Source organism: Leclercia sp. GHBNCSD (genome assembly GCF_055805075.1).
Window position 1 is genome coordinate 225752 of the sequence record NZ_JBQVYO010000002.1, and the last position, 55390, is coordinate 281141.

The following is a 55390-nucleotide window of genomic DNA, read 5'->3' on the forward strand; positions in this document are numbered from 1 at the left end:
CGAAGATGTGGCGGGTGCGCCCCCTGCAACAGGTTTTGCCAGGCCCGGCGCGGCCTTGCTCAACAAGCAAGGAATTTAAAACCGATCGGTTTTTTTTATTTTCCGCAGTCTGGCTTTTTTGACGCGCAGAACGCATATTAAAACGATTGGTTTTTGCTGCAAAAACAACCGCATGGCTGGGACTACATTGAGGCCTTCCTTCTGGCTGCGCCCTTCAACAACCCCCGCCTTTGACGGCTGTTTTCTGGTTAACGCTTGCCGCGAGCCTGTCGAAGCGCTGACCCTTGTGCGCAACTTCCGCAGCGCAGTTGTGGCACAGCCAGGGCTGAACATTCCTGAAGAGGACGCCAGAGAGAATCGCGACGTGATGGCTGACATTATCTGGTCTACCCTGGCTGAAGCCTGCCCGCTAACGATAAGCCCGCTGTCAGCGTGAAACAGAAAGCCTTTCGTACTCTGGAGCCTGCATGATACGTCTTGAAGATGTGACCTTGTTCGTCCGTTCCGCCGCGCTGGGCAGTTTTTCCAGCGCCGCGCGCGAAGCCGATATTCTCCCCGGCCAGGTCAGCGCGGCGGTCAATCGCCTTGAGCGGGATCTGAATAAACGGCTGTTTGCCCGCTCAACCCGCAGCCTGCGTCTCACCGCCGAAGGGGAAGCCTGGCTGCCCTATGCGCAGGAGATGCTGAATATTCTGCAAGCGGGCGCGGAGCGACTTCAGAGCGGAGAAAATGAAATCCAGGGTGAGCTAAAAATTTCCGTCCCCTCAGATCTCGGGCGCAACGTTTTACTGCCCGTAATCACTGCGTTCTGCGAGAAGCATCCCGGAGTATCGCTGCGTATCTTCATATCCGATAACGTCAGCGATGTGTTTCGCGATCCGGTGGACGTGGCTATCCGCTACGGCGTTCTGGAAAACAGCAGCTACGTTGCTTTGCCTCTGGCGGAAGATAACCGGCGTGTACTGGTCGCCTCTCCCGCCTATCTGAATAAGAAGGGCCGCCCACGACAGCTCGACGATCTGGCTCTGCATCACTGTCTGCTTTATACGCTGAACGGTCATGTTTATGACAAATGGACCTTCCCGGAAAAGGGCGGCAGACGCCAGCTGACGGTGAGCAGCCGGATGCTGTGTGACGATGCGGATCTTGCCCGTCGCTGGGCCGTGGCGGGAATGGGTATTGCCTATAAATCATGGATCGATGTTAGCGCAGACGTGCTGGCAGGCCGGCTTGAGGTGTTGCTGCCGGAACAGCCTGGGGAGGGGGTGCCACTTAACCTTATCTGCCCTCACCGTAAACAGTTCTCGCCTGCGATACGCGAGCTACATGCGCAGCTGCGTGAAAAACTCAAAGCTGTCACGGCGCTGATGCACACTCATCCTGCTTTTTTGCCAGGTGCTCAGGATGCGCAACCCGCGGGCAGCGCCTGATAAAAGGCCATTTCAGGGGAATGGCCTTACCGGGCTTATTTTGACAGCGTTGCGGTCATATCAACCTGATTGCCGCTAGCGCTTGCGGTGATTTTATATTCTGCCCCCGCCTGCTGTGCCTGGCGGGCAATGTGTGCTTCCGCATCATCCAGAAACACGCAGTCAACGTCTGTGTTCATCCTGGTTTCGTCCAGACTGACCGCAGATGCGTATTGGTCAAAGAAGTATCAGGAGACAATGATGCACCGGGTAGGCTTACTGATTTCCGATCATTTTCAGGTTCTGGGGTTGTCCACGCTGAGTATCTTTGAGTTTGCGAATCAGGTGGCTGGCGAACCTTTTTATGACTGTAACGTTTATTCAGAGCGCGGCGGTTCTGTGAAAACCTCTTACGGCTTCGGCGTTGACAGCCAGCCTGTTGCTGCAAATATGGAGATCGATACCTGGCTGGTGGCGGGCGTGTTGACGCCCCTGGAGCTGCCCGCATCGCAGGGCATTGTTGATTTTCTGCAGACGCACGCGCCCCGGGCGCGTCGGGTGGCAGGGATCTGTACCGGGGCATTCGTGCTGGGTCAGGCGGGCCTGTTATCTGACCGTCGCGCCACTACCCACTGGATGCATGCGCAGAGTCTCAAGTCCCTGCATCCCACCACCCGGGTAGAAGAAGATCGCATCTTTATTATTGACGACGCAATCTGGACATCCGCGGGGCTTACCGCCGGGCTGGATATGGCGCTGGGCATGGTTGAGAAAGATCTCGGTGCCGAAGTGGCCCGCTCCGTGGCACACCTGCTGGTTATGCACCACCGTCGCTCCGGCGGGCAGACGCAGCACTCTGAGATGCTGATGCTCTCTCCTCGCAGCGACCGCCTGCAGTCAGCCCTGGAGTATGCGCGCAACAACCTCAGCAAACCCCTGACCATCGAGAGCATTGCGGATGCGGTCCACGTCAGCGCGCGGCAGCTCAGCCGCCTGTTCCGCACTGAAACGGGAAAATCGCCAGCCAAAGCGATTGAAGGACTGCGGCTGGAAAATGCCCGGCTGCTGATCGAGCAGAGCAAGCTGTCGATGGAGGTCATTGCCCGTGAATCCGGCTTCCGCGATCGCCGTCATATGCGCGAGGTCTTTATCCGGGGTTACGGCATTCCCCCCCAGTCGCTGCGCACCGGCAAAGCCTGACCCTCCTCTTTTTCTGGCTCCTCACCCTCCTGACTCATGATGACCGGCATCCGGCCATCATGATGTCCGAAATCACGACCTTTCTCGTCAGCCGCGCCGGCACCTGACTGCGTACTATGTATTCACCGACCCGATAACTGACAAGGTGAACAACATGACGCAGCATACCCACCTGGTCCGCGCCACCGCCACGCCGTGCTGTGACAATGACGGTCTGTCGGTTGACCCGCGCGATCCAACTATCGTCATGAGCGCACGGGAGAGGGTTGACGCGGCGCTCATCGGATTTGCTCGCGACCCACGTATTACCATTCCGTCCCTTAACGATTCTGCGAAGGAGTAAGACCATGAAACTGACCAATAACACCATCTTTATCACTGGCGGCACCTCTGGCATCGGCCGCGCAATGGCAGAAAAATTCCATCAGCTGGGTAACCAGGTGATCATTTCCGGGCGCCGGGAGGCGCTGCTGAAGGATGTCACCGCCGCCAGTCCGGGCATGGATTATGTGGTGCTGGATGTGACCCGCGCCAACAGCATTCAGGCCGCCGCAGAGCAGGTGCTGAAGCGCTATCCGGCCCTGAATGTGGTCATCAATAACGCCGGTATCATGCCGTTTGACAACGCGGCAGGCGAGCTGGATGACGCCCAGGCGGTTACGCTGCTGAACACCAATATTCTGGGGCCGGTGCGCGTCAGCGCGGCGTTTATTGAGCACCTCAAACAGCAGCCAGACGCCGTACTGATCAACAACAGCTCGGTGCTGGCCTTCCTGCCGCTGGCCACCAACGCGCTCTATTCGGCGACGAAAGCCGCGATTCACTCCTACACCCTTTCCCAGCGCTTCCTGCTGCGCGACACCAGCGTGCAGGTCATCGAAATTTCCCCGCCGTGGGTGGATACGGATCTGATTTACAAGAGCGGTGACCCGCGCGCCATGCCGCTGGAGGCGTTCATCAGCGAGACGTTTGACAAGCTCGGTACAGACACCATTGAAGCTATCGTCGATCGCGTGCTGCCTGTGCGCGATAACCCGGGGGCAAACGAGCATACCCTGGTAAACCAGTTCAACCAGTCGGTCGCGGATAACCCAATCCCTGTTCAGTAAGCTCTGCAGGGGCCTCGCGCCCCTGTTCTTTCCGGAGATGGATCATGAACGCTGTTATCACCGCTTCCCAGCGCCGTGCCCTGCGCGCGCTGAGCATCGCCTATTTTGTCCAGGCGACCGGTGCGCTCTCTGTCGCGGGTAGCCTGCCCGCTATTTCCGCCGCCTGGCAGTTGACCGATGCACAGAGCGCACGCTTGCTAAGTATTTTCGGCCTGACCTTTGCCCTGGCCGCCCCGCTGGTTCAGGTGATGTTTGGTCACTGGCGCCGTCGCCAGCTGGTGCTCACGGGCATCGGGCTTTTTGGCTCTGGCGCCTTCGCGTTTGCGCTGTCACCCTCCTACGATGCGCTACTCGCCTCCCGCATACTGATGGGCGCAGGGGCAGGATTTATCGGCCCGGTGCTGGTTGCGCTGGGTTCAGAGCTGGTTCATGAAGAGCAACGCGGTCGCGCTATCGGCATGGTACTCCTGGGGGTATCGATGGCGAGCCTCGCCGGTATTCCCCTCGCCGCGTGGATTGCCAGCCTGTGGGGAGCAAAAGCGCTTTTTGCCCTGGTGGGCGGCGTAAGCCTTTTGAGCGGGCTGAACATCCTCCTGACGGTGCCGGATGAGCGCACAGGGTCGCGCATCCGGCTTACTGAAATGGTCAGCGTCCTGTCACAAGGAAAATACCTGACGGCATTCCTGGTAGTGTTTTTCATTACCTCCGGTGTTTACAGCTTTTATTCGTTCATCGCCCCGCTCATACGCGATACCTACACCGGCGGGACGCAGGCTCTCTCCGCGGCGCTTGCGGTACTGGGCATCGCTGGGGTACTGGGCAACCTCTGGGTGACCCGAGCCGCCGCGCGCTTTACGTCTGAAAGGTTGCTGATGGCGGGCATGACGCTGCTGATTGTGGACACCGCGCTGATTGCCCTGCTGCCGAAAATGTTGGTCGTGTTGCTGGTGATGCTCGTTGTCTGGGCCTTTGCCACCGACCTGCTCTGGCCCAGTCAGCAACGCAGGATCGTTGAACTGTCGTCTGTCCGGCACCGTGGTATCGCTCTGGCGCTGACCAGCGCCTTTATGTTCGGCGGCATTGGATTTGGCTCTGCGGTAGCCTCGTGGGTTTATCCCCTGGCGGGATTTTACGGGCTGGCCGGCATATCGGTGACCTTTATTTTGCTGGCGCTGATCAGTCTGCTGCTGTCAGAAAAGCTCAGAAAACCTGTGGTAATCGCTGAGCCCTGTAAAAATGAAGCCTGAGCGCTGTATCAGCGATGCTGAGATCCCTGCCAGATAATGGCGGGGATGATTCATCACCATAGTAAGCGATTACTGTCGTGACGACAGCGACGCACGTGGGGCAACCTCTGGTATTTCCCCACTTAAGAGGCGGCGGCCCCCAAAACCACATAAATATCATGCCATTGTAGAAACAATTTTTAACATTACCTGTTTACATTGAAATGATTATTCATATCATCTTGATAATCACTATCACCTCTGCGGTGATGTTTTTGCGCTACGGGGCGTCCATGCCTCCGGCTCGTTGAAAAATCAGGATGATCACAATAATGAAATCGCACAGTTATCGCGCGCTAAGCTCTTGTTTATTCATGACATTAGCCGCCAATGCCTCTGCCGAAGTACAAAAAGATGAGACGCTGGTGGTCGCTGCCAGCCGTACCAATCACAGCATCACCGACATGGCGCAGACCACCTGGGTTGTGGAACAGGCTGAAATTGAACAGCAGGTTCAGGGGGGTAAGGAGCTGAAAGAGGTGCTGGCGCAGTTAATTCCCGGCATGGACGTCAGCAGCCAGGGGCGCACCAACTACGGGATGAATATGCGTGGTCGATCCATGATGGTGATGGTGGACGGCGTGCGTTTAAACTCCTCGCGCAGCGACAGCCGCCAGCTGGACTCAATCGATCCGTTTAATATTTCCCGCATTGAGGTCATCTCCGGCGCCACCTCCCTCTACGGCGGCGGCAGTACCGGCGGCTTAATCAATATCGTCACCAAAAAGGGCCAGCCGGAAACGGAAGTCGAGTTCCAGACCGGCCTGAAAACCGGCTTCAACAGCCATAACGATAATGACGAGAACGTCGCAGCGGCGGTGAGCGGTGGCAACGATAACGCTTCCGGGCGCCTGTCAGTGGCCTATCAGCGCTTTGGCGGCTGGTACGATGGCAATGGCGATGAGGTGATCATCGATAACACCCAGACCGGTTTGCAATACTCTGACCGTCTGGACGTGATGGGCACCGGCACGCTGAATATCGACGATCATCAGCAGTTGCAGCTCACCACGCAGTATTACAAAAGTGAATCTGACGGTAAGCACGGCCTTTATCTGGGCGAGAACTTCTCGGCAGTAACGGGCGCGGGCAACGCCTATAACAAAAACAATCTCGACTCCGACCGTATCCCCGGCACCGAACGTCACCTGATTAACCTGCAATATTCCAACACCGATTTCTGGGGCCAGGATCTGCTCGCCCAGATTTACTACCGCGATGAGAGCCTGACCTATTACCCCTTCCCTACGCTTTCCGGCGGTCGGGTCACCAGCATTGGCGCATCGCAGCAAAAAACCGATTTCTACGGCGGCAAGCTCACCATCAACAGCAAGCCGGTGGAGGCATTGACGCTGACATGGGGTGTGGATGCCGAGCATGAAACCTTCGACGCCAACCAGCAATTTTTCGACCTCAGCAAGGCGGCGGCCAGCGGGGGGATGAAGCTGGATAATGCCTATAACGTTGGACGCTATCCGGGCTACAGCATTACTAACCTCGCCCCGTTCCTGCAAAGTAGCTACGACTTCTCCGCGATCACCCTGAGCGGCGGCGTGCGCTATCAGTACACGGAAAACAAGGTCGATGATTTTATTGGCTATACGCAGCAGCAGGCCATTGCCACGGGCAGAGCGACCTCCGCAGACGCCGTGCCGGGCGGAAAGACGGATTACAACAACCTGCTGTTTAACGCCGGTATTCTGGGTCATCTGACCGAACGCCAGCAGCTGTGGTTTAACTTCTCCCAGGGCTTTGAGATCCCGGATCTGGCGAAATATTATGGCTCCGGCACCTATCAGCTGGTGAACGGTCATTATCGCCTGGTCAACAGCGTGAACGTGAACGACTCAAAACTCGACGGAATCAAAGTTGATGCCTACGAGCTGGGCTGGCGTTACACCGGGGATAATCTGCGCACGCAGATTGCCGGGTATTACTCTCTGTCTGACAAAACCATCAACATTAATAAAAGCGACATGACCATCAACGTTGAAGATGACGAACGTCGTATCTACGGTGTTGAAGGCCAAATCGACTATTTCTTCACTGACAGCGAGTGGAGCACCGGTACAAACTTCAACGTCATCAAATCGGAAACCCGCGTCGACGGAAAGTGGGAAAAGCTGACGGTAGACAGCGCCAGCCCGTCTAAAATGAGCGCATGGGTTACCTGGGCGCCGGGCGACTGGACGTTGCGTATGCAAAGCACCCAGACGTTCGACCTCTCTGATGAAGCCGGTAAGAAGATCGATGGCTATAACACCGTGGACTTCTTAGGCAGTTATCTTCTGCCGGTCGGTAAGCTGAGCTTCAGCGTCGAAAACCTGCTGGATGAAGACTACACCACCGCATGGGGCCAGCGCGCACCGGGTCTCTACAGCCCAACCTACGGTGCTGAAAACCTCTATACCTACAAAGGCCGCGGTCGTACCTTCGGCCTGAACTACTCGGTCTTATTCTGATCGTCTCCACTGCCGCCTGCAACGCGGGCGGCAGTTTTTAGCGCAACGGCCCATTTACGTTACACTCTGGATCCTGAGCAACCCACCCGCTACTGCTGAGAGGATCGTCTATGCCTGCACGGGATTTATCCAGAATGGGTGCCGCCAATGTGGCGCTAACGGTCAGTCATAGCGGTCAGGCCGTTATTGAAAAGTCTCCTGTTGGCGCGGTGGAGTTTGGTTTTTATCAGAACGCTGCGACGTCGCTTAACGAGGCGGGCATTGCGACTCCGGCGCTCTTTTCCGCCGATGCCACCCTGCGCAAATTATGCATGGAGTATATTCCTTACCCGGTTGAACAGTCTGATGTCGCCAGTGATGAGGTTCTCACGATGCTGGCACGTCTGCACCGTTATCCGGTGAATACCGCATGGCATTACCACCCGCACTCATGGTCAGAGAGGGCCCTCGAAAAAGCGCTCATCCTGCTGGCGTTACCTGAAAAAAGCGCACGGCAGCTTCAGCAATTTCAGCAGCGTAGTGATGTGCTGTTTAGCGGCCACCGTCTCATTTCAGGGGACAGCAATGCGGGTAACTGGGGAAGAAGAGAAAACGGTGAGGTCGTGCTGTTCGACTGGGAACGGTTTGGAAAAGGGAGTCCTGCTATCGACCTTGCCCCACTTATAAAGGGAATGGGGACGATGCGAGCGTATACGGACCTCGCTGAACGCTACTGCACGTTAACTTATCACCATAGTGTCAATGAATTAACGAGAGAAATTGCCATCGCTAAGGCATGGATTGTCACCGAAGTCATTGTGTTACTTTACGAGCGGCAAAAGAGCGCGTTCTCCTTGTATCAAACCTGGTATCAATCACACCTCCCTGACTGGTTAGAGGACACCGCACGACGATTATGAATACAGTCATACGGGCGACCTTGACAGGCATCATTACCCCGGTGAAAATGCTGTACATTAAAACAGTATTTATAAGGGGTATGTAATGTTCGTTGAACTGGTGTACGACAAACGAAATGTTGCCGGGCTTCCGGGCGCCAGAGAGATCATCCTGGCTGAACTGACGAAGCGAGTGCATCGGATCTTTCCGGATGCCGAGGTGAAGGTTAAGCCGATGCAGGCGAACGGCCTGAATAGCGATGCCAGTAAAAGCGATCGGGAAAAGCTGAACCGTATGCTCGAAGAGATGTTTGAAGAAGCCGATATGTGGCTGGTTGCGGATTAAGCTCAGAAAGCCGCGCACAATCATAGTAGGTGCCGCAGACCGCTTCGTGCCAGAAGCCGTTACTGACCCCTTCATTATGACCTGCCAGGATAAACCTTTTAAGAGTGAGAACGTTTAAAGACGTTTTGGCCGTGTGGCGAAGTAGACAACCGCTGCGCCGATAGCGACGATGAGGGTATCTTCAATCATGCCGCTTCTGGTCTGCCCAATTTCTGCTATGGCTTTTTTGCGTGCCGCAAGTGTGGCATAGGCAAGTGGCACAGCGGCAGAGATAGCGATTGCTGCCCCGGTTTTTTCTTCTCCCTTGGGTGCCAATGCGGCGCCCGCAATTCCTGCACTGGCCACACGCGCTGACAAGCCTAAAAACACGGTGCGGTCTGGCGCAGACTTCATCTTGTCGCCAAACAGCTCACCTGCCCCCATCGCTAATGCGCCAAATTTGAATAACGGACGGTCCAGCAGCATGAGACTCCCCGGAGTGTCGCGTCTGGCAAGGCGTGCTGCTGCGAGGGCCGCCATCGGCGTCATAGAACGGCAGCTGGCGACAACACCAATTAAAGCAGAATATACAAATCTGATTATTTTCATAATTAATCTCCCGGAGAAACAGAATTTTATTAATTATTGAGTGTTATTAGGGGGCAAGGCAGTCACTCCCGGCCTGATTCACGCATGTGTATGGCCACGTTTTTTAAGCGCTTTCATCTGAGTAATCAGTTGCATCCTGCACTGCCCTAAGCCTGTCTTACTGTGTCGGCAGAATGAAAACGTTGACCAGGGTGCAGCTTCCTGTGCAATTTCAACTGCAATAGTCATTATAGATGAATAGCCTGATATAGCTGATGACCCGGAGATATCAGATCTGATTGAGGTCTGACTTGTGAAGGCTGCAACAGAAGCCCTGTGCCAGAGCATTATGCTCAGCATTGGCTCCATGCCCGGCATCGGATAACCGTACTGGGCCCACATAGAAAACGGCCAGCCTGTCGGCTGCTCCGCCAGCGCCACCGTGATAGTAATGAGATAAGCGCTGCCCTTGCCCGGCTAACAAAACGTCCGCTCAGATTTTCAGCGTATCGATCACCGCTCTCAGGGCCGGTGAGACGTTGCGATGGGGATAATAGAGGAACAGCCCGTCCATGCGCAGGCTGAAGCGCTGCAACACCCGGATCAGCGTCCCACGCTCCAGATCGTTCGCCACCAGCTCGACCGGCACATAAGCCAGCCCCAGGCCCAGCCGGGCGGCTTCGGCTTCCATATAGCTGTCAGAAAATGCCCACTGCCCCTCGGGGCGATGGGTGACGCTTTTACCGTCCTGAATGAGCTCCCACTGATAAAGGCCCCCATCGGCAAACTGATAGCCAATACAGGGGTGGGCAACTAAATCCGCAGGCGTCTGGGGAAAGCCGTAGCGGCGCAAATGTTCAGGTGTACCGACCACGGCCATCTCCATGTCAGGCGTAATGCGCACCGCGACCATCCCCTGACCCACCTCCGGCCCCAGTCTGACACCTGCGTCGAAGCGTTCGGTAATGATGTTCACAAACCGGCTCTCATTCATCAGCTCCAGCCGGATATCCGGGTAGCGCTGTTTAAATATCGCCAGCTTCGGCAACAGACATTTATCAATGGCATGCTGACTGGCGTTAATGCGCACCGTACCGGAAGGCGTTTCACGGTAGTGCGCCAGCGTGGCAAGCCCGCTATCCAGAGCATCGAAGGCGGATTCTGTCGCCTGATAAAGTTGCTCCCCCGCCTGGGTCAGGGATAGCCTGCGCGTGGTGCGCACCAGCAGCTGCACGCCCAGCCGCTCTTCCAGCTCGCGAACAGAGCGGCTGATCCCCGACTGGGCCAACCCAAGCCGCCGGGCTGCGGCGGTGAAGCTCCCCTCCCGCGCCACCTGCATAAAGAGATAGAGCTCGTTGTAATTTTCCCGCTTCGCCATAACGCCACCAATTCATAACAATATGATATGAATCTTAGCACCCTTTCCCCTCTAATCATCACTATTACTGCTAACTATACTGGCCTCAACATCACAACACAGCCCGGTACCTCTTATGAAAACATTCACCCAAAAACTGACGGCAGCCATGCCTGCAATGCTGCTATGCGCCTCTTTAAGTGGAGTAACAACCATGAGTTATGCAGAGACAACCAATCCGAACGCCCCGGTGTCGATGGTCACCACATGGGACAAGACATTTGCTGAAAGCAAAAAGGTCGATCACCGTAAAGTCACCTTCCAGACCCGCTACGGCATTACACTCGTGGGCGATCTCTATCTGCCGAAAGACCGGGGCGATCGCAAGCTGGCGGCCATCGCGGTCAGCGGACCGTTCGGCGCAGTGAAAGAGCAGTCCAGCGGTCTCTATGCCCAGACCCTGGCGGAGAAGGGCTTTGTCACCCTGGCATTCGATCCCTCTTACACCGGTGAAAGCGGCGGGCAGCCGCGCAATGTCGCTTCTCCCGACATCAACACCGAAGATTTCAGTGCGGCGGTGGACTTTCTTGGACTACAAAAAGAGGTGGATCGCAACCGCATCGGTATCCTTGGCATCTGCGGCTGGGGCGGTATGGCGCTGAATGCGGCCTCGATGGATACCCGCGTGAAAGCGGTCGCCACCAGCGTGATGTACGACATGAGCCGGGCGATGGGCCACGGCGTGGGTGACGGTAAAGACCGCTACTCGGCAGCCGATCGCCATGCTGTGCTCGAGTATCTGAACGAGCAGCGCTGGAAAGATGCAGAGAGCGGCACCTTTGCCCATGCCGGACATGATATTTATGTCGAAAACGGCAAAGCGACCGCCGCTGAACGTATTCTGCCGGAAGCGTTACCTGCCGATCCGCATCCGGTACTGAAAGAGTTCTTTGATTACTACCGGGTGCCGCGTGGTTTCCACGAGCGCGCCGTAAACTCCACCGGCGCATGGACCGCGACCATGCCGCTGTCGTTCATGAACATGCCGCTTTTGAGCTATGCCAAAGAGATCGCCATCCCGACGCTGATCGTCACCGGTGAAAAGGCGCACTCGCGCTACTTTGCTGAAGATGCCTACAAAGCTGTCGGCAGCAAGCAGAAAGAGCTGGTGGTTGTCCCGGGCGCTAACCATGTCGATCTCTACGACAACGTCGCCGGTAAGATCCCGTTTGCGCAGTTCGAGCAGTTCTTCAAAACCAGCCTGAAGTAATCCTCTCCGTCACCTGTCCCTGGCAGGTGGCGTTGTTTTCCCCCTTCGTGAAATCTGATTATGTCCACACTGAGCCAAACCACACAGAGTAACGAACGCGCGTACTGGGGCGCTATTTTTGCCATGACCCTGTGCGTATTTGTCCTGATTGCCTCGGAGTTTATGCCGGTCAGCCTGCTGACGCCCATTGCCCGCGATTTAGGGGTCACCGAGGGTCTGGCCGGCCAGGGGATTGCCATCTCCGGCGCGCTGGCGGTCCTGACCAGCCTGAGCCTGACCCATATTGCCGGGAATATGAACCGTAAAACGCTTCTGCTGGGTATGACGGCGCTGATGGCGGCGTCCGGGCTGCTTATTGCCTTTGCGTCCAGCTACCTGGTCTATATGGTCGGACGCGCCCTGATTGGGATCGCCATCGGTGGCTTCTGGTCCATGTCTGCCGCAACGGCCATCCGCCTGGTGCCGCAACATCAGGTCTCCCGTGCGCTGGCGATTTTCAACGGCGGTAATGCCCTGGCAACGGTGGTAGCCGCCCCGCTCGGCAGCTATCTCGGAGCCACCATCGGCTGGCGCGGAACCTTTCTGTGCCTGGTTCCGGTGGCAATCATCGCGTTCATCTGGCAGTGCTTTAGCCTGCCGAAGATGGAGAATGACCGGGCGGCACAGGGTACGGTATTGCGCCTTTTCCGCCAGCCTGTGGTGCGCGTGGGCCTGTTAGCCTGCGGTCTGTTCTTTATGGGACAGTTCGCGTTATTCACCTACGTGCGCCCATTCCTGGAAACCGTCACCCACGTCAGCGCCTCCGGCTTGTCGCTGATCCTGCTTACCATCGGTATCGCGGGATTTGTTGGCACGCTGATTATCGCCGGCTTTTTAAATACACGCTTTTACCCGACGTTAATGGCGATTCCCCTGCTGATGGCCACCATTGCCGGAATGTTGATCCTGACCGGGCACAGCGTCTGGATCGTCGCCCTGCTGTTGGGACTCTGGGGTCTGCTGGCAACCGCAGCACCAACGGGATGGTGGACGTGGCTCGCCCGTACTCTGCCCGAGGATGCAGAGGCCGGTGGCGGACTGATGGTGGCGGTGATCCAGCTCTCTATCGCCCTGGGCTCCACGGCGGGCGGCATGGTGTTCGATAACGTTGGCTGGCAAAGCACCTTTGGCGTGAGTGCTATTTTGCTGCTGAGCGCGGGGGCGCTGACATTTTTGACGGCATCTAAAAACCAGTAGAATCAAGAAAATACCCCGGAGCACGCGCCGGGGCAGGAGGATCAGAGAGAAAGCTCAGAATCTTTAATATTGGCAATGGGGCCCAGGATTGAGCTGTCAAATTCGCGTAAGGTTCGGCCTGCGGCAACACGCTCAGGCCAGTCGTGATTTGCCAGCGCGCCGCGCCCAAGTGCAATGAAATCGGCTCCCTTCTCCATGACCTGTATTGCCCGCGCCTCATCGTGGAGACTGCCATTAGCCATAATCGTCAGCTGTGGCGCATATTTACGGGCCAGTTCGACAAGTGAGAGCGGGTTATCAGCAAATGCTGGCTGCCAGGCTTCATACTCCGTCAGGTGCAGATAATCGATACCGGATTGCGCAAGCAGCGAAAATACCACCCGGGCATCGTCTTCCCCATTAGCCCATTTATGGAAGAAGTCGTTCACTTTCCCCTGCGAGATACGGATCCCTACCGGAATATCATGACCTACTCGCTGTCTGACAGACTGAATGACGTCAAGGCTGAGTTGAAGGCGGCCAGCGATGTCCCCGCCCCAGCGGTCAGATCGCGGGTTGGTGTAATCCGTGAAGAACTGATCGAGAAGATAGCCATTGGCACCATGGATCTCCACACCATCAAAGCCAGCGTCGAAAACGGCAGCCGCAGCCGCATCGGCAAAGCTTGTGATAATCTTCTGGATCTCCTCTTCACTGAGTTCACGTGGTACAGGATACTCACCTTTTCCACGATAAAATGACATCTGTTGGCCCACTGGACGAACGGCGCCTGGTGCCACTGTTCCCGTCCTGAAATAGTTCCCCTGCGACAATGCGCCAGCGTGCTGGATTTGGGCAAAAATGTGGCCGTTATGCTTGTGGACTGCGTCGGTGACGTTGCGCCATCCCGCAATCTGTTCCGGGCTGGTTAAGCCAGCCTGAAAAGCATAGGTCTGTGACCATTCCTTATCAATGTAAATACCTTCTGATATCACCAGGCCGAATCCACCCCGGGCGAAGTCTTCGTAGTAAATCGTCATACGATCGCTGGCGATGCCCTCCACTGAGGCGGTGACACGGGTCATGGGCGCCACCACCAGACGGTTTTTTAAGACAACCTTTCCAATATGCCCCGGGGTAAAAAGGGATGATTTGTTCATACGTTACTCCTGATTAATTAAATCGTAAACGCACTATAATCATTGTTTAATCAGGCTTAAACGGGGCAAAATGATAAGGCTGTATAACGTTTATCGTTATAATCACGATGGCCGTTAGATAACTTTTGCGCTGATTCTGATACCGGAGCCGCTATGAATTTGCAGGATGTTTCACTCTTTCTCGTTATCACCGAAACGCGCAGTCTGACGCAGGCAGCGAAACGACAGGGTCTTTCCGCCATGGCCGTTTCAAGACGCCTCGCCTCCCTTGAACACGAGCTGGGAACGCGCCTTTTACAGAGAACGACGCGCTCTGTCTCTTTAACTCAGGAAGGAATGGAATTTCTGCCTTACGCACGGGCGCTTATTGATGCAGAGGCAGGTGCCCGCGCGCTATTCTCTCCCTCAACCCAGGGCGCGTCCGGATTACTGAGGATCACTGCCCCATCAGGCTTTGGAAGACGAAATATTTTGCCTCTGGTTTCTGAACTGTTAGCGGACAATTCAAAGCTGAATATTGACCTTCAACTCAGCGAGAATGTAGTTGATATTGTTGGGAAAGGATTCGATGTCGCCATCCGCATCGCGCCATTAAAAGACTCCACGCTCATTGCCCGCAAAATTACTGATAATCCGCGGATCGTCTGCGCTTCACCCGATTACCTGAAGGCGAATGGCGTACCTCATTTTGTTGAAGATTTACTGCAGCACAGTTGCCTCAGACTCAGCAGCGTGCCTCAATGGCTGTTTGAACGTGATGGTGACGTTATCAGGATCGGTGTTGATGGGCGTTTCAGCTCCGATAACGTCGAAGGAATAAGAGAACTCTGTTCTCACGGACTGGGCATTGCGCAGCTTACCCGCTGGGATGTCATGAAAGAGCTCCACGAAGGCACGCTTGTTGAGATTAATTTTTCTGATGTCAGGCCGCAGGCGTTATCGGTCTGGGCCGTACTGCCAACAACACGTTATCTTCCTCTGCGGGTCAGTATGTTTATCGATAAATTGAAGTCATCGCTGATCTCAACCGCTACGGGCTGAAATATGTCACGACAGATCTCTCTTTTTCAGTCCGGAGATGGCCCCCGCTCAATGCCATATTGCCTTGATTGACGTCCTGACGGGTATGTAAGGCGTTGTTCCGACCGCCGGGCTGATGGCGAAACAAGCCCGTCTCCAGGGGCTGGTGGTCGGCAGCAATCGTATGCGGCAGGACGTTGTCAGAGCGCAGAATCAGACCGGGATCCGCCCCGCCATTTCCGACAGGTTTGAAGGGCTGGCCTCTGTCAGCGAAGCATTCAGCCTCCTTGCGGGCGGAAAGCACTTCGGGAAAATCACAGTTGAATGGTAAGCCATGGATTGCGGCACCTGCATTAATATCGGCTGTACCATGAGCGAATCGCTGAACGATCTGTTTGCTCTGGTGAAATAGGCGCTATATCTCAGACAGGCTGACCTGACGTGGTTGCGTCAGCCTGCTTTATACGCCACCCACTCTTGCCAGACATTTTCTGGGTCAATATCGCGGTAGCCGCGCTCTCTGATCATATCGTTGGCCGCCTCGTCCGGCAGCCGGATGGCCGTAGCACCATCGCGGATTGCCTCTACCTCTTCCTGTGTTAACGCCCGCCTCAGCTCCTGCTCTTTATCAATCAGGACGACGATTAAGGCGGGCACAAAAATAATCTGCATATTTATAATCCCTTAATATGTTTGCCTGCCACTTTATCACTGGCTGTTAAGGTATAGCGCCTGAATCGTGAATTTCATCAGGACGGCAGCTTATGACGCTATAAATCCGGCAAGCCGCTCTGGCAGATGTGGTGCTACTCAGTGCGCTGGGATGCAGTACCTATCGTGCTCACTTTACTCATGTGGGTGTCAGAGGAATAATTGAATGCCTTTTTAAATGAAACAGGCATGCCCGGCATGCCATCTCTCTCTATCTACCTGAAGTGGACATTATTCATTTACGCTGACGTTCAGCCTTTTAGCTTCCATCGTTATTAACTTTTGGGCAACCGTCATATCGCCGCCGTGAACACGATCTATCAGGTTCTGGATGAGCGTAACCATCAAAAAACTTTTGTTAGCAGGAGAGAAATCAGTCATATCGATCCCGCTCTCCTGGAGTTCATGGTGTGCTGCCCTCTCTGTTTCTTCAACAATTTCAGCCGCTTTCTCGTTCATCCGATCAATGTGTGCAAAGACAATACGATTGATCATTTCTATCTGTTCTGGCGTGAAATTTTTTTCCATTATTGTCCCTCGAGAAGGTTAGAAACTCTAAAAATCGGTCATATTGCAACAAATATAATAAATGAATACAGCACCACTTAAATAGTAAGACATTCTTAAGTTTAAAACGGTCAGAGCCTGCTTACGCATCTGTTGCAGTTCATACTTCATGCAACCCCAGACGCCGCGCAGGTTTACCGCCGTGACGCGGTCGAAATCCTCTGCTGTTGCGTCCGCGATCTCTGCCAGCACATTCTGGATCCCGGCGTTGTGGAAGGCGATAACGAGGCGGCCAAAGGTGAGTCGGAGACCCTTTTAATCCTCGCTTCACTGGCGCTGGATATTCAACCTGAACGGGCCGAAGTAGAATTATATCTGTTACGGTACATGGCAGAGCAACGGAGAGATCTTCACACGCAAAAAACAGCAGCATTGGTCTGGCTCAATCTATCTATGCGCCAACCGTTAACTTCCGCAAAAAGGCGCATGACGTCTTCAGCTAAACGTCATGCGCCGCCTGTGAAGGCATCATCCATATTTTAAGGTGAAGGTCATCCCTGATATTTAACTGCTGCCCTCATTCAATTATTGCGTTGCAGCGGCTCACCCTTGCCAGCGTGACTGCCGGATAATATTGCAGAAGTTAAAAGGAGTGAAACCGGGTTCCTTATCCTTAATAACGTCAGCCTTTACGTTACCGAATGTCGTCTGCGGCTTGTGTTTTATACCGTCATAAAATGCCTGAATAATATCCTCTTTAAATGTTGGCGTACGGGGATACTGCTGCGTAACCGCTTTAATATCTGCTTCTGAAAATTTTTCATAATCGATTCCCAGCACATCCATTTCCACGCCTGCGGTAACCAGGGCTATTTCTGGTGCCATGAACTCAGGTATGCCTGGTGTGGTATGAGTGCAATGGCTGTCCATACCTTATCAATGTCGGCAGGAGCGATACCATATCCCTCCAGAAAGGTACGTGCCGCATTGGCGCCGTCTACTTCAAAACGTTTGTCACAGCTGCAATGCTCATGGGTGAGTCCAATGTCATGAAACATACAGCCAATGTACAGCAGCTCACTGTCTACTTTCAGGCCTCTTTCCTGCCCAGCCAGGGCCGCCCAGTAATAAACCCGGCTTGAATGATTAAACAGCAGCTCTGTTTCGGTGTCCCTGATAAATTCCGTGGCTTCTCTGGCCATACGGCTGTCCGGGACGCTGATACCTTTAATTGCAGCACTCATGAATAACTCCTTAGATGGCTATGGTGTACCTCTAAATTAGGGTTTATCATTCATGTCTGCCACCGTACTTTTACGACGAATAAGGACATCTGGATCTATTCAGACGCCGGGAGGAGAAAATGAGTCATACCATAGCCATACTGGCGGTGCCGGGCGTGCAGTTGCTTGATGTAGGTGGGCCTATAGATGTTTTTGCTGAGGCTAACAGAATCCTGGGACGTCAATTTTATCGTCTGTATGTCGTTTCCGTCAGTGGCTCTGCTGTGCAGGCCTCGTCCGGCGTCAGGCTGGCGGCAGATTTTTCACTCGCGGATATTTCAGAACTCGTTCCTGATACGTTTCTCATTGCGGGCGCACCAGGTATGTCTGGTTATACGCCAGAGAGCAATATCCTGGCGGGTATTACCGCTTTATGCGAAAAAAGTGAGCGGTTTGGATCCGTATGTACTGGCGCGCTGCTGCTGGCGCTTACCGGAAAACTCAGCGGTAAGCAGGTCACCACCCACTGGAATTGTGCGGAACTGCTTTCTATCAGACATCCTGAAATAGTCGTGGAAAGCGATGCGCTGTTTATCGCCGATGGTAGGGTGCGTACTGCCGCCGGTGTGACATCCGGCCTCGATCTGGCATTGAGGTTGGTGGAGGAAGATCTGGGGCGGGAAATTGCGGCCGAGGTTGCGGATCAGTTAGTGATGTTCTTTCGTCGGCCTGTTAATCAGTCGCACTTTGTCAGACGAAGCCAACTTTCCCTGAACGGACGCTCAGCACTCCAGGATCTTCAGCGTTGGGCAATTCAGAATATTAAAGAGATTGGCTCGGTTGCCATGTTGGCGCAACACATCAACCTTAGTGAGAGGCACCTTACGCGTATTTTTCGCCAGGAGATCGGTTTGACCCCGGCTCAATGGCTGGAGCGTGAGCGCGTGTCAAAAGCGCGCTTGCTGATTGAAAAAGAGAAGCTGCCCGCGAAAAAAATAGCCGCAGAATGCGGTTTCTCAGGTCCGGATGTCATGCGGCGTGTGTTCAGTCGACTCACAGGCATGACGCCTGCCGCCTATCGGAAGATGGTAGGCCAACAGGAAGACTTCCCCACCCAAGTTTGCCCTAAACTCACTGAATAACGGCTCTGTTGTTGTTAACTCACCCGACAAAGGACACCTGCACCATGCTAAAAATCCTCGGCAAAACCACCTCCATTAACGTGCGCAAAGTGCTCTGGACCTGTGAAGAAGTGGGTCTGGACTATCTGCAGGAAGATTACGGCAGCGGCTTTGCCTCTACAGAAACCGATGCCTTTCGCGCGCTGAACCCGAATGCGATGGTGCCGGTGCTGATCGACAATGATTTCGTGATCTGGGAATCCAACGCCATTTGCCGCTATCTGGTTCGCAAAACCGGGCGGGACGACCTTCTCCCGACAGATCCACAAGCCTGCGCCAACGTCGAACGCTGGATGGACTGGCAGGCGACGGAATTTAATAACGCCTGGCGCTATGTCTTTCCGGCCCTGGGGCGTAAAAACCCGGACTTTAACGATCCGGCGCGAATTGCAGCCGGGATTAAGGAGTGGAACCACCATATCGCGATCCTTGAGCAGCAGCTGCAACGCACCGGGGCATGGGTGGCGGGCGACACTTTTACCCTGGCCGATGTGGTGCTGGGGCTGTCGGTGAACCGCTGGAAGATGACCCCTTTTGAGCATCCACCGGTGCCCGCTATCGAGGCCTGGTTTGAACGCTTAAATCTGCGCCCGGCGTTTATGCGCCACGGAAATAATGGCATGCTTTGAGCATAATGCGCCGGGTAAATAAGCACTTTGTTATCAAGGTTATTTTATTTAATTACTTAATTCTCGCCCACCTCCGGTGCCTTAATAATTAAGTACTATCCTGGACAATCCATGACCAGGCTTTGCTAGCCTGATTATTCAGGCAAAGCTCAAACCGGAGGTATTCTTTGCTGATTAAACTTAAGAAAGAACGAACCCATCAGGAGGATCGTCGTCTTGCCCTCTGGCTGGCGACCTCCGCAGGATTGCTGAATGCCATTGCGCTGGGTGCTTTTGGCTTCTTTCCTTCCCATATGACAGGCAATACCTCACAATTTTCCAGCGAAGTCTCCTCAACGGATCTGAACGATATTATTTTCTTCGCCACCATTATTCTGTCGTTTGTGACCGGGGCAATTATTGCGCGGATAATTGTTTTATGGGGCATCATGCACAATGTGCGGCTCATTTTTTGTCAGGTTTTGTTTATTGAAGGGTTATTACTGGCCGGCGTCTCCCTGCATGAAATCTATTTTCATACCTTCACGACTAACAGGGAAATTATTGTTTTTCTCTGCGGGCTGATGGGGATCCATAATTCCACCTCCACCCAACTTTCCGGTGGACGGGTACGCTCCACCCATATTACTGGCACGTTAACCGACGCAGGCATTTCGCTGGCCTCTGTGGTGGTGGCGATGCTACGCCGGGATTACTCCAAAGATACCGCCGCACAAACCAGCCAGCTTACAACCCACCTCACCACCCTTTTCTCGTTTATTACGGGAGGGATTGCCGGGCTGGTCCTGTTCAGGTGGTTTGGGTTTAATGCGATGCTGGCCCTGGGCTTAATGCTGGTTTTCGTCGCCACCTTCTCCATCATCAGCACCTCGCTGCGGGTGCGAAAGGTTCGCGCTGCACTCAGCAAATAACAGACTCTACTTATTCATTAAGTGACGGTGTCACTTAATGAAATTATCTTTAAGACTATTCTGCCTGCCGGTATCCAGCCCTTACCCCGTAAGGCTTAACCTCATATTTCCGCAGTATTCATAAGGTTAGGAATAATACCGCTTCGCTGGAACCCTTCCCAAACCCTTGCTATAGCTCAAATACCCCTGCCAAAACATGGCATAACAACAGGCAATCGATGGTTGCTATAACGAACGCATGCGCACAGGGAGACACACCGCAATGCATACTTTATTAAAACGCTCGCTGCTTTTTGTCGGCGCCATTATTGTGGTCGTCGCCCTCCTCGTCTGGGGAATTGGGCTGGAGACGATCAAAGCGCGCCAGGTTGACCTGGTTTATCTCGGGCGACAGCATCTGATTTTAGTCTTCTCATCCATGTTCTTCGCCCTGCTGGTCGGTATCCCCAGCGGTATCTTGCTGAGCCGTCCGGCCGCGCGCGGTATCGCCGAATACGTTATGCAGATTTTTAACGTCGGCAACACCCTGCCACCGCTCGCAGTTCTGGCCCTGGCGATGGTGGTGATTGGCATCGGCGATACGCCCGCCATTATCGCCCTGTTCCTCGCCTCGCTGCTGCCGATAGTGCGTAACACCTACGCTGGTCTGTGCTCGGTTCCGGCATCATTACTGGAAGCGGCAAACGGCATCGGGATGACCAAATGGCAGCGTCTGCGCCAGGTGGAGCTGCCTAACGCCTGGCCGGTAATGCTCTCCGGTATTCGTATTGCCACCGCCATTAACGTCGGTACCGCACCGCTGGCCTTCCTGATTGGCGCCAGCAGCTACGGCGAGCTGATTTTCCCCGGCATCTACCTGAATGATTTCCCGACGCTGATCCTGGGCGCGGCGGCCACCGCCCTGTTCGCCCTGATTCTGGATACGTTGCTGGCGGCGCTGGGCCGTCTGATGAGCCCGCATCTCGCGCGATAACAATAATAAGGAGCTTCTATGAGACTATTTACCGGCCTGGCGGCGCTCTGTACCGCCGCGCTCTTTACCAGCCAGGCGCTCGCGGCGCCGTTGATCCTGGCGACCAAGAGTTTTACCGAACAGCATATTCTCTCGGCGATGACCGTGCAGTATCTGCAAAAGAAAGGGTTTGAAGTTAAGCCTCAGACCAACATTGCCACCGTCATTTCCCGTAATGCGATGATCAATAAGCAGATCGATATGACCTGGGAGTATACCGGCACCTCGCTGATCATCTTTAACCACATCAACAAACGCATGTCGCCAGAGGAGTCTTACGAGACGGTGAAACGCCTGGATGCGAAGCACGGCCTGGTGTGGCTCAAACCTGCTGACATGAACAACACCTACGCCTTTGCCATGCAGCGTAAGCGCGCCGAGGCAGAAAATATCAACACCATGTCTGAGCTGGTGGCGAAGATTGAGCAGGTGCGCAAAACCGATCCGGATAACAACTGGATGCTGGGTCTGGATCTGGAGTTTTCCGGGCGCAGCGATGGCATGAAGCCGCTGCAGGCGGCCTACAACATGGAGCTCGATCGCCCGCAAATTCGCCAGATGGACCCAGGTCTGGTCTATAACGCGGTGCGCGACGGCTTTGTCGATGCCGGGCTGGTTTACACCACCGACGGACGCGTTAAAGGCTTCGATCTGAAGGTGCTGGAAGATGACAAAGGTTTCTTCCCGAGCTACGCGGTGACCCCGGTAGTGCGCAAGGATACGCTGGAAGCCAACCCGGGGCTGGAAGAGGCGCTGAATACCCTCTCTGCCCAGCTCAATAACGACGTCATCACCGAGCTGAACAAGAAGGTGGATATCGATCATCAGTCACCGCAGCAGGTCGCCCGTGATTTCCTGCGTAGTAAGCAGCTGCTGTAAGGAGGCGCTATGGATACTATTCACTACATTCTTGATAACTGGGGTTACATCATGACCCTGACCTTCCAGCATCTGTGGCTGGTGGCGCTGGCGGTGGGCTTGGCCATTATTATCGGCGTGCCGCTGGGCATTCTGATCGTGCGTCACAAATGGCTGGCGACGCCGGTGCTGGGGATTGCCACCATCGTGCTGACCATCCCGTCCATTGCTCTGTTCGGCCTGATGATCCCCCTCTTTTCCATGATCGGTCAGGGTATTGGCGCCCTGCCCGCCATTACCGCGGTGTTTCTCTACTCGCTGCTGCCGATTGTGCGTAACACCCATACGGCGCTGGACAGCCTGCCGCCCGGCCTGCGCGAAGCGGGTCGCGGCATCGGCATGACCTTCTGGCAACGCCTGCGCTGGGTAGAAATTCCGATGGCGCTGCCGGTGATTTTCGGCGGCATCCGTACCGCGGTCGTAATGAATATCGGCGTGATGGCCATTGCCGCCGTCATCGGCGCGGGCGGGCTTGGCCTGTTGCTGCTAAACGGCATTGGCGGGAGTGATATTCGTATGCTGATTGCCGGCGCGCTGATGATTTGTCTTTTAGCGATTGTGCTCGACTGGTTACTGCACCGTCTGCAGATCGTTCTGACTCCAAAGGGGATTCGATAATGATAAAACTGGAAAACCTCACCAAACAATTTTCACAGAAGCACGGCCAGACATTTAAGGCCGTAGATAACGTCAACCTGAACGTGCCCGAAGGGGAGATGTGCGTCCTGCTCGGCCCATCCGGCTGCGGCAAAACCACCACCCTGAAGATGATTAACCGGCTGATTACTCCGAGCAGCGGCACCATCCAGATCAATGGCCAGGACACCAGCGAGATGGATACCGTGACCCTGCGCCGCAACATCGGCTACGTGATCCAGCAGATTGGTCTCTTCCCGAACATGACCATCGAAGAGAACATCACCGTCGTACCGCGCATGCTGGGCTGGGATAAAGCCCGCTGTAAAACCCGCGCCGAAGAGCTGATGGATATGGTGGCGATGGATCCGCATAAGTTCCTCAACCGCTATCCGCGGGAGATGTCCGGTGGTCAGCAGCAGCGTATCGGCGTGATTCGCGCCCTGGCGGCGGATCCTCCGGTACTGCTGATGGATGAGCCTTTCGGTGCGGTGGACCCGATTAACCGCGAGGTGATCCAGAACCAGTTCCTCGAGATGCAGCGCAAGCTGAAAAAAACGGTGATGCTGGTGAGCCACGACATCGACGAGGCGCTGAAGCTGGGGGATCGTATCGCCGTCTTCCGCCAGGGGCGCATTGTCCAGTGCGCCAGCCCGGACGAACTGCTGGCGAAACCGGCCAATGAATTTGTCGGCTCGTTCGTTGGCCAGGACCGCACCCTGAAGCGTCTGCTGCTGGTCTCCGCGGGCGATGTCACGGATCAACAGCCAACCCTGACCGTGCGCCCGGCCACGCCGCTGCCGGAAGCCTTCGCCATCATGGACGACAACGACATTCGCGCCGTCACCGTGGTGGATGAAAACGGCAAACCGCTGGGCTTTGTGAAGCGCCGGGAAGCGCGCAATGCCACCGGCACCTGCGCCGATCTGCTCCACCCGTTCCGCATGACCGGCAAAGCGGAGGACAACCTGCGCGTGGTGCTGTCACGGCTGTATGAGAGCAACACCAGCTGGATGCCGATTGTTGATGAAGAGGGGCGCTATAACGGCGAAATTTCTCAGGACTATATTGCGGAATACTTAAGCTCCGGCCGCACGCGCCGGGCGCTGGATATTCACAGCGACAGTTGATATTGTCAGCCGGGCCTTGCCCGGCTCTTCGCATTGCTAACCCCGCGTTTTCCCGTCAAAATATTGTATCTTCCTCATTTACGCGTAACCCATGCATCGACTCCATGCTTACCCTGACATCCGCGCGATGTTTCGCCGGTTGCTGATCGCCAGCGTCATTGGCGTGCTGGCGGCCCTGGCCGTGGCCCTGTTCCGCCATGCTCTCTATTTACTGGAGTGGCTGTTTCTGAGTAACGAAAGCGGCAGTCTGGTGAATGCCGCCAGCGCCCTGTCGCCCTGGCGACGCTCACTGACCCCTGCCCTCGGCGGGCTGGCTGCCGGGCTGCTGCTGTGGGGATGGCAAAAAAAGACCGCGCAGCGGCCCCATGCGCCCACCGACTATATGGAGGCGCTGGAAACGGGTGACGGACAGTTTGACTACGCAGCCAGCCTGGTCAAATCCCTGGCGTCGCTGCTGGTCGTCGCCAGCGGCAGCGCCATTGGCCGGGAAGGGGCAATGATCCTGCTGGCCGCCCTCGCCGCCTCCTTTTTTGCCCAGCGCTTTACCCCCAAAACGGAATGGAAACTGTGGATTGCCTGCGGTGCCGCCGCCGGGATGGCCAGCGCCTACCATGCCCCGTTAGCCGGAAGCCTGTTTATTGCTGAGATCCTGTTTGGCACCCTGATGCTGGCCTCGCTCGGCCCGGTGGTGATTGCCGCCGTGGTCGCCCTGCTCACTACACGCCTGCTCAGCCCCGGCGCGAATACGCTCTATGAGGTACACCTCAGCGAAACGCTGACCGGGGTGGATTATTCATTGATCGTGGGAATGGGCCTACTGGCCGGCATCTGCGGCCCGGCGCTAATGTGGCTCATGGCCTTCAGCCATTCCCTGTTTCTCCGCCTTAAGCTCTCTCCGCCCTGGCAGCTTGCGCTGGGTGGTCTCATCGTCGGCCTGCTGTCGCTGCTGACCCCTAAGGTCTGGGGAAATGGCTACAGCGTGGTACAGGGATTCCTGCTGGCGCCGCCGCTGCTGTCGGTCATTGTGGGGATATTTATCTGCAAGTTGCTGGCAGTGCTTGCCAGCAGCGGCTCTGGCGCACCAGGTGGGGTTTTCACCCCAACGCTGTTTGTCGGCATGGCGACCGGTATGCTGTTTGCCCAGTTGTTTATGCTGTGGTTGCCCGGCGATGAAACCGAGATTTTACTGGGGCTGGCAGGAATGGCGACGCTGCTTGCCGCCACGACGCACGCGCCAATCATGTCGGCGCTGATGGTTTGTGAAATGACCGGGCAGTATGTTCTGCTGCCCGGTTTGCTGATCGCCTGTGTGGTGGCGTCGGTTTTATCGCGAACGTTACGCCACGACTCGATCTACGGCCATCACCCCGCCGAAGGCAGAGAGGTCGATATAGTGCGCTAAGTCGCGCTGCTCGGCGCGCGGCAGGTACGGCAGTTCACCCACCAGTGGCGCCGGCAGCTTTTTGCTTAACACATCGATAATTTCGGCGTAGTGCGCCAGGCCCGGATTGATGCGGTTCGCCACCCACCCCACCAGCGGCAGGCCATCATTGGCGATGGCCTGGGCGGTCAGCAGGGCGTGGTTGATACAGCCCTCCTGAATGCCGACCACCAACAGCACCGGTAATTGCTCTTGTACCACCCATTCGGACAGCGGACGCAGATCGTTCATCAGGCTGCGCCATCCGCCGGTCCCTTCAACGACCACGTGATCCACTTGCTCGCTCAGGCTGGCAAGCCCGTTCGATAACAGGGTGTAATTCACCAGCCCACTGTGCGCCACGCTGCTCTCATCTTCGCTAAGCGCAATGGGGTTAATGGCATGATAAGGCAGTTCTAAAGAGGAGACACTTTGTAGCACCAGCGCATCTTTATTGCGCAATCCCTCTGGCGTCTCTTTACTCCCTTTGGCTACCGGCTTGTACCCTGCAACACGCTTTCCGCTGGCCATCATGGCTTGCAGCAAGGCGCGGGACACCACCGTCTTGCCGACAGAGGTATCAGTACCCGTTACAAAGAAACGCTTAAGCATCACTGACTCCACCGTTATGCTCTGAAAATATAAATGAAGGAAATAATTCAGTGGAGGAAGTCTAAGGTATGCGCTATCCGCCCGGTTTGAGATAGCGCAATTTTTGGTAAGACTGTAAAAAACAGTTAACCCTGCAACAGACGAATCAATAGTGAACCGTTATACATCGCATCCTTCACCAGCGCCGCACCGGCCATCGTCCCCTGATTGGTGAACTGAGTACTTTCCACCACGATGTGTTGGCTATAGGCCGGCAAGGACTGCTGGCGAATGGAGTCGGCGATTGCCGGGAAGAGCACATCCGACGCCTGGCTCAGGGGCGAGCCAATCAGGATTTTCTGCGGGTTAAAGAGGTTAACCATAATGGCAATAATCCGCCCGACGTTAGTGCCGACGCCAGTGATGATATCTTTTGCCAGCAGATCGCCCTGCTGCGCGGCGGCGCAGAGCGACTCCACCGTCAGAGGCTGGCCGTGGAGCGCCGAGCTCATCGACTGGCCGAGCCGGAGCTGGGCCAGCTCCAGCACGCTGTCAACGCTGGCGATAGTCTCCAGACAGCCGTGGTTACCGCAATAACAGCGCTTGCCATAAGGATCGACCTGGGTGTGACCAATCTCCACCAGGCTGCTGCTGCCCGCATGCAGCAGGCGCCCATCGGTGATCACCCCGGCTCCCACGTTGTGGTCGATCACCACCTGAATCACGTCGCGCGCGCCGCGAGAGGCACCGAACAGTGCCTCGGCCATCGTCCAGGCGCTGATATCATGCTGAATATAGACCGGCACGCCGGTGTGATTTTTCAGCACCTCGCCCAGCGGCATCTCTTTGACGTCGTCGTAAAATGGCATCCGGTGGACAATCCCATTTTCCGTATCAATGATACCGGGCATGGTGATGGCAATGGCGGTGAGGCGCTCCAGCTTCTGCTGATGATGAATGAAGAACTGATCGATCAGGGCGGTGATCCGCACCTCCAGCGGCTCGGCAGCGTGCAGTTCAAGCGGCAGCCGGTCTTCCACCACCAGCTTGCTGCTGAGATCGCGCAGCGCAAGGTAAATTTCACCGCGGCTGATGCGCAATGAGAGGTAGTGCCAGGCTTCGGTTTCCACCACCAGCCCAACGGCCGGACGGCCACGACTGCCCGGCTCCTGAATTTCTGTTTCCTGTACCAGGTGAGCTTCGAGCATCTCACGCACAATCTTGGTGATACTGGCGGGTGCCAGTTGCGCAAGACGAGAAAGATCGATGCGCGAGACCGGCCCAAGCTGATCAATCAGGCGATATACTGCACCTGCATTGGTCTGCTTAATCTGATCAATATGCCCTGGCTGACTATCAGCAACCACCACGTACTCCCTTATTTTCGCGCTTCGAAATAAACTGTGGGCTATGGTGAAGCACTTCTACAGTAATCGTCAAATTTTTACTTAGCCTTGTGATTTACAGCACATTTTTACCCGCATTTTTTGCCGGTCAGCGCCCTGACGAGGCAGCGATCAGCAGATCTTTGAACCGCTGTGCCGCCGCGCTGAGTTCATGGTGTTTTGACCATACCAGCCACATCTCTGAAACCGCGTCCGGTTCGGCGAGCGCCACCCAGCGCATCTCATGAAGCTGAAGCCGCCTGAACGAGGCCGGCAGGATCGAGACCCCCAACCCCGCCGCCACCAGTCCGATAATGGTCATCGCCTCGCCCACCTCCTGGGTAATCATCGGGTTTACCCCATAGCGCCGCAGTAATCCCAGAATGTCGTCGTACAGACCGGTGCCAACGTGCGGGTCAAAAAAGACAAACGGCTCCTGCGCCAGCTCCGTCACCGAGATTTCAGCTCTTGCCGCCAGAGGGTGACCGCGGTGGACCATCGCCAGCAGCGGCTCCCGCAGCACCCGCTGCCAGGCCAGCGTCTCCGGCAGACGGGTATTGCGCATCAGGCCAAGATCGAGCGAGCCTTCGCTGAGGGGAACAATCTGCTCCCGGGTGTTGATCTCCCGGGTCTGGATATGCACATCCGGCGACAGGCGGCGAAACGACGAAAGGGTATGTGAGATGGCGCTAATAAAGGGCGCGGAGGAGGTAAACCCGATGCGTAGCTCGCCAGTTTCGCCATGGTGAAGGCGTTCTGCCCGGGCGGCCGCTTCCTCCACCATGCTCAGGATCTGGCGGCTGTCCGCCAGAAATTGTCGCCCTGCGGGGGTCAGCCCGACGCTGCGGTTGGTGCGCGCCAGCAGGCGAGCGCCTACCTGCTGCTCAAGAACCTGGATTTGCTGGCTGAGGGGCGGTTGGGAGATATTGAGCCGCGCCGCCGCGCGCCCAAAATGGAGCTCCTCCGCGACGGCGACAAAATAGCGCAGATGACGCAGTTCGATATTCATATTTTAAATGTATCATTTGAGATTATTAATATATTAGACAGAATATTTACAATTTCCTACCCTGATCCTTGTGGTCATACCCGTCACCAGAAATCACGGGGATGTTGAAGCAAGGAACTTACGTGAGTCGGACTACAACGGCTGATATCGCCCCGAACAATGATATCGATCTCCTCCCCAACAACGCGCAACCGGTTCGGTTTATCAAACGCGGCACCCCGCAGTTTATGCGCGTCACGCTGGCGCTTTTCTCCGCGGGGCTAGCCACCTTTGCCCTGCTCTACTGCGTGCAGCCGATCCTGCCGGTGCTATCCCAGGAGTTTGGCGTCTCCCCGGCCAGCAGCAGTATTTCCCTCTCAATCTCGACCGGAATGCTGGCGGTCGGCCTGCTCTTTACCGGCCCGCTTTCGGACGCTATCGGACGTAAGCCGGTGATGGTCACCGCACTGCTGCTGGCGTCGGTCTGTACCTTGTTGTCGACGATGATGACCAGCTGGCACGGGATATTAATCATGCGCGCGCTGATCGGGCTTTCGCTCAGCGGCGTGGCCGCGGTGGGTATGACCTACCTCAGCGAGGAGATCCACCCCAGCTTTGTCGCCTTCTCGATGGGGCTCTACATCAGCGGTAACTCCATCGGCGGCATGAGCGGGCGGTTGCTGAGCGGGGTCTTTACCGATTTCTTCAGCTGGCGGGTAGCGCTGGCGGCGATCGGCTGCTTTGCCCTGGCCTCCGCGCTGATGTTCTGGAAAATTCTGCCGGAGTCGCGCCATTTTCGCCCCACCGCGCTGCGGCCCAAAACGTTGCTGATTAACTTCCGCCTGCACTGGCGCGATCGGGGTCTGCCCCTGCTGTTTCTCACCGGTTTTCTGCTGATGGGCTCGTTTGTCACCCTCTTTAACTACATCGGCTACCGGCTGATGCTCTCGCCGTGGCATCTGAGCCAGGCGCTGGTGGGCCTGCTTTCGGTGGCCTACCTGACCGGCACATGGAGCTCACCGAAAGCCGGGGCGATGACCACCCGCTTCGGGCGTGGGCCGGTAATGATCGTTTCCACCGGCGTGATGCTGGCCGGGGTTCTGCTGACGTTGCTCGCTAACCTGTGGGTGATTTTCGCCGGGATGTTGCTCTTCTCCGCCGGTTTCTTCGCCGCTCACTCGGTTGCCAGCAGCTGGATCGGCCCGCGCGCCCGTCGTGCCAAGGGCCAGGCCTCGTCGCTGTATCTGTTCAGCTACTATCTGGGCTCCAGCATCGCCGGGACGCTCGGCGGCGTGTTCTGGCACCAGTATGGCTGGAACGGCGTGGGCGGGTTTATTGCGCTGATGTTGTGTGCGGCGCTGATGGTGGGCAGGCGTCTTCATTGCCGTTTGAAATAAGATCACAATCTGGTTAATACCAGGAGCAAATCTAATCTTGCCGTTAGTGGCAACCCCGTCCTGGTGCGAAACAAGTTCGGGGTTTTTCGTTTTTAATCATTCTAAATTCTATATCAAGCATTAATAAACAATGCCTTAAAGCATGTTGTTCATTTACTCATCATTGCTTATAAGTTAGGCTTCCAATGGATTACCCATATACATGATAAGGAAAATCAATTATGGCAATACCGGCTTATCTTTGGCTAAAAGACGATGGCGGCGCTCTCATCAAAGGGTCTGTAGATGTAAGGCACCGTGAGCAATCTATAGAAATCACATCATTCAGCCATAATCTGTATATCCCGACCGATAGCAATACGGGAAAACTTACAGGGACACGCGTACACGGTGCCCTGATGTTCGAAAAGGAGTTTGATAGTTCATCCCCTTATCTCATGAAAGCTGTAGCCACCGGGCAAACTCTTCAGAGTGCCGAATTTAAATGGTATCGCATCAATGATGCAGGCCAGGAAGTTGAGTATTACAACATGTTCCTGGAAGGGGTGAAGATTGTATCAGTCACACCAATGATGCATGACACAAAAACTGTGATAAATGCAGGTCACCTTGAGCAGGTACATTTACGCTACGCTAAAATCACGTGGACGTTCAAGGACGGAAATATTCAGTATTCCGACGCATGGGCAGAACGTGTAACCGGGTAACTATGCATGGATAGTGTTGAAGAACTTAACGGGACGTATTTCTATAAGGGATACTCCAACCTTTCTGCCGGAGAGTTGCTCTTTTGGATTTTCCTTGATGAAGCGGCTGAACAGTTCGGAACAAGCGATCTTTTAACAGTTGGGCTAATTTTGCCTGGTCAGCCTGAAATAGTGACAAGAGGCAAACCTGGAGGGACAACCCCAGGAACATCACTACTCAGTTCACAGTTACGTCATTGGCTAAATATTGAAACCAGACGCTTACCCACCCTGACTAACTCAAGTATCAGAAGAATGAAGTTTGCCTATGTTACTAATCTCGGGGCATTTGTAGGAAGATGGATTCCAGTCCTTGGGATTTTTGTTATTGCTGCCGATATCTCAGCCATCGCTTATAAGGCGACAATGAAATACAACACCATAGCCAGAGGAAACGACAAGTTATGGTGACAAATGAAGATGTGATTACTTGGTACTGTGAAAAGTTCAACAAGCCTGCCTTGTTCACCAGGAAGTCATGGCCCGTAACTCTTGATACCAGCCTCTCCACAGGTGATTACGTTTGGGCGAGTGAAACAGGGGCAGACATCATGAGGGAATATTTTCAACGTTTTGATGTGGACCCTGCAAACTTCGACTTTTACCGATACTGGCCTGAGGAGACATTTATCCTTTACTCTTTATTCACTAGTGGAAAGGACGACGATGAACCCGAACCGTTAACACTTCGTATGCTTTCTGAGTCTGCAAAGGCAGGCAGATGGTTATATGACTGACAAGCTAAAGGGCTTTTTATTCTCCTTTGTCATATTCGCTCTGCGCTATTGCCTGGCCCCCTTCTTTGACGTGCATAAGTTGAATGCATGACAAGCGCATGAATCGCGTTACACTCCCCTGATTACTTCCTACTGAACGAGAACAACAACTATGCAGAAAAACGATTCTTATCAGCAACTCACCCGCACCTTCCAGCGTCTCTCCCGCTTCTCGCACCTCTCCGCCATCGCCAGTTGGGACATGTTCACCATGATGCCTCCCGGCGGCAGCGCCGCACGAGGTGAAGCCCTGGCGGAGCTGAGCGTCCTGCAACATCAAATCCTGACCGATAAAAACGTGGCCGACTGGCTGCGTAACGCCGAAAGCGAAGATCTTAACGACGTTGAACAGGCCAACCTGCGGGAGATGAAACGCCACTATCAGCAGGCTGCGCTGCTGCCGGAATCGCTGGTTGAAGCAAAATCGCTGGCGGGCAGCAAATGCGAGCATGCCTGGCGCACCCAGCGTCCGGCGAACGACTGGCAGGGTTTTGCCGTCAACCTGAAAGAGGTGGTGAAACTGAGCCGGGAAGAGGCCCGTCTGCGTGCCGAAGCCAAAGGCTGCACCCCTTACGACGCGCTGCTGGATATCTTCGAGCCGGATATGACCAGCGCCCGGCTGGATGAGCTGTTTGGCGATCTCAAAACCTGGCTGCCGGATCTGCTGGCGCAGGTGGTCGAGAAGCAGGCGCACCACGCCTTCGTGCCGCCGCAGGGCCCATTCCCCACCGCCATCCAGCGTGAGCTGGGGCTGGAGGCGATGAAGAGCCTTGGATTCGACTTTAATGCGGGCCGTCTGGACGTCAGCGCTCACCCATTCTGTGGCGGCGTGCCGGAAGATGTGCGCATCACCACCCGCTACAACGAAGACGAACTGTTAAGCGCCCTGTTTGGCGTGATCCACGAAACCGGCCATGCGCGCTATGAACAGAACCTGCCGCGCAACTGGCTCGGTCAGCCTATCGCCCTGGCGCGTTCTACCGCTATCCACGAATCCCAGAGCCTGTTCTTTGAAATGCAGCTCGGACGCAGCAAGGCATTCCTCAACCACCTGCTCCCGGCCGTCCATGAACGTTTCGGCACCCAGGCGGCCTTTACGCCTGAGAATTTTGTCGCCTGGAACCAGCGGGTGAAGCCTGGCTATATCCGCGTGGATGCCGATGAAGTGAGCTATCCGGCACACGTCGTGCTGCGCTATGAAATTGAGCGGGCGCTGATTAACGGCGAAATCGAGGTGGAGGACATTCCGGCGCTGTGGGATGAAAAAATGCAGGCCTGGCTGGGCTTATCAACAAAAGATAATTACCGCAACGGCTGTATGCAGGATATCCACTGGACCGACGGTGGCTTTGGCTACTTCCCGTCATACACCTTAGGCGCTATGTACGCCGCTCAGTTGTTCAGTGCGGCCAAAACCGCGCTACCGGGACTGGACGCATCCATCGCCGCCGGGGATTTCAGCGCCCTGTTCGACTGGCTGCGCCAGAACATCTGGCAGCACGGCAGCCGTTTCACCACCGCCCAGCTGATTGAGCAGGCGACCGGGGAAGATCTCAACGTCCGTTATTTCCGCGAACATCTTACCTCCCGCTATCTGTAACCTTCCTCGCCGGGTCATCGACCCGGCGTTGTACATACCGTTACACGCCGATACCAAACACTCACGGAAGCCCCGAAATTTCAGGGATATAGTTCTTTCAACGGCCCCGCAGTGGGGTTAAATGAAAAAACCAATTCGAGGGTAAGATGATGAAAAAAGTATTAGCTCTGGTTGTTGCCGCTGCTATGGGTCTCTCTTCTGCTGCATTCGCCGCTGACGCTGTTGCCAACACCGCGGCTCCGGCTGCCACCTCTACCGCGGCACCGGCTGCGAAAACCGTGCAGCATAAAAAACACAAAAAAGTCGCAGTACAGAAAGCGCAGGCGGCTAAAAAGCACCATAAAAAAGCTGTGAAAAAAGAAGAGGCCGCACCTGTAGCCCAGAAAGCGCAGGCAGCAAAAAAACACCATAAAAAAGCAGTGAAACACGAAGCTGCTGCTCCAACCGCAAAACCGGCTGCATAAGCCCGCTTAGCTTAACGTGTCCGCGACGGGCACGTTGGTCATCGGCGCTGTACCGGCAAGGTGGCAGCGCCGTTTTTTTATCCGGAGGGCGTTATGTTGCAGCGCTATCGGTTTGAGGTAATTCTTGTCACGCTTATTTTATGCGCACTTGTCGCGGGTGTGTTTTATATTTCCTGACTGTAGTACGCTGATTTTACTCCCACTTTCGCGCTGTCCCGTCTATAGTTAATTACCAGGGTTCATATTTAATAATCATAATTAATCCCTTTAGAGTGTGATATGCGTAAATCTGTTGCGATTGTGCTGGGAACATTTTTTCTCTTTTCTGGATTAAGTCATGCGGACGATGGCGACAACGAGGCCGCGAACGCCAAAGAGATTCAAACGCTCTTTTTTGGTCATGACGATCGCACGCGTGTCGCCGATCCCTCCCGCGCGCCGTGGGAGGCCATTGGCCAGCTGGAGACGGCCAGCGGAAACCTCTGTACCGCCACCCTCATCACCCCTCGACTGGCGCTGACCGCCGGACACTGTCTGCTGGTGCCGCCGAAAGGTAAACCGGATAGGGCCGTTGCCCTGCGCTTCATCTCGCAAAAGGGGAGCTGGCGTTATGAGATCCACGGCATTGAAGGCCGCGTCGATGCCTCATTAGGCAGACGGCTGAAAGCCGATGGCGATGGCTGGATTGTGCCGCCCTCTGCCGCCTCGTGGGATTTTGGTCTGGTAGTGTTGCGCAACCCGCCGTCGGGGATCACCCCGCTACCGCTGTTTGCCGGGGATAAAGCGGAGCTGACCGCCGCCCTGAAAGAGGCCGATCGCAAGGTGAGCCAGGCGGGATACCCGGAAGATCATCTGGATGTGCTGTACACCCATCAGGACTGTATCGTCACCGGCTGGGCGCAAAACAGCGTGCTGTCCCATCAGTGTGATACCCTGCCCGGCGACAGCGGTTCGCCGCTGATGCTGAATACCGCCGCAGGCTGGCAGCTTATTGGCGTTCAGAGCTCGGCCCCGGCGGCAAAAGATCGCTGGCGGGCCGATAACCGCGCCCTGTCGATCACCGGTTTTCGCGACAAGCTGGCAGAGCTGGCCCAGCAGTGACTTAACACTGGCGCTGCTGCCGTAGCGCCATAATCGCCTCTATCGGCATCGGCTGACTGTACCAGTAACCCTGCAGCTGATCGCAGCCCGCCAGACGCAGCAGCTTCATCTGTTTTTCGTTCTCCACCCCTTCTGCGACTACCGTCATCCCCAGCGCGGTGGCAATGCGCACCGTACCGCTCACCAGCGCCGAGGCCTGTTCGTCATGATCCACCAGCCCGGCCAGGGATTTATCTATCTTGATGGTATTGAAGTTAAAGCGGCGCAAATAGCCGATACTGGAGTAGCCGGTACCGAAATCGTCCAGTGCCACCGCGATACCCTGCGCCTTGAGATTATTGATGGCTGAGCGTGCCCGCTCGGGATTTTCCAGCACGTAGGTTTCGGTTACTTCCAGCTGCAGGCGCGTAGGGGGAAAGTGGCTGAGGGCCAGCGCGCCTTCCACTTTGGCTTCAAATTCGGGATCACGAAACTGCGCCGGGGAGATGTTGACCGAGAGTTTTAAATCCGTGTATGGCTCCAGATCCTGACAGGCCCGGCTGAGGACAAACTGCCCCAGGCCGTAAATCAGACCGCTGGTTTCGGCGACGGTAATAAACTCATCCGGCGCCAGCGGCCCCTGGGGACGCCGCGGCCAGCGCACCAGCGCTTCCACGCCGACCATTTTCTGGCTGCGGGCATCGATGATCGGCTGATACCAGACGTCAAACTCATTGTGTTCCAGACCATGACGGATCTGCCCCTCAATGGCCAGCCGACGCTCGCGAACGTTGTTCAGCTCGGCATCATAGTACGTCACCCGCCCCTTGCCGGTAATTTTCGAGTGGTACATAGCAATATCGGCGCGACGGAACAGCTCGGTGCTGGTGCACTCCACCAGCGTGCCGCTGGCGATGCCGATACTGGCGCCAATGTGGATGGAACGCTCACCAACAATGATGGGCGAGTGGAGATAATCAAGCACAAAGCCGGCAAACGCCGAGGCCAGCGCTTCGGCGTTGTCGCCCCCGATGGTCATGGCAAACTCATCGCCGCCCATGCGGGCCAGCATGCCGTCTTTGGGCACATTGTCACGCAGCGCGCCCGCGATGATGACGATCAGCGCATCGCCCACCTCATGGCCGTAGATATCATTGACGTCCTTAAAGCCGTCGAGATCGATAAACACCACGCTTTTGCGATCGGTATCGCCGCGCTGGCTCACCCGCTCCAGCTCTTCAATCAGCGCCCGGCGATTGGGTAGATGACTCAGCCAGTCGGTGCGCGCCACCGACCGTGCCAGCGTCTCCCCCCGCGCCAGTTTATACAGCCCCACGCAGCTGAAGAGGATAAACAGCAAAATCAGCGTCGCGGTGAGCAAGACGATCTGCGTGATGTCGAGGGAGGCCGCTTTCGCCGCTGCGGCCCCCGGTAGGCGCGGCTGCCACGAGAGATAGCCCAGCACTTCGCCGGAGGAGCTTTTTAGCGGCACACTGACGTCGCTCACCCGCTCTGGCGTAAAGGTCAGGTTGTCGATCTGAAACGTATTTCCGAGATCGCGCAGGATTTGCGGGTTGATATGGCGGGTAATCACCAGAAAACGACGGGTATTGTCCCCCACCCGCAGGCTGCCAATCGTCGGGCGTATCAGGCCAACGCCAACAAAAGCAATCCCCGCCCGGGTACGGGTGATCCCGGCGTAGATGTTTTTATCCGAGCGCAGGGCGTTGGTATGCATCAGGATCAGCGATTTCAAACCGTCGCCAAAGAAGTCGAGGTTTTTTTCGGCAAAAGGCTGGCCTTTGAACGATCCCCACAGCACCCGAAACCGTTCGTCGAGTACAAAGGTGCCGTCATAGAGGTTATTCACCTTGTAGCCTGCGCCCCAGGTGTTGTAGAGCCAGTCGATGTCGAGCGCCGGGCGATAGGCCTCCCGCACGGCATCGTCCCAGACCGCGTTATCAATCACCAGCGACCAGACCCGGTTCACCGATGTCTGAATAGCGCCCTCTACCGAGAGCGCGGTGCGCTGCTCGTCGATTTCGTTGGCTTTACTGCTGATAAGGTTGAGGGAGAGGTAGAGCAAGGCGACCACAGAGAAAATTAAGCCGACCCCTGCCATGAAGATCATGGCAAACAAGGTCCTGGCAGAAGGAATTTTATGCCAGCTTAAAGGGTTACGCATTCAGTCACCGTCCTTTTTTATGCCCTCCGTCTAAGCGTAATACAGGAGATAAATTTCGCTGCCCGTAATGACAGGCAGCGACGTTATCAGGCCAGTTTTATCATGATCATTCCGGCGAGGAGCAGCACCAGGCCAATCCACCCTTTTTGATTCAACCGCTGCCCAAACAGGATCCAGCCTGCGGCAAGCGTTGCCGCAATACCAAACCCGCCCCACAGGGCATAGGCGACTGACAGATCAATCCCCTTTACCGCCTGCGACAGGGCGCTGAAGGCGCCCAGTACCGCGGCAATCGACAGCAGGCCGTAGGTTTTGCGGCGAAAACCGTCTGAGAATTTCAGCAGAACGTTGGCAATAATTTCGAGCGCGATAGCCAGGGCTAACCAGGCGGCATGGATCCACTCAAACTGCTGCATGGGTCACCTCCGCACGCGATTTTGCCGGTTTTCGGGTGCCGGATTTAATTAATATGATGCCTGCCACCAGCGTCGTCAGCCCGGCCATTTTCATCAGGGAAAGCGACTCATCAAACAGCAGCACGCTGAACAGCGTAATTAACAAAATACCAATACCTTCCCATAACGCGTAGGCCACGCCCAGTGCGATTTTTTTAACCGCAAAACTGAGGAAAATATAGGACAGCGCAATCATCGACAGCATTAAAATATAGCCGCTGTGACTGCCGGTGACGCTGGCCCATTTCATGGAGAGGGTGCCGGTTATTTCAGCAACGATAGCAAGACCTAAGAGGATCCAGTAAAACATGTTTTTCTCCTGCTTGAGAATATAATCCTTCGCGGCTAGCCAGTAACGGCAGCCGGATAAAAAAAACGTAACAGATTAGCCGGACGCAATGCGCCAGCTCAGGCAGAGAGAGGGTCTACAGCGCGTTGCGCCAGTGTTGCTCGCCAGACGTAAGGCAAAAAGAGGAGAACAGAGCGGGAGTGATTTTTGATAAAGCGGTGCTGAACAGATTGTCCATAAAATTACAATTATCTGCGGTGTTGCTTCTCGTCAGTGCAGATGAAAATTGTCTCCAGTAGTTAAACACAGCTGATTTCTACCATAAGCCAGGATTTTACTCAAAGCATTTTCATTTCTTTACCCTCATCGTTTGCGTTTGGTTAATTTATTAAGCGTGCTGCGCCGCTAGAATAAATATAAAGGACATTATCAGGAGCCAGCATGGCGAAACCCATTATTACCCTCAACGGATTAAAAATAGTCATTATGCTTGGCATGCTGGTGATTGTACTTACCGGGATCCGTTTCGCGGCAGATATTATCGTGCCCTTTATCCTGGCGCTGTTTATCGCCGTGGTGCTTCAGCCTGTTGTGCGAAGACTGGTGCGGCTTCGTCTGCCACGCGTGCTGGCTATCACCCTGCCGATTGTGCTTATCGTGGTGCTGATGGCTTTGCTGGTGGCTTATCTCGGCACCTCGCTGAATGAACTGGCCCGCACCCTGCCGCACTATCGCACCTCGCTGGCCGTTCCGCTGCTGCATCTTGAGCCCTGGCTGCAGCGGGCCGGAATTGAGGTGTCGATGGAAGAGCTGCTGAAATATATTGACCCCAATGCCGCCATGACGCTGGTGACCGCCCTGCTGGCCCAGCTCTCCAGCGCCATGACCTCCATTTTTCTTTTACTGCTGACCGTGGTCTTTATGCTGCTGGAGGTGCCGCAGCTGCCGGCGAAACTCCAGCCTCTGATGACCCGCCCGGTGGAAGGCATGGCTGCCATCCAGCGCGCCCTTGACAGCGTGTCGCACTATCTGGTGCTGAAGACCGCCATTAGTCTGGTGACCGGGCTGGTGGTGTGGGGGATGCTGGCGGTGCTGGAGGTACGGTTTGCCTTCGTCTGGGCGCTGCTGGCCTTTGCGCTGAACTATATCCCCAACATCGGTTCGGTGCTGGCCGCCGTTCCCCCGATTGCCCAGGTGCTGGTCTTCAGCGGCTTTTACGCTGCGCTGGTGCTGCTGGCAGGTTATCTGCTGGTGAACCTGATCTTCGGCAATATCCTCGAGCCCCGCGTGATGGGCCGCGGGCTGGGTCTCTCCACCCTGGTGGTCTTTTTGTCGCTGATCTTCTGGGGCTGGCTGTTGGGTCCGGTTGGCATGCTGCTGTCGGTGCCCCTGACCATTATTGCGAAGATTGCGCTGGAGCAGACCCAGGGCGGCAAAAGCATTGCCCTGCTGCTCAGCGATATGAGCCGGGAAACGTGACGGTTAGCCAATCTCCAGCAGCGGCTTGCGGGTTCGTCCCGCCTGGCGGTAATGGGCAAGCGCTGATTGCCAGTCGGTAAAGGGCAACAGCGTCGTGTCACTGTAGTGGCTGGCGGCAAGCCATGACCAGATATCGCAAAATGCCGCCTGCCACGCCTCAGGTGTGAGCGCATCCAGATAGTTGCGGATATGAAACCAGTGCACCGCCGGAAAGTGACGCTGTAATGCAAAGGGCTGACCGGAGAGCAAACCGTAGCAGACAAAGACGGCGCTTTTGTCCATCGCCCCCAGGATCGCCAGCGCCAGCTCGCCGCCGGTGGCGTCATAGACGATATCGCTGGCCGCAGCGAGGGCACGCACGCTGTCAATGTCTTGCTGGGCAACGGGGATAATCCCCATCGCCCGCAGCCGGTCGGCATGTACCGGCGAGCGGTGAATGCCGTAAACCTCGGTTGCGTCCTGCCGCAGCGCCCACTGCCCCAGCAAAATGGCGCAGTCCGAACCGGCGGCAGTCAACAGCACCCGTTTCCCCTGTGGGGGATAGAGGCTGAGCATCAGCCAGGCCGCCAGTGGATTGATGAACGCCCGCGCCGCCAGCGAGTCAGGAATGGTATCCGGAACCGGGATCGCAAGCGTCGCCGGGCAATCCACATACTGCTGCCAGGTGCCTTCCCCACGCAGGGGCAGAACCCGCGTGCCGATAAGCGCCGCCGCGCTGTCCGGCGCGGCAATCACTCGCCCTACGCCTTCGTATCCGGCGACGGCAGGCAGGGTAATGCGATGGCGGTAAGCGCCCGTAATGGGGATAAGATCCGAAGCGTTGATCGGCGCCATCAGCATCTGCACCCGAATATCTCCCGATTTCAGCGGCGCTTTTATCGCCGTTTCCCGCCGCAGAACAGACTCAGGCTCACCAAACTGGCGGTAGCATAATACGGTGTTTTCCATACTCTAACGGCTGCGCTTGGCGTGACGCTCAAAGTTTTCCTGCTTCGCCTCACCTGATTTACGCAGCGCGACGTAACAGGCGCCACTGCCGCCGTGGTGCGGCTGGGCGACGCAAAAGGCCTGCACCGCCTCAAACTCGGTCAACCAGCGCGCCAGATAGCTGCGCACGATGTTGGCGTGAGAATTGTCGTCGCGCCCTTTACCATGAATGATAATCAGGTTACGCAGGCCGTCACGCTCCGCCTGACGAATAAAGGTATACAGCTGCTGGCGGCACTGCTCAACGGGCTGACGCAGCAAAGTAAGGCTCGCCTGACGCGGATATTTGCCCGAGCGCAGCTTGTCGATAACCCCCTGTTGTACCCCTTCACGCTGGAAAGCCAACTGCTCCGCAAGGGGGATGACATCCAGAAAGCCGGTGGTCAGAAAGTTATCGAGCTGGGTGATATCCACGGGCTGGCGGGTACGCGAGGCGCGCGTTGGCTGCCAGTGGACCTCGGTACAGCGCTTGAGGGGCTGGACATCCTCCATCGCATCAAGAAAAAGCGATTTATCTTCTGGGTTCATGGCATCCTCCTGCTTAGCTGACAGGCTACTATACCTGCCCCCTCACCCTGGCTCAATGCGGCGTTACCCTGTCTGCACGGCCAAAAAACAACCAGTAAGAAAATAATAATAAATACAGTTATTTTAATTAATAATTAAAGCGCACTTAAGTTTATTTTTATTAATGATAAACTTTATGACTTAGGTAAAACTTTTAAAAACCAGGCGCTTTCTTATCTGTATTATTGTCAAAAAAATGATATATACAAAGGTATCTGCACTATGGAAACAATAAGCAGAGTCGCATGTGGAGCAATGCTGTGTGTACTGTGGGGTCTGTTGGATGTCGACAGGCTCCATTTTTTTAAGGTGAATGTGGTTAAGAAATAACCTGCCGGGCATGGCGCCTGAATTGTGTGATTAATGAATCGGTCAACGGCGTCTGTCGGGAATCTCTTCTTTGAATCAGGTAATAGGTGGCTTTTGGTAAAGGTTCTTTTACCGGGATCATGACCAGACGCTGTGCCAGCAGCGGGTCGCAGCCCAACTCCTGCGGCAAAATGCTGAGAAAATCACTGTGGGCCACCAGGCTAATACTTGATGAAAACGTTTCGCATACCACGCCAATATGCGGGATTTGTTGTCGATGAGAAAACATCTCTTCCAGCTGCTTATAATAACTGCCGCGCGGCGTTGGCATTGTCCAGCTGTATTTCAGTAACTCATTAATTGATTTAGCGCCAGTCGCCGGATGACCTTCACGACAAAATATCGCAAACGGTTTCTCAAACAATTTTTCAAACGTGAACTCATGATCATAAGGGCCCTGATAATAGGTATTTATGGTGAAATCGAGTTCGCCCTGGCGTAATTCATTAATCATCGACACTAATTGCCCTTCCATAATCCGCACCTTCACCTGCGGATGCTGCTGATGGAAGCGTTTGATAACCGCGGGCATTAACAAACGAGCAATACTGGCGCCCATGCCAATATTAATTTGCCCCGCCTGCTGGCCTTGTCGCTGACGAATATCATCCTGGGCGCTGCGTAACTCTTCGAGGATCAGGCTGGCATGCTGATAAAAACTCTCTCCGCACTCGGTGAGAGTCACCCCTTTACTGCGGCGGATGAACAGCTGCGCCGCGATGCCCTCCTCCAGCTCTTTAATCGATTTGGTCAGCGCCGGTTGCGACAGGTTCAGTACCCGGCTGGCTCCCCGAATGCTTCCCTGTTTTGCCACTTCCACGAACGCCCGCAGCTGGTGAAATTTTACCTGAAATGTCATGTCGGCACCGATAACCGTTGTTTATCAGAGAAAAGAAACTGTCATCTACTGTAATGGAATTGATTGTGCGAGGGTAAGCCACGAACGGTTAAATCTGTGAAAAAACGGTTAGTGATAAGTAAAAACTATCACAGTGTGAAGCAGTTCACACATTCTTATGATAGAGGAAACGAAATGCAGAGACTGGCGCAGGACCTGAAGGCCCTCTTCCCCCAACTCACCGCGTGGCGACGCGATTTTCACCATTTTGCTGAATCCGGATGGGTCGAGTTCCGCACCGCGGCAAAGGTCGCAGAGATACTGGATCAGCTAGGCTATGACCTGGCGATGGGCCGGGATGTGGTCGATGCCGACACCCGGATGGGCCTGCCAGACGACGCCACCCTGGCAGAGGCCTTTGCCCGCGCGCGTCAGCAAGGCGCGCCTGAAAAATGGCTTAGCGCCTTTGAAGGCGGTTTTACCGGTATTGTCGCCACGCTGCAAACGGGCCGCCCCGGGCCGACGCTGGCGTTTCGCGTGGACATGGACGCGCTGGATCTTGATGAAGCCCGCGACAACGACCATCTTCCCTTCCGGGAAGGTTTTGCCTCCTGTAACGGCGGCATGATGCACGCCTGCGCCCACGATGGGCATACCACCATTGGTCTTGGACTGGCGCATCTGCTGATGCAGTACCGCGAGCAGTTCAACGGCACCATCAAACTGATCTTCCAGCCTGCCGAAGAGGGTACCCGCGGCGCACGGGCGATGGTGGCGGCAGGCGCGCTCGACGGCGTGGACTATTTCACCGCCATCCACATTGGCACCGGCGTGCCTGCGGGCACCGTCATCTGCGGCAGCGATAATTTTATGGCCACCACCAAATTCGACGTGCGCTTTACCGGCGTGGCGGCGCATGCGGGCGGCAAGCCTGAAGAGGGACGCAACGCCCTGCTGGCCGCTGCCCAGGCGGCGATCGGCCTGCACAGCATCGCCCCGCACAGCGAAGGTGCGTCGCGGGTTAACGTCGGCGTGATGCAGGCGGGCAGCGGCCGTAACGTCGTGCCCGCCAGCGCCCTGCTGAAAGTGGAGACCCGCGGCGAGAGCGAAGCGATTAACAACTACGTCTTTGCGCGCGCCAAAGCGGTGATTGACGGTGCGGCGGCGATGCATGGCGTCAGCAGCGAGTTGCGCCTGATGGGTGCAGCCACCTCCAGTACGCCGTCCCCGGCGTGGGTCAACTACTTACGCGAACAGGCGCAACAGGTGGCAGGCGTTGAGCAGTCCATCGATAAGGTGAAAGCCCCTGCCGGCTCGGAAGATGCCACCCTGATGATGGCCCGGGTCCAGCAAAACGGCGGGCTTGCCTCCTATATGGTATTTGGCACCACCCTCAGCGCCGGACACCACAACGAAAAATTCGACTTCGATGAGACGGTGATGTTGATTGCCATCGAAACCCTGGCGCGTACCGCGCTTAATTTCCCGTGGACGCGAGGTGTGTAATGTCGTCAATTTACCGTTTTGTTGAGGATGCCATCGACACCCGCGCGCAGCAGTTTACCGCCATTGCCGATGCGATCTGGGATCACCCGGAGACCCGCTTCGAAGAGTTCTGGTCTGCCGAACGGCTTGCCAGCGCCCTGGAAGAGACGGGCTTTACCCTGTCCCGGGAGGCCGGTGGCATACCGAACGCCTTTATTGCCAGCTACGGCGAGGGGAAACCGGTTATCGCCGTTCTGGGGGAGTATGACGCCCTGGCAGGATTAAGCCAGCAGGCGCACTGCGCCACCCCGCAAAGCGATACCCCGGGAGCCAACGGCCACGGCTGCGGGCATAACCTGCTCGGCACCGCCGGGCTGGCAGCCGCGGTGGCGGTAAAAAGCTGGCTGGAGCAGCAGGGTGGCAGCGGTACTGTGCGCTTTTACGGCTGCCCCGGCGAAGAAGGCGGATCGGGAAAGACCTTTATGGTGCGCGAGGGGCTGTTCGACGATGTGGATGCCGCCGTTACCTGGCACCCCGAAGCGTTCGCCGGGATGTTTAACGTCAGCACCCTGGCCAACATCCAGGTGGCATGGCGTTTTCACGGCACCGCGGCCCATGCGGCGAACTCCCCGCATCTTGGCCGTAGCGCGCTGGATGCCGTCACCCTGATGACCACCGGCACCAATTTTCTCAATGAACATATTATTGAAAAAGCCCGGGTCCATTACGCCATCACCGATACCGGCGGCATCTCCCCGAACGTGGTGCAGGCCCAGGCGGAAGTCCTCTATCTGATCCGCGCCCCGGAGATGGCTGACGCGCAGCAGATCTATGAGCGTATCGAAAAAATAGCCCAGGGCGCGGCGCTGATGACCGAAACCACCGTGGAGCGACGCTTTGAAAAGGCCTGCTCCAGCTACCTGCCTAACCGCACCCTGGAGGCCGCCATGTACCGCGCCGTTCAGCATTACGGTACGCCAGAGTGGAGCGACGAGGAGCGCGCCTTCGCGGCGGAGATCCGCGCCACGCTGAGCGACAACGATCTGCAGAACAGCCTGAAAAATATCGCCGCCACCGGGGGTGAAGCGGGTAAAGCATTTGCCCGTCGCCATCAGCAGACCCTGCTGATTGACGAGGTAGCCCCTTATGCCATCACCGATAATGTGCTGGCGGGCTCCACCGACGTGGGTGATGTGAGCTGGAAAATGCCGGTTGCCCAGTGCTTCAGCCCCTGCTTTACCGTGGGCACGCCGCTCCATACCTGGCAGCTGGTTGCCCAGGGCCGCACCTCCATCGCCCATAAAGGCATGCTCCAGGCGGGCAAAGTGATGGGCGCAACAGCCCTGGCGCTTCTTCAGGATCCGGCGCTGCTCGCCGCCTGCCGCGAGGAGTTTACTCAACAAATCACTGAAAAACCGTACGTTTGCCCGATTCCAGAAAACGTGACACCGTCACCTTTAAAATAATAAAACACAACAACACAACACTCCCGAGGAACGCCCATGAGTATGTCATCCATACCTTCGCATTCCCCATCCGGCAAGCTCTATGGTTGGGTTGAAAGGATCGGTAATAAAGTGCCCCATCCTTTCCTGCTATTTGTCTATTTGATTGTTATTTTGATGGTCGCTACCGCCATATTATCGGCCTTTGACGTCAGCGCCCGTAATCCGGCTGACGGCAGCATGGTGGCGGTAAAGAACCTGCTCAGCGTTGAAGGTCTGCACTGGTTTTTACCGAACGTGGTTAAAAACTTCAGCGGCTTCGCGCCGTTGGGGGCCATCCTGGCGCTGGTGCTGGGGGCGGGTCTGGCTGAACGTTCCGGCCTGCTGCCTGCGCTGATGGTCAAGATGGCCTCCCACGTCAGCGCGCGTTACGCCAGCTATATGGTGCTGTTTATCGCTTTCTTTAGCCATATCTCATCGGATGCCGCGCTGGTGATCATGCCCCCGATGGGAGCGCTGATCTTCCTTGCGGTGGGAAGGCACCCGGTGGCGGGTCTGCTGGCGGCCATCGCCGGGGTCGGCTGTGGCTTTACCGCCAATCTGCTGATCGTCACCACCGACGTGTTGCTTTCCGGTATCAGCACCGAAGCGGCAAAATCCATCGATGCTGCGATGCACGTCAGCGTGATCGACAACTGGTACTTTATGGCCAGCTCGGTGATTGTGCTGACCCTTGTCGGGGGGCTGATCACCGATAAGATCGTGGAGCCGCGTCTGGGCAAGTGGCAAGGCAACAGCGATGAAAAGCTGGATGCATTAACGCCAGAGCAGCGCCGGGGGCTGCGGGTGGCTGGGGTGGTGTCGCTGCTCTTTATCGCCGCCATTGCGCTAATGGTGGTGCCGGAGAGCGGTATCCTGCGCGATCCGGTGAAACATACCGTTCTGCCTTCGCCGTTTATCAAAGGCATCGTGCCGCTGATCATCCTCTTCTTCTTTGTCGTCTCGCTGGCCTACGGTATCGCTACCGGGAAAGTGCGTCGTCAGGGCGATCTGCCGCAGCTGATGATCGAGCCGATGAAGGAGATGGCCGGGTTTATCGTGATGGTGTTCCCGCTGGCGCAGTTTGTCGCCATGTTTAACTGGAGCAACATGGGCAAATTTATGGCGGTGGGGCTGACCGATATTCTGGAGAGTGCCGGGCTGAGCGGCGTGCCGGCGTTTGTGGGCCTGGCGCTGCTGTCGTCCCTGCTCTGCATGTTTATCGCCAGCGGCTCGGCCATCTGGTCGATCCTGGCCCCTATTTTCGTGCCGATGTTCATGCTGCTGGGTTTCCATCCGGCGTTTGCGCAGATCCTCTTTCGCGTGGCGGATTCATCGGTCATCCCGCTGGCGCCGGTCTCCCCCTTTGTGCCGCTGTTTTTAGGCTTCCTGCAGCGCTACAAGCCCGAGGCGAAACTGGGTACCTACTATTCGCTGGTGCTGCCGTATCCGCTTATCTTTTTAGGGGTATGGTTGCTGATGCTGGTGGCGTGGTATCTTGTCGGCCTGCCTATCGGGCCAGGGGTCTACCCGCGGCTGAACTAAGGAATGTGCCAGATGCTGAGATTACTCGAAGACAAAATTGCTACGCCCCTTGGGCCGCTGTGGGTCATTGCCGATGAGCAATTCAACCTGCGCGCCGTTGAGTGGGAGGAGCACAGCAACCGGATGGTGGAGCTGCTGAATATCCACTACCGGGCGCAGGGCTACGAGCGCATCAGCGCCAGCAATCCGGGCGGGCTGAGCGAAAAGCTCACCGCCTGGTTCGAGGGCGATCTCAGCATTATCGATACCCTGCCAACCGCCACCGCGGGTACCCCTTTTCAACGTGAGGTGTGGCAGGCGTTGCGTTCCATTCCCTGCGGCCAGGTGATGCACTACGGGCAGCTGGCAGCACAGCTTGGCCGCCCGGGTGCGGCGCGTGCCGTCGGGGCAGCTAACGGCTCCAATCCGGTCAGTATTGTGGTGCCCTGCCATCGCGTTATCGGACGTAACGGCACCCTCACCGGGTATGCTGGCGGGGTGCAGCGCAAAGAGTGGTTACTGCGTCATGAAGGCTATTTACTCCTGTAGTTCCAGGCTTTTAGTGCTTAATATTCCTTAAGTTAATTGAAATATCCGCAACCAAGTTGTGGAATTTCAAGAAGATGCTGACACATTCACGCTTCTTGACCTTATTGATGGTTTAGCAGGCTTACGCAGGGTCAAAAAAGATGTTAAAATTGACCAATATCAATTAAGGCTTGAGCATACCTATGATCCCGGAAAAGCGAATTATTCGACGCATTCAGTCTGGCGGTTGTGCTATCCATTGTCAGGACTGTAGCATCAGCCAGCTCTGTATCCCGTTTACCCTGAATGAGCACGAGCTTGATCAGCTTGATAATATTATCGAGCGTAAAAAGCCGATTCAGAAAGGGCAGACGCTGTTTAAAGCGGGAGACGAACTGAAGTCGCTGTACGCTATCCGCTCTGGCACTATTAAAAGCTATACCATCACCGAACAGGGCGACGAGCAGATCACCGGCTTCCACCTGGCGGGCGACCTGGTCGGCTTTGACGCCATCGGCACCGGTAACCACCCGAGCTTCGCCCAGGCGCTGGAAACCTCAATGGTCTGCGAAATCCCGTTTGAAACGCTGGACGATCTGTCAGGCAAAATGCCTAACCTGCGCCAGCAGATGATGCGTCTGATGAGCGGTGAGATCAAAGGGGATCAGGATATGATTCTGCTGCTTTCCAAAAAGAATGCAGAAGAACGCCTGGCCGCGTTTATCTACAACCTCTCCCGTCGTTTCGCCGAGCGCGGCTTCTCTCCTCGTGAGTTCCGTCTGACCATGACCCGTGGCGATATCGGTAACTACCTGGGCCTGACCGTTGAGACCATCAGCCGTCTGCTGGGGCGTTTCCAGAAAAGCGGCATGCTGGCGGTAAAAGGGAAATACATCACCATTGAGAATGGTGAAGCGCTGGCAGTGCTGGCGGGCAACTCGCGTAACGTCGCATAAATTCATCTGACTTCTGTTTGCCAGATCGGTAATTTTACTGATTTATTGATCTGGCAAAACTTCCCCTCTGTTTCATTTCAGATATATAGGTTACTCTTTTACTTACAGACTGTGGTGACAGTAGTAAGGAGACCTGTATGGCAAAGTATCAAAACATGCTGGTGGCCATCGATCCTAATCAGGACGATCAACCGGCGTTACGACGAGCTGTCTATTTACATCAACGGATTGGTGGCAGAATCAAAGCGTTTCTGCCGATATATGACTTTTCTTACGAAATGACCACCCTTCTGTCGCCTGACGAACGCACCGCCATGCGTCAGGGCGTGATCAGCCAGCGTACGGCCTGGATCCGCGAACAGGCAAAATTCTATCTTGATGCCGGTGTCCCCATTGAGATTAAGGTGGTGTGGCATAACCGTCCGTTTGAAGCCATCATCCAGGAAGTGGTGAGCGGCGAACACGATCTGCTCCTGAAAATGGCCCATCAGCACGACAAGCTCGAGGCGGTGATTTTCACTCCGACCGACTGGCACCTGCTGCGCAAATGCCCATGCCCGGTGTGGATGGTTAAAGACCAGCCGTGGCCGGAAGGCGGTAAAGCGGTGGTGGCGGTCAATCTCGCCAGCGAAGAGAACTACCACAACGCCCTCAACGAGAAGCTGATCAAAGAGACGCTCTATCTCGCCGAGAAGGTCAACCATACCGAAGTCCACCTTGTGGGTGCCTATCCGGTTACGCCCATCAACATAGCCATTGAACTCCCGGAATTTGACCCGACCGTTTATAACGACGCCATCCGCGGCCAGCATCTGCTGGCGATGAAATCCCTGCGGCAAAAATTTGGTATCGATGAAAAACTGACCCATGTTGAAAAAGGGCTGCCAGAAGAGGTGATCCCCGATCTGTCCGAGCATCTGCAGGCCGGTATCGTGGTGTTAGGCACTATTGGCCGCACCGGTATTTCAGCCGCCTTCCTCGGCAACACCGCCGAACAGGTGATCGACCATCTGCGCTGTGATCTGCTGGTCATCAAGCCCGATCATTATCAAACCCCGGTTGAGCTCGACGACGACGAAGACGACTAAACATAAAAAAGCCCGCCAATTGGCGGGCTTTTTTTCTAGCTCTCGGTGACAGGCTGTGTCGAAGGCTGTGCCCTCTCGCCCTCTTTCATCCACGGTGCATGCAGCACCATGCTTGGCAGGGCCAGTTTTACCCCTTCATCATTCAGGCTCTCCAGGATACGGATATTGATCTCCTGCTGGATATCCATGTATTTGTTGTAATCCGCGGTGTTCACGATATGCACCACCTCAAAGGTGAGACGGTCTTTGTCAAAACCGAGCAGATGGGCACGGTCGAAACGCGTTTCGCCGATATCGGTGATGATTTTTTTCACGTTATCGCCAATGATGCGCAGCTTCTCAGGCGGCGTATCACTGGCGACGCCGAAGGTAAAGACGATTCGGCGCGTCTGCATACGCTTGTAGTTGTGCAGCGTTTGCTGAAGCAGGATCGCATTACCGCAGACGATCTGCTCTCCGCTCAGGCTGCGAATACGCGTCGTTTTAAGACCGATATGCTCCACCGTCCCGGCCACGTCGTTAAACACCACGAAATCGCCAATTTCGAAGGGTTTATCGAACCCAATTGAGAGCGAAGCGAAGACGTCGCTCAGGATGGTTTGCACCGCCAGGGCAATGGCGATACCCCCGACCCCCAGGCTTGCTACCAGCGCCGTGATATTGACGCCGGCGTTGGCAAGAATAGAGAGCAGCATCACTGACCAGACAATCGCCCGCAGGATCAGGCCGGTGATCACCAGAGTGACCGGGTTTTTATGGTTTCCCGGCGCCAGCATAACGTGTCGCAGCCAGGAGACCACCCCCTGATCCATCCACAGCGCCACCTGAATCGCCAGCACGAGGAACCAGGCGTGGCTGAGGGTGCCGGAGAGGCGGTCAGGAAGTTCCACGAAGCGCAGGCTGATAAGAAAAGCGACCACAAAGAGCATGACCCGGCTGGTTCTGTTCAGCATCTCGGTGAGGATCAGCTGCATCCGGCGTGTGGTGGGATGTTTATCGCCCCAGTTGGTGATCCCCTTGTGTACAAAGGTGATGATGCGCTTTAACAGCCAGTAAACCAGAAGCGTCACCACCACCACGGTACCGAAGCCAATCCAGAACGTGGGGGTCATCATGAGCGCCAGAAAATCGAAGTGGGACAAAAACCGCATTATCTCTCCTCCCTTTACACAAAGTTAAAAGTATAGACAGATGGAATACGTTGGCGGCAGAAATAAGAAAACCGCCCTGTTGGGCGGTTTATTCACTGTGGATAAGAGAGGCTTAGAGCGCTTTTAAGATCGCATCCACGCTGGCTTTGGCATCGCCAAACAGCATGTGGGTGTTCTCTTTAAAGAACAGCGGGTTCTGTACACCAGCGTAACCGGTGTTCATGGAGCGCTTGAAGACGATAACATTCTGCGCCTTCCACACTTCCAGAACCGGCATACCGGCGATCGGGCTCTTCGGATCGTCCTGTGCCGCCGGATTGACGGTATCGTTGGCGCCGATGACCAGCACGGTATCGGTGTCGGAGAAGTCGTCGTTGATCTCATCCATCTCCAGCACGATATCGTAAGGCACTTTCGCCTCTGCCAGCAGCACGTTCATGTGGCCCGGCAGACGCCCGGCAACCGGGTGAATACCGAAGCGCACCTTAATGCCGCGAGCACGCAGACGTTCGGTGATTTCCGCAACCGGATACTGCGCCTGCGCCACCGCCATGCCGTAGCCTGGGGTGATGATGACCGTATGCGAGTTTTTCAGCATGTCGGCAGTCTCTTCGGCGCTGATTTCACGATGCTCACCCACCTCTTCGTCACCGCCGGAGGTCTGTCCGTCGGTACCAAAGCCCCCGGCGATCACGCTGATAAACGAGCGGTTCATCGCCTTACACATGATGTAGGAGAGGATCGCACCGCTTGAACCCACCAGCGCACCGGTGACGATCAGCAGGTCGTTGCTCAGCATAAAGCCCGCTGCCGCCGCCGCCCAACCGGAGTAGGAGTTCAGCATGGAAACCACCACCGGCATATCGGCACCGCCGATAGAGGCGACCAGGTGCCAGCCAAATGCCAGCGCGATGATGGTCATCACCAGCAGCGCCAGCACCTGCAAGCCCACGCTGTCGGTGCGCACGAAGACCACCATCAGCAGAAACGACACCACCAGCGCGGCGAGGTTCAGCTTATGACGGTTTGGCAGCATCAGCGGTTTAGAGGAGATCTTGCCGCGCAGCTTACCGAACGCCACGATAGAACCGGTAAAGGTCACCGCCCCGATGAAGATGCCAAGGAACACTTCGGTCAGGTGGATATTAACCAGAATCGGATCCATCCCCGGTTCGTGATAGAGGTAGCTGTTAAAGCCAACCAGCACCGCGGCCAGACCGACGAAACTGTGCAGGATCGCCACCAGTTCCGGCATCTCGGTCATTTCAACGCGTTTGGCAAGACGAATACCAATCGCACCACCGATGATCATCGCCACCAGGATCCACGCGACGTTGCCGGTGTCCGGTCCGAAAATCGTGGCAATCAGCGCAATCGCCATCCCGGCGATACCAAAGTTGTTGCCCTGCTGCGACGTTTCATGTTTTGAAAGCCCCGCGAGGCTGAAAATAAACAGGACCGCGGCAACAATGTATGCAGCGGTAACTAATCCTCCAGACATAGGTTACCCCTTATCCCTTACGAAACATTTTCAGCATGCGCTGAGTCACGGTGAAACCACCGAAAATATTGATACTGGCGATCAGTACCGCGATAAAGCTCAGGAAACTGACCCAGCCGCCGTGACCAATCTGCAATAATGCTCCGACCACGATGATCCCGGAGATGGCGTTGGTAACCGACATCAGCGGCGTATGCAGCGCATGGGAAACGTTCCACACCACGTAGTAACCTACCACGCAGGAGAGCGCAAAGACGGTGAAATGGCCGAGGAACTCTTTCGGCGCAACGTCTGCCAGCCAGCCAAAGAGGATAATGGCCAGCGCCATCAAGGCGTACTTACGCCACGGCGAAGCAGGTTTTTCAGGCTCTTTCGGGGCTGGAGCAGCCTTGGCGGCGGCCTGCGGCTGCGCGGAAACCTGAATCGGCGGTGCCGGCCAGGTGATCTCACCCTCGCGGACCACGGTGACGCCACGCACGACGACGTCCTCGAAATCAACGGTGATCGTGCCGTCTTTCTCTTTGCAGAGCAGCTTCAGCAGGTTCACCAGGTTGGTGCCGTAGAGCTGGGAGGACTGGGTTGGCAGACGGCCCGGCAGATCGGTATAGCCGATCACCTTCACGCCGTTAGCGGTGGTGGTGACCACACCCGGAACGGTGTATTCGCAGTTGCCGCCGTTTTGCGCGGCCAGATCGACGATCACGCTACCGGCCTTCATGGAGTCGACCATTTCGCGGGTGATCAGTTTCGGTGCCGGTTTGCCCGGAATGAGCGCAGTGGTGACAATGATGTCCACCTCTTTCGCCTGGGCAGCGAACAGCGCCATCTCGGCTTTAATAAAGGCTTCGGACATCACTTTGGCGTAGCCGTCGCCGCTGCCCGCCTCTTCTTTGAAGTCCAGTTCCAGGAACTCGGCGCCCATACTCTGAACCTGTTCTTTTACTTCCGGACGGGTATCAAAAGCACGAACGATTGCGCCGAGGCTGTTCGCCGCACCAATGGCGGCCAGACCGGCAACGCCTGCGCCAATCACCATAACTTTCGCGGGTGGGACTTTACCCGCAGCGGTGATCTGGCCGGTAAAGAAGCGACCAAACTCATGTGCCGCCTCGACGATGGCGCGGTAGCCGGCGATGTTCGCCATTGAGCTCAGGGCATCCAGCGACTGCGCACGCGAGATACGCGGCACCGAGTCCATCGCCATGACGGTGACGCCGCGCGCCGCCAGCTTCTCCATCAGCTCCGGATTCTGGGCTGGCCAGACGAAGCTCACCAGCGTGGTGCCCGGATTGAGCAGCGCAATTTCATCCTCTTCTGGTGCATTGACCTTCAGAATGACGTCCGAATGCCAGACGTTTGCGCCGTCTACAATCTCTGCGCCCGCCTGAACAAACGCCTCGTCATCGAAACTTGCCAGCTTGCCTGCGCCGCTTTCAACCGCGACGGTAAAACCCAGTTTCAGCAGCTGTTCCACCGTTTTTGGTGTCGCTGCTACACGGGTTTCATTGGCAAACCGTTCTCTTGGTACCCCAATACGCATAGTAATCCCTTCCATCGGTTTTTGATGATGGTTTGTCGAATATTCATCACGGATATATAACGACGGTAACAGGCGTTAACCTGCTACTCACGCATATCCGCAGAAAATAAAACAGTAACAAACTTTCTATAACCTACTGAAAATACCGCCTGTGATCCACAGCAAGAAAACACTTTTTATGTCTTTAACTGTCAAAAATAAGTGATCTGCATCTCTGACAGGCATATCTGCCTTTATTTCTTCGTCAGGGCCGATGTTTAGCTCAGTCGAAGCGGTAAAAACACGATATAGCGCCAGCCAGAAACAACTTATTAACATTAAATCAACTTGTGAAAGTTATATGCTTTATTAGTTTTAGTGGTCAAACGGGTATTTTTTCAACATATCTCTAAAGGTTATGGAAATTGATCGTCACCTTGCCGGGTACCGCAAAAAATGGCGCAGACAGCAGAGGGTGTTAAATGCAATAATCGTCAACGTTTTCATATTAACAACTACACCAGTACCTGGTTTGCGTAAGGCGAAGGATTATTTTTATGAAGCTTAAGAACACTCTCCTGGCGTCCGCACTCCTTGCTGCGACCGCTCTGTCTGCCAATGCCGCGACAGAGTTAACGCCGGAGCAAGCGGCTGCAACGAAACCTTACGATCACGTTACGATCGTAGGTCGTTTTAACGCAATTGGCGATGCAGTTAATGCCGCCTCCAAACGTGCCGATAAAGAGGGCGCCGCCGCATTCTACGTCGTGGATAACTCCGAATACGGCAGCAGCGGCAACCAGCGCGTCACCGTTGCGCTCTATAAAGCCGATGCCCCGAAAGCGGAAGAGGTGAAAAACCGTGTCATTAACGGTGTGATGGAACTGCCTAAAGATCAGGCCGTTCTGCTTGAGCCGTATGATACCGTCACCATTCAGGGCTTCTACCGCAGCCAGCCGGAAGTGAACGACGCCATCACCAAAGCCGCTAAAGCGAAAGGGGCTGACGCCTACTACATCGTTCGCCAGATCGATGCTAACCAGGGCGGTAACCAGCGCATCACTGCTTACATCTATAAAAAAGACGCGAAAAAACGTGTCCTGCAGAGTCCGGATGCTATCCCGGCTGACTCTGATGCCGGTCGCGCAGCCATTGCCAAAGGCGGCGAAGAAGCGAAGAAAGTTGAAATCCCGGGCGTGGCAACCAGCGCTGCACCAGGCGCCAGCGTTGCTGGTGTGGGTCGTTTCTTTGAAACCCAAACCACCAAAGGCGGTCGTTACAGCGTTACTCTCAACGACGGCACCAAAATTGAAGAGCTGAACAACGCCACTGCCGCGCAGATGATTCCGTTCGACAGCATCAAATTCACCGGTAACTACGGCAACATGACCGAAATTTCTTACCAGGTGGCGAAGCGTGCGGCGAAGAAAGGGGCCAAGTATTACCACATCACCCGCCAGTGGCAGGAGCGCGGTAATAACATGACCATCAGCGCTGACCTGTACAAATAAGTAACCTGTTTCACTCAGGCGGCGTTATGCCGCCTTTTTTTTCGCTTTACCGCCACAATTCGGCCCTTCCTCATTGCATGCGTTCGTAACACTCCGTAAAATCCCGCGCCTTAGCGTTATTCACCATTTTTATGCGCTTCGACGAAATAATTATTCTGGAACCGACCCCTTTTTAAACAGGATGCCAATGGAAAAGAAACTTGGCCTGAGCGCTTTGACTGCGCTTGTTTTAAGCTCCATGCTCGGTGCGGGTGTATTCAGTCTGCCGCAGAATATGGCGGCCGTCGCCAGCCCGTCTGCGCTGCTTATCGGCTGGGGGATCACCGGCATCGGGATCCTGCTGCTGGCCTTCGCCATGCTGCTGCTGACGCGCATTCGTCCCGACCTCGACGGCGGTATTTTTACCTACGCCCGTGAAGGCTTTGGTGAGCTGGTGGGTTTCTGTTCCGCCTGGGGCTACTGGCTGTGCGCGGTGATCGCCAACGTCTCTTATCTGGTGATCGTCTTCTCTGCGCTGAGTTTCTTTACCGACTCCCCTGAACTTCGGCTCTTTGGCGATGGCAATACCTGGCAATCCATTGTCGGCTCCTCGGTGCTGCTGTGGATCGTGCATTTCCTGGTACTGCGCGGCGTCCAGACCGCGGCCAGTATCAACCTGGTCGCAACGCTTGCGAAGCTAGTGCCGCTGGGGCTCTTTATCGTGCTGGCGTTTATTGCGTTTCGTCTCGATCTCTTCAGCATGGACTTTTCCGGCGTGGCGCTGGGTGTCCCGGTCTGGGAGCAGGTGAAAAACACCATGCTGATCACCCTGTGGGTCTTTATCGGGGTGGAAGGCGCGGTGGTTGTCTCGGCCAGGGCGCGCAATAAGCACGATGTTGGCCGCGCCACGC

General features: G+C 55.7%; 59 protein-coding genes and 1 pseudogene (1 of these 60 only partly in view). 39 read left to right on the plus strand and 21 right to left on the minus strand.

Features of this window, described 5'->3' with window-relative positions:
• Positions 1-187 precede the first annotated feature (187 nt).
• Both ACT3IC_RS21385 and ACT3IC_RS21390 read left to right on the plus strand, forming a co-directional pair.
• Entirely contained in the window at positions 188-436 is a 249-nt protein-coding gene (locus ACT3IC_RS21385) for a hypothetical protein (RefSeq protein ID WP_156654437.1), read from the plus strand.
• Between the two features lie 31 nt (positions 437-467).
• Positions 468-1430, plus strand: coding sequence for a LysR family transcriptional regulator (locus ACT3IC_RS21390; RefSeq protein ID WP_473479258.1), 963 nt, complete (start codon positions 468-470; stop codon positions 1428-1430).
• Between the two features lie 35 nt (positions 1431-1465).
• On the opposite strand, the gene ACT3IC_RS21395 is transcribed toward ACT3IC_RS21390, so the two are convergent.
• On the minus strand, positions 1466-1609 hold the full coding sequence (locus tag ACT3IC_RS21395; protein ID WP_139156337.1) for a DUF1471 domain-containing protein: 144 nt from the start codon (positions 1607-1609) through the stop codon (positions 1466-1468).
• 61 nt (positions 1610-1670) lie between these two features.
• Between ACT3IC_RS21395 and ACT3IC_RS21400 the strand changes: the two genes are divergently transcribed.
• From ACT3IC_RS21400 to ACT3IC_RS21430, 7 genes are all read left to right on the plus strand, one after another.
• A complete protein-coding gene (locus tag ACT3IC_RS21400) occupies positions 1671-2609 on the plus strand; it encodes a GlxA family transcriptional regulator (RefSeq protein WP_156655468.1) in 939 nt (312 codons plus the stop codon).
• A gap of 154 nt (positions 2610-2763) precedes the next feature.
• A complete protein-coding gene (locus ACT3IC_RS21405; RefSeq protein ID WP_263950870.1) occupies positions 2764-2952 on the plus strand; it encodes a hypothetical protein in 189 nt (62 codons plus the stop codon).
• Between the two features lie 4 nt (positions 2953-2956).
• A complete protein-coding gene (locus ACT3IC_RS21410; protein ID WP_156654434.1) occupies positions 2957-3718 on the plus strand; it encodes an SDR family oxidoreductase in 762 nt (253 codons plus the stop codon).
• A 44-nt stretch (positions 3719-3762) separates the two neighbouring features.
• The gene (locus tag ACT3IC_RS21415; protein WP_473479262.1) at positions 3763-4965 is read left to right on the plus strand and encodes an MFS transporter; all 1203 of its coding nucleotides are present in this window, start codon (positions 3763-3765) and stop codon (positions 4963-4965) included.
• Between the two features lie 311 nt (positions 4966-5276).
• The gene (locus ACT3IC_RS21420; protein ID WP_103179459.1) at positions 5277-7466 is read left to right on the plus strand and encodes a TonB-dependent siderophore receptor; all 2190 of its coding nucleotides are present in this window, start codon (positions 5277-5279) and stop codon (positions 7464-7466) included.
• A 110-nt stretch (positions 7467-7576) separates the two neighbouring features.
• Positions 7577-8365 (plus strand): phosphotransferase family protein, encoded by a 789-nt coding sequence (locus ACT3IC_RS21425; protein ID WP_103179458.1) that lies wholly within the window; start codon positions 7577-7579, stop codon positions 8363-8365.
• Positions 8366-8450: 85 nt separating this feature from the next.
• Positions 8451-8690: a DinI family protein gene (locus tag ACT3IC_RS21430; RefSeq protein WP_103179457.1), complete on the plus strand. Its 240-nt coding sequence runs from the start codon at positions 8451-8453 to the stop codon at positions 8688-8690.
• A 114-nt stretch (positions 8691-8804) separates the two neighbouring features.
• Here the strand turns inward: ACT3IC_RS21430 and ACT3IC_RS21435 are convergent, their stop codons facing one another.
• Together ACT3IC_RS21435 and ACT3IC_RS21440 are read right to left on the minus strand one after the other, a co-directional pair.
• Positions 8805-9278: a hypothetical protein gene (locus ACT3IC_RS21435; protein ID WP_473479265.1), complete on the minus strand. Its 474-nt coding sequence runs from the start codon at positions 9276-9278 to the stop codon at positions 8805-8807.
• A 472-nt stretch (positions 9279-9750) separates the two neighbouring features.
• Positions 9751-10635: a LysR family transcriptional regulator gene (locus ACT3IC_RS21440; RefSeq protein ID WP_103179455.1), complete on the minus strand. Its 885-nt coding sequence runs from the start codon at positions 10633-10635 to the stop codon at positions 9751-9753.
• Positions 10636-10750: 115 nt separating this feature from the next.
• On the opposite strand from ACT3IC_RS21440, the gene ACT3IC_RS21445 reads away from it, so the two are divergent.
• Both ACT3IC_RS21445 and ACT3IC_RS21450 read left to right on the plus strand, forming a co-directional pair.
• Positions 10751-11884, plus strand: a complete 1134-nt coding sequence (locus ACT3IC_RS21445) for an alpha/beta hydrolase (RefSeq protein ID WP_473479269.1) — start codon at positions 10751-10753, stop codon at positions 11882-11884.
• A gap of 60 nt (positions 11885-11944) precedes the next feature.
• A complete protein-coding gene (locus tag ACT3IC_RS21450) occupies positions 11945-13120 on the plus strand; it encodes an MFS transporter (protein WP_473479273.1) in 1176 nt (391 codons plus the stop codon).
• A 41-nt stretch (positions 13121-13161) separates the two neighbouring features.
• Here ACT3IC_RS21450 and ACT3IC_RS21455 read toward each other — a convergent pair whose 3' ends face one another.
• The gene (locus tag ACT3IC_RS21455; protein ID WP_156654428.1) at positions 13162-14259 is read right to left on the minus strand and encodes an NADH:flavin oxidoreductase; all 1098 of its coding nucleotides are present in this window, start codon (positions 14257-14259) and stop codon (positions 13162-13164) included.
• 153 nt (positions 14260-14412) lie between these two features.
• Between ACT3IC_RS21455 and ACT3IC_RS21460 the strand changes: the two genes are divergently transcribed.
• Together ACT3IC_RS21460 and ACT3IC_RS21465 are read left to right on the plus strand one after the other, a co-directional pair.
• A complete protein-coding gene (locus tag ACT3IC_RS21460) occupies positions 14413-15300 on the plus strand; it encodes a LysR family transcriptional regulator (RefSeq protein WP_103179451.1) in 888 nt (295 codons plus the stop codon).
• A 115-nt stretch (positions 15301-15415) separates the two neighbouring features.
• Positions 15416-15610 carry a hypothetical protein gene (locus ACT3IC_RS21465; RefSeq protein WP_180210315.1) on the plus strand — a complete coding sequence of 65 codons (195 nt, stop codon included), beginning with the start codon at positions 15416-15418 and terminating at the stop codon, positions 15608-15610.
• A gap of 119 nt (positions 15611-15729) precedes the next feature.
• On the opposite strand, the gene ACT3IC_RS21470 is transcribed toward ACT3IC_RS21465, so the two are convergent.
• The 3 genes from ACT3IC_RS21470 to ACT3IC_RS21480 form a co-directional block, all read right to left on the minus strand.
• Positions 15730-15951 (minus strand): hypothetical protein, encoded by a 222-nt coding sequence (locus tag ACT3IC_RS21470; RefSeq protein ID WP_473479277.1) that lies wholly within the window; start codon positions 15949-15951, stop codon positions 15730-15732.
• A 270-nt stretch (positions 15952-16221) separates the two neighbouring features.
• The gene (locus tag ACT3IC_RS21475) at positions 16222-16518 is read right to left on the minus strand and encodes a nitroreductase (RefSeq protein WP_103179448.1); all 297 of its coding nucleotides are present in this window, start codon (positions 16516-16518) and stop codon (positions 16222-16224) included.
• Positions 16519-16545: 27 nt separating this feature from the next.
• Complete coding sequence (locus ACT3IC_RS21480; protein WP_473479280.1) at positions 16546-16749, minus strand: hypothetical protein; 204 nt, start codon at positions 16747-16749, stop codon at positions 16546-16548.
• 18 nt (positions 16750-16767) lie between these two features.
• Between ACT3IC_RS21480 and ACT3IC_RS21485 the strand changes: the two genes are divergently transcribed.
• Positions 16768-17040, plus strand: coding sequence for a hypothetical protein (locus ACT3IC_RS21485; RefSeq protein WP_156654425.1), 273 nt, complete (start codon positions 16768-16770; stop codon positions 17038-17040).
• A gap of 60 nt (positions 17041-17100) precedes the next feature.
• On the opposite strand, the pseudogene ACT3IC_RS21490 reads toward ACT3IC_RS21485, so the two are convergent.
• A pseudogene (locus ACT3IC_RS21490) lies at positions 17101-17741 on the minus strand (HD domain-containing protein).
• Between the two features lie 119 nt (positions 17742-17860).
• On the opposite strand from ACT3IC_RS21490, the gene ACT3IC_RS21495 reads away from it, so the two are divergent.
• The 8 genes from ACT3IC_RS21495 to clcB all read left to right on the plus strand — a co-directional run bounded on the left by ACT3IC_RS21495 (position 17861) and on the right by clcB (position 25539).
• Positions 17861-18862 carry a GlxA family transcriptional regulator gene (locus ACT3IC_RS21495; protein WP_473479283.1) on the plus strand — a complete coding sequence of 334 codons (1002 nt, stop codon included), beginning with the start codon at positions 17861-17863 and terminating at the stop codon, positions 18860-18862.
• A 44-nt stretch (positions 18863-18906) separates the two neighbouring features.
• The gene (locus tag ACT3IC_RS21500; RefSeq protein WP_263950881.1) at positions 18907-19530 is read left to right on the plus strand and encodes a glutathione S-transferase family protein; all 624 of its coding nucleotides are present in this window, start codon (positions 18907-18909) and stop codon (positions 19528-19530) included.
• A gap of 167 nt (positions 19531-19697) precedes the next feature.
• Positions 19698-20441 carry a YoaK family protein gene (locus ACT3IC_RS21505; RefSeq protein WP_156654421.1) on the plus strand — a complete coding sequence of 248 codons (744 nt, stop codon included), beginning with the start codon at positions 19698-19700 and terminating at the stop codon, positions 20439-20441.
• Between the two features lie 262 nt (positions 20442-20703).
• The gene (gene osmY / locus ACT3IC_RS21510; protein ID WP_180210318.1) at positions 20704-21414 is read left to right on the plus strand and encodes an osmoprotectant ABC transporter permease OsmY; all 711 of its coding nucleotides are present in this window, start codon (positions 20704-20706) and stop codon (positions 21412-21414) included.
• 18 nt (positions 21415-21432) lie between these two features.
• Entirely contained in the window at positions 21433-22332 is a 900-nt protein-coding gene (gene osmX / locus ACT3IC_RS21515) for an osmoprotectant ABC transporter substrate-binding protein OsmX (RefSeq protein WP_103824509.1), read from the plus strand.
• Between the two features lie 9 nt (positions 22333-22341).
• Positions 22342-22989 carry an osmoprotectant ABC transporter permease OsmW gene (gene osmW / locus ACT3IC_RS21520; RefSeq protein WP_114387163.1) on the plus strand — a complete coding sequence of 216 codons (648 nt, stop codon included), beginning with the start codon at positions 22342-22344 and terminating at the stop codon, positions 22987-22989.
• Complete coding sequence (gene osmV, locus ACT3IC_RS21525; protein WP_473479287.1) at positions 22989-24137, plus strand: osmoprotectant ABC transporter ATP-binding protein OsmV; 1149 nt, start codon at positions 22989-22991, stop codon at positions 24135-24137. Before osmW ends, osmV begins: the two co-directional genes overlap by 1 nt.
• A gap of 91 nt (positions 24138-24228) precedes the next feature.
• On the plus strand, positions 24229-25539 hold the full coding sequence (gene clcB / locus ACT3IC_RS21530; RefSeq protein WP_473479290.1) for a voltage-gated ClC-type chloride channel ClcB: 1311 nt from the start codon (positions 24229-24231) through the stop codon (positions 25537-25539).
• Here the strand turns inward: clcB and bioD are convergent.
• The 3 genes from bioD to ACT3IC_RS21545 all read right to left on the minus strand — a co-directional run bounded on the left by bioD (position 25474) and on the right by ACT3IC_RS21545 (position 28542).
• A complete protein-coding gene (gene bioD / locus ACT3IC_RS21535; protein ID WP_473479293.1) occupies positions 25474-26169 on the minus strand; it encodes a dethiobiotin synthase in 696 nt (231 codons plus the stop codon). The two genes, clcB and bioD, sit on opposite strands and share 66 nt — an antisense overlap.
• 125 nt (positions 26170-26294) lie before the next feature.
• The gene (gene mlc / locus ACT3IC_RS21540) at positions 26295-27515 is read right to left on the minus strand and encodes a sugar metabolism global transcriptional regulator Mlc (RefSeq protein ID WP_103179436.1); all 1221 of its coding nucleotides are present in this window, start codon (positions 27513-27515) and stop codon (positions 26295-26297) included.
• Positions 27516-27642: 127 nt separating this feature from the next.
• Positions 27643-28542 carry a LysR family transcriptional regulator gene (locus tag ACT3IC_RS21545; protein ID WP_103179435.1) on the minus strand — a complete coding sequence of 300 codons (900 nt, stop codon included), beginning with the start codon at positions 28540-28542 and terminating at the stop codon, positions 27643-27645.
• A gap of 122 nt (positions 28543-28664) precedes the next feature.
• Between ACT3IC_RS21545 and ACT3IC_RS21550 the strand changes: the two genes are divergently transcribed.
• The 8 genes from ACT3IC_RS21550 (at position 28665) to ACT3IC_RS21585 (ending at position 34605) form a co-directional block, all read left to right on the plus strand.
• A complete protein-coding gene (locus ACT3IC_RS21550) occupies positions 28665-29918 on the plus strand; it encodes an MFS transporter (protein ID WP_103179434.1) in 1254 nt (417 codons plus the stop codon).
• Positions 29919-30139: 221 nt separating this feature from the next.
• On the plus strand, positions 30140-30625 hold the full coding sequence (locus ACT3IC_RS21555; RefSeq protein WP_103179433.1) for an Hcp family type VI secretion system effector: 486 nt from the start codon (positions 30140-30142) through the stop codon (positions 30623-30625).
• Between the two features lie 6 nt (positions 30626-30631).
• Positions 30632-31075, plus strand: a complete 444-nt coding sequence (locus tag ACT3IC_RS21560) for an STM2901 family protein (protein ID WP_159338998.1) — start codon at positions 30632-30634, stop codon at positions 31073-31075.
• Entirely contained in the window at positions 31069-31401 is a 333-nt protein-coding gene (locus tag ACT3IC_RS21565) for a DUF1493 family protein (protein WP_103179431.1), read from the plus strand. Before ACT3IC_RS21560 ends, ACT3IC_RS21565 begins: the two co-directional genes overlap by 7 nt.
• A 151-nt stretch (positions 31402-31552) precedes the next feature.
• A complete protein-coding gene (locus tag ACT3IC_RS21570) occupies positions 31553-33040 on the plus strand; it encodes a carboxypeptidase M32 (RefSeq protein ID WP_159339000.1) in 1488 nt (495 codons plus the stop codon).
• A 149-nt stretch (positions 33041-33189) separates the two neighbouring features.
• The gene (gene asr, locus ACT3IC_RS21575; protein ID WP_103179429.1) at positions 33190-33504 is read left to right on the plus strand and encodes an acid resistance repetitive basic protein Asr; all 315 of its coding nucleotides are present in this window, start codon (positions 33190-33192) and stop codon (positions 33502-33504) included.
• Between the two features lie 93 nt (positions 33505-33597).
• Complete coding sequence (gene ydgU / locus ACT3IC_RS21580; protein WP_460646042.1) at positions 33598-33681, plus strand: small membrane protein YdgU; 84 nt, start codon at positions 33598-33600, stop codon at positions 33679-33681.
• 102 nt (positions 33682-33783) lie between these two features.
• Positions 33784-34605 (plus strand): trypsin-like serine peptidase, encoded by an 822-nt coding sequence (locus ACT3IC_RS21585; protein ID WP_103179428.1) that lies wholly within the window; start codon positions 33784-33786, stop codon positions 34603-34605.
• A gap of 1 nt (position 34606) precedes the next feature.
• On the opposite strand, the gene ACT3IC_RS21590 is transcribed toward ACT3IC_RS21585, so the two are convergent.
• The 4 genes from ACT3IC_RS21590 to ACT3IC_RS21605 all read right to left on the minus strand — a co-directional run bounded on the left by ACT3IC_RS21590 (position 34607) and on the right by ACT3IC_RS21605 (position 37820).
• On the minus strand, positions 34607-36769 hold the full coding sequence (locus tag ACT3IC_RS21590) for a bifunctional diguanylate cyclase/phosphodiesterase (protein ID WP_159339002.1): 2163 nt from the start codon (positions 36767-36769) through the stop codon (positions 34607-34609).
• A gap of 86 nt (positions 36770-36855) precedes the next feature.
• On the minus strand, positions 36856-37185 hold the full coding sequence (gene mdtI, locus ACT3IC_RS21595) for a multidrug/spermidine efflux SMR transporter subunit MdtI (RefSeq protein ID WP_103179426.1): 330 nt from the start codon (positions 37183-37185) through the stop codon (positions 36856-36858).
• Positions 37172-37534: a multidrug/spermidine efflux SMR transporter subunit MdtJ gene (gene mdtJ, locus ACT3IC_RS21600; protein WP_156654412.1), complete on the minus strand. Its 363-nt coding sequence runs from the start codon at positions 37532-37534 to the stop codon at positions 37172-37174. The genes mdtI and mdtJ overlap by 14 nt, the downstream gene beginning before the upstream one ends.
• Positions 37535-37649: 115 nt before the next feature.
• Entirely contained in the window at positions 37650-37820 is a 171-nt protein-coding gene (locus ACT3IC_RS21605; protein WP_418936628.1) for a protein YdgV, read from the minus strand.
• Between the two features lie 134 nt (positions 37821-37954).
• Between ACT3IC_RS21605 and ACT3IC_RS21610 the strand changes: the two genes are divergently transcribed.
• Entirely contained in the window at positions 37955-38992 is a 1038-nt protein-coding gene (locus tag ACT3IC_RS21610; RefSeq protein ID WP_103179424.1) for an AI-2E family transporter, read from the plus strand.
• A 3-nt stretch (positions 38993-38995) separates the two neighbouring features.
• Here ACT3IC_RS21610 and ACT3IC_RS21615 read toward each other — a convergent pair whose 3' ends face one another.
• From ACT3IC_RS21615 to ACT3IC_RS21625, 3 genes are all read right to left on the minus strand, one after another.
• Positions 38996-39940 carry a zinc-dependent alcohol dehydrogenase family protein gene (locus tag ACT3IC_RS21615; RefSeq protein WP_156654411.1) on the minus strand — a complete coding sequence of 315 codons (945 nt, stop codon included), beginning with the start codon at positions 39938-39940 and terminating at the stop codon, positions 38996-38998.
• Between the two features lie 3 nt (positions 39941-39943).
• Positions 39944-40507 carry a DNA endonuclease SmrA gene (gene smrA / locus ACT3IC_RS21620; protein WP_103179422.1) on the minus strand — a complete coding sequence of 188 codons (564 nt, stop codon included), beginning with the start codon at positions 40505-40507 and terminating at the stop codon, positions 39944-39946.
• Between the two features lie 358 nt (positions 40508-40865).
• A complete protein-coding gene (locus ACT3IC_RS21625; RefSeq protein WP_103179421.1) occupies positions 40866-41774 on the minus strand; it encodes a LysR family transcriptional regulator in 909 nt (302 codons plus the stop codon).
• Positions 41775-41948: 174 nt separating this feature from the next.
• Between ACT3IC_RS21625 and ACT3IC_RS21630 the strand changes: the two genes are divergently transcribed.
• The 6 genes from ACT3IC_RS21630 (at position 41949) to uspE (ending at position 48818) form a co-directional block, all read left to right on the plus strand.
• Positions 41949-43259 (plus strand): M20 family metallo-hydrolase, encoded by a 1311-nt coding sequence (locus ACT3IC_RS21630; protein WP_473479303.1) that lies wholly within the window; start codon positions 41949-41951, stop codon positions 43257-43259.
• Positions 43259-44704, plus strand: a complete 1446-nt coding sequence (locus ACT3IC_RS21635) for a M20 family metallopeptidase (protein WP_473479306.1) — start codon at positions 43259-43261, stop codon at positions 44702-44704. The genes ACT3IC_RS21630 and ACT3IC_RS21635 overlap by 1 nt, the downstream gene beginning before the upstream one ends.
• Positions 44705-44740: 36 nt before the next feature.
• On the plus strand, positions 44741-46267 hold the full coding sequence (gene abgT, locus ACT3IC_RS21640; RefSeq protein WP_473479309.1) for a p-aminobenzoyl-glutamate transporter: 1527 nt from the start codon (positions 44741-44743) through the stop codon (positions 46265-46267).
• A gap of 12 nt (positions 46268-46279) precedes the next feature.
• Complete coding sequence (gene ogt / locus ACT3IC_RS21645; RefSeq protein WP_103824528.1) at positions 46280-46795, plus strand: methylated-DNA--[protein]-cysteine S-methyltransferase; 516 nt, start codon at positions 46280-46282, stop codon at positions 46793-46795.
• Positions 46796-46977: 182 nt separating this feature from the next.
• Positions 46978-47730 carry a fumarate/nitrate reduction transcriptional regulator Fnr gene (gene fnr / locus ACT3IC_RS21650; RefSeq protein WP_473479312.1) on the plus strand — a complete coding sequence of 251 codons (753 nt, stop codon included), beginning with the start codon at positions 46978-46980 and terminating at the stop codon, positions 47728-47730.
• A 137-nt stretch (positions 47731-47867) separates the two neighbouring features.
• Positions 47868-48818: a universal stress protein UspE gene (uspE, locus tag ACT3IC_RS21655; RefSeq protein WP_473479317.1), complete on the plus strand. Its 951-nt coding sequence runs from the start codon at positions 47868-47870 to the stop codon at positions 48816-48818.
• Between the two features lie 35 nt (positions 48819-48853).
• On the opposite strand, the gene ACT3IC_RS21660 is transcribed toward uspE, so the two are convergent.
• From ACT3IC_RS21660 to pntA, 3 genes are all read right to left on the minus strand, one after another.
• Positions 48854-49969, minus strand: coding sequence for a mechanosensitive ion channel family protein (locus tag ACT3IC_RS21660; protein ID WP_103179415.1), 1116 nt, complete (start codon positions 49967-49969; stop codon positions 48854-48856).
• 112 nt (positions 49970-50081) lie between these two features.
• Complete coding sequence (gene pntB / locus ACT3IC_RS21665) at positions 50082-51470, minus strand: Re/Si-specific NAD(P)(+) transhydrogenase subunit beta (protein ID WP_114315149.1); 1389 nt, start codon at positions 51468-51470, stop codon at positions 50082-50084.
• Positions 51471-51480: 10 nt separating this feature from the next.
• Complete coding sequence (gene pntA, locus ACT3IC_RS21670; protein WP_103179413.1) at positions 51481-53010, minus strand: Re/Si-specific NAD(P)(+) transhydrogenase subunit alpha; 1530 nt, start codon at positions 53008-53010, stop codon at positions 51481-51483.
• A 536-nt stretch (positions 53011-53546) separates the two neighbouring features.
• Between pntA and ydgH the strand changes: the two genes are divergently transcribed.
• Together ydgH and ACT3IC_RS21680 are read left to right on the plus strand one after the other, a co-directional pair.
• Positions 53547-54500, plus strand: a complete 954-nt coding sequence (gene ydgH, locus ACT3IC_RS21675; RefSeq protein ID WP_103179411.1) for a DUF1471 family protein YdgH — start codon at positions 53547-53549, stop codon at positions 54498-54500.
• A 187-nt stretch (positions 54501-54687) separates the two neighbouring features.
• A protein-coding gene (locus ACT3IC_RS21680; protein WP_473479322.1) for an amino acid permease crosses the window boundary here: on the plus strand, positions 54688-55390 show its 5' portion. It continues 680 nt past the right edge of the window; only the first 703 of its 1383 coding nucleotides appear in the window; the start codon lies at positions 54688-54690; the stop codon falls past the right edge of the window.

What these genes read in the sequence shown, in the direction of transcription:
- ACT3IC_RS21430 (WP_103179457.1), top strand. Translation starts at nt 8,451, where the DNA reads ATGTTCGTTGAACTGGTGTACGACAAACGAAATGTTGCCGGGCTTCCG.
- ACT3IC_RS21500 (WP_263950881.1), top strand. Translation starts at nt 18,907, where the DNA reads ATGCTAAAAATCCTCGGCAAAACCACCTCCATTAACGTGCGCAAAGTG.
- ACT3IC_RS21465 (WP_180210315.1), top strand. Translation starts at nt 15,416, where the DNA reads ATGGCGAAACAAGCCCGTCTCCAGGGGCTGGTGGTCGGCAGCAATCGT.
- ACT3IC_RS21615 (WP_156654411.1), bottom strand. Translation starts at nt 39,940, where the DNA reads ATGGAAAACACCGTATTATGCTACCGCCAGTTTGGTGAGCCTGAGTCT.
- ACT3IC_RS21400 (WP_156655468.1), top strand. Translation starts at nt 1,671, where the DNA reads ATGCACCGGGTAGGCTTACTGATTTCCGATCATTTTCAGGTTCTGGGG.
- ydgH (WP_103179411.1), top strand. Translation starts at nt 53,547, where the DNA reads ATGAAGCTTAAGAACACTCTCCTGGCGTCCGCACTCCTTGCTGCGACC.
- osmW (WP_114387163.1), top strand. Translation starts at nt 22,342, where the DNA reads ATGGATACTATTCACTACATTCTTGATAACTGGGGTTACATCATGACC.
- ACT3IC_RS21610 (WP_103179424.1), top strand. Translation starts at nt 37,955, where the DNA reads ATGGCGAAACCCATTATTACCCTCAACGGATTAAAAATAGTCATTATG.
- ACT3IC_RS21570 (WP_159339000.1), top strand. Translation starts at nt 31,553, where the DNA reads ATGCAGAAAAACGATTCTTATCAGCAACTCACCCGCACCTTCCAGCGT.
- ACT3IC_RS21565 (WP_103179431.1), top strand. Translation starts at nt 31,069, where the DNA reads ATGGTGACAAATGAAGATGTGATTACTTGGTACTGTGAAAAGTTCAAC.
- pntA (WP_103179413.1), bottom strand. Translation starts at nt 53,010, where the DNA reads ATGCGTATTGGGGTACCAAGAGAACGGTTTGCCAATGAAACCCGTGTA.
- ACT3IC_RS21455 (WP_156654428.1), bottom strand. Translation starts at nt 14,259, where the DNA reads ATGAACAAATCATCCCTTTTTACCCCGGGGCATATTGGAAAGGTTGTC.
- osmV (WP_473479287.1), top strand. Translation starts at nt 22,989, where the DNA reads ATGATAAAACTGGAAAACCTCACCAAACAATTTTCACAGAAGCACGGC.
- pntB (WP_114315149.1), bottom strand. Translation starts at nt 51,470, where the DNA reads ATGTCTGGAGGATTAGTTACCGCTGCATACATTGTTGCCGCGGTCCTG.
- ACT3IC_RS21415 (WP_473479262.1), top strand. Translation starts at nt 3,763, where the DNA reads ATGAACGCTGTTATCACCGCTTCCCAGCGCCGTGCCCTGCGCGCGCTG.
- asr (WP_103179429.1), top strand. Translation starts at nt 33,190, where the DNA reads ATGAAAAAAGTATTAGCTCTGGTTGTTGCCGCTGCTATGGGTCTCTCT.
- ACT3IC_RS21560 (WP_159338998.1), top strand. Translation starts at nt 30,632, where the DNA reads ATGGATAGTGTTGAAGAACTTAACGGGACGTATTTCTATAAGGGATAC.
- ACT3IC_RS21425 (WP_103179458.1), top strand. Translation starts at nt 7,577, where the DNA reads ATGCCTGCACGGGATTTATCCAGAATGGGTGCCGCCAATGTGGCGCTA.
- ACT3IC_RS21555 (WP_103179433.1), top strand. Translation starts at nt 30,140, where the DNA reads ATGGCAATACCGGCTTATCTTTGGCTAAAAGACGATGGCGGCGCTCTC.
- ACT3IC_RS21495 (WP_473479283.1), top strand. Translation starts at nt 17,861, where the DNA reads ATGAGTCATACCATAGCCATACTGGCGGTGCCGGGCGTGCAGTTGCTT.
- ACT3IC_RS21460 (WP_103179451.1), top strand. Translation starts at nt 14,413, where the DNA reads ATGAATTTGCAGGATGTTTCACTCTTTCTCGTTATCACCGAAACGCGC.
- abgT (WP_473479309.1), top strand. Translation starts at nt 44,741, where the DNA reads ATGAGTATGTCATCCATACCTTCGCATTCCCCATCCGGCAAGCTCTAT.
- ACT3IC_RS21630 (WP_473479303.1), top strand. Translation starts at nt 41,949, where the DNA reads ATGCAGAGACTGGCGCAGGACCTGAAGGCCCTCTTCCCCCAACTCACC.
- ACT3IC_RS21440 (WP_103179455.1), bottom strand. Translation starts at nt 10,635, where the DNA reads ATGGCGAAGCGGGAAAATTACAACGAGCTCTATCTCTTTATGCAGGTG.
- clcB (WP_473479290.1), top strand. Translation starts at nt 24,229, where the DNA reads ATGCATCGACTCCATGCTTACCCTGACATCCGCGCGATGTTTCGCCGG.
- osmX (WP_103824509.1), top strand. Translation starts at nt 21,433, where the DNA reads ATGAGACTATTTACCGGCCTGGCGGCGCTCTGTACCGCCGCGCTCTTT.
- ACT3IC_RS21435 (WP_473479265.1), bottom strand. Translation starts at nt 9,278, where the DNA reads ATGAAAATAATCAGATTTGTATATTCTGCTTTAATTGGTGTTGTCGCC.
- fnr (WP_473479312.1), top strand. Translation starts at nt 46,978, where the DNA reads ATGATCCCGGAAAAGCGAATTATTCGACGCATTCAGTCTGGCGGTTGT.
- ACT3IC_RS21470 (WP_473479277.1), bottom strand. Translation starts at nt 15,951, where the DNA reads ATGCAGATTATTTTTGTGCCCGCCTTAATCGTCGTCCTGATTGATAAA.
- ACT3IC_RS21390 (WP_473479258.1), top strand. Translation starts at nt 468, where the DNA reads ATGATACGTCTTGAAGATGTGACCTTGTTCGTCCGTTCCGCCGCGCTG.
- bioD (WP_473479293.1), bottom strand. Translation starts at nt 26,169, where the DNA reads ATGCTTAAGCGTTTCTTTGTAACGGGTACTGATACCTCTGTCGGCAAG.
- ACT3IC_RS21625 (WP_103179421.1), bottom strand. Translation starts at nt 41,774, where the DNA reads ATGACATTTCAGGTAAAATTTCACCAGCTGCGGGCGTTCGTGGAAGTG.
- ACT3IC_RS21405 (WP_263950870.1), top strand. Translation starts at nt 2,764, where the DNA reads ATGACGCAGCATACCCACCTGGTCCGCGCCACCGCCACGCCGTGCTGT.
- ACT3IC_RS21585 (WP_103179428.1), top strand. Translation starts at nt 33,784, where the DNA reads ATGCGTAAATCTGTTGCGATTGTGCTGGGAACATTTTTTCTCTTTTCT.
- ACT3IC_RS21635 (WP_473479306.1), top strand. Translation starts at nt 43,259, where the DNA reads ATGTCGTCAATTTACCGTTTTGTTGAGGATGCCATCGACACCCGCGCG.
- smrA (WP_103179422.1), bottom strand. Translation starts at nt 40,507, where the DNA reads ATGAACCCAGAAGATAAATCGCTTTTTCTTGATGCGATGGAGGATGTC.
- ydgU (WP_460646042.1), top strand. Translation starts at nt 33,598, where the DNA reads ATGTTGCAGCGCTATCGGTTTGAGGTAATTCTTGTCACGCTTATTTTA.
- ACT3IC_RS21450 (WP_473479273.1), top strand. Translation starts at nt 11,945, where the DNA reads ATGTCCACACTGAGCCAAACCACACAGAGTAACGAACGCGCGTACTGG.
- ACT3IC_RS21410 (WP_156654434.1), top strand. Translation starts at nt 2,957, where the DNA reads ATGAAACTGACCAATAACACCATCTTTATCACTGGCGGCACCTCTGGC.
- ogt (WP_103824528.1), top strand. Translation starts at nt 46,280, where the DNA reads ATGCTGAGATTACTCGAAGACAAAATTGCTACGCCCCTTGGGCCGCTG.
- ACT3IC_RS21590 (WP_159339002.1), bottom strand. Translation starts at nt 36,769, where the DNA reads ATGCGTAACCCTTTAAGCTGGCATAAAATTCCTTCTGCCAGGACCTTG.
- ACT3IC_RS21660 (WP_103179415.1), bottom strand. Translation starts at nt 49,969, where the DNA reads ATGCGGTTTTTGTCCCACTTCGATTTTCTGGCGCTCATGATGACCCCC.
- uspE (WP_473479317.1), top strand. Translation starts at nt 47,868, where the DNA reads ATGGCAAAGTATCAAAACATGCTGGTGGCCATCGATCCTAATCAGGAC.
- ACT3IC_RS21445 (WP_473479269.1), top strand. Translation starts at nt 10,751, where the DNA reads ATGAAAACATTCACCCAAAAACTGACGGCAGCCATGCCTGCAATGCTG.
- ACT3IC_RS21545 (WP_103179435.1), bottom strand. Translation starts at nt 28,542, where the DNA reads ATGAATATCGAACTGCGTCATCTGCGCTATTTTGTCGCCGTCGCGGAG.
- mdtJ (WP_156654412.1), bottom strand. Translation starts at nt 37,534, where the DNA reads ATGTTTTACTGGATCCTCTTAGGTCTTGCTATCGTTGCTGAAATAACC.
- ACT3IC_RS21395 (WP_139156337.1), bottom strand. Translation starts at nt 1,609, where the DNA reads ATGAACACAGACGTTGACTGCGTGTTTCTGGATGATGCGGAAGCACAC.
- ACT3IC_RS21475 (WP_103179448.1), bottom strand. Translation starts at nt 16,518, where the DNA reads ATGGAAAAAAATTTCACGCCAGAACAGATAGAAATGATCAATCGTATT.
- mdtI (WP_103179426.1), bottom strand. Translation starts at nt 37,185, where the DNA reads ATGCAGCAGTTTGAGTGGATCCATGCCGCCTGGTTAGCCCTGGCTATC.
- ACT3IC_RS21420 (WP_103179459.1), top strand. Translation starts at nt 5,277, where the DNA reads ATGAAATCGCACAGTTATCGCGCGCTAAGCTCTTGTTTATTCATGACA.
- osmY (WP_180210318.1), top strand. Translation starts at nt 20,704, where the DNA reads ATGCATACTTTATTAAAACGCTCGCTGCTTTTTGTCGGCGCCATTATT.